General features: G+C 65.5%; 49 protein-coding genes and 1 riboswitch (2 of these 50 only partly in view). Of the genes, 30 read left to right on the top strand and 19 right to left on the bottom strand.

Features of this window, described 5'->3' with window-relative positions; genetic code table 11:
• Nucleotides 1-1267, top strand: the 3' portion of a protein-coding gene (locus ACQ4MJ_RS20290) for an SH3 domain-containing protein (protein WP_228896940.1). It extends 128 nt beyond the left edge of the window; only the last 1267 of its 1395 coding nucleotides appear in the window; its start codon lies off the left edge, out of view; the stop codon is at nt 1265-1267.
• Between the two features lie 30 nt (nt 1268-1297).
• Here the strand turns inward: ACQ4MJ_RS20290 and ACQ4MJ_RS20285 are convergent, their stop codons facing one another.
• Complete coding sequence (locus ACQ4MJ_RS20285) at nt 1298-1729, bottom strand: hypothetical protein (protein WP_147433787.1); 432 nt, start codon at nt 1727-1729, stop codon at nt 1298-1300.
• Nucleotides 1730-1878: 149 nt separating this feature from the next.
• Nucleotides 1879-2556, bottom strand: coding sequence for a hypothetical protein (locus ACQ4MJ_RS20280; protein ID WP_431151489.1), 678 nt, complete (start codon nt 2554-2556; stop codon nt 1879-1881).
• A 208-nt stretch (nt 2557-2764) separates the two neighbouring features.
• On the opposite strand from ACQ4MJ_RS20280, the gene ACQ4MJ_RS20275 reads away from it, so the two are divergent.
• Nucleotides 2765-3907 carry a hypothetical protein gene (locus ACQ4MJ_RS20275; protein WP_431151490.1) on the top strand — a complete coding sequence of 381 codons (1143 nt, stop codon included), beginning with the start codon at nt 2765-2767 and terminating at the stop codon, nt 3905-3907.
• 119 nt (nt 3908-4026) lie between these two features.
• Entirely contained in the window at nt 4027-4851 is an 825-nt protein-coding gene (locus ACQ4MJ_RS20270; RefSeq protein ID WP_431151491.1) for an EAL domain-containing protein, read from the top strand.
• Between the two features lie 15 nt (nt 4852-4866).
• Here ACQ4MJ_RS20270 and ACQ4MJ_RS20265 read toward each other — a convergent pair whose 3' ends face one another.
• Complete coding sequence (locus ACQ4MJ_RS20265) at nt 4867-5955, bottom strand: sensor domain-containing diguanylate cyclase (RefSeq protein WP_431151492.1); 1089 nt, start codon at nt 5953-5955, stop codon at nt 4867-4869.
• Between the two features lie 223 nt (nt 5956-6178).
• Between ACQ4MJ_RS20265 and ACQ4MJ_RS20260 the strand changes: the two genes are divergently transcribed.
• The gene (locus ACQ4MJ_RS20260) at nt 6179-6598 is read left to right on the top strand and encodes a BLUF domain-containing protein (protein ID WP_055398776.1); all 420 of its coding nucleotides are present in this window, start codon (nt 6179-6181) and stop codon (nt 6596-6598) included.
• A gap of 54 nt (nt 6599-6652) precedes the next feature.
• On the opposite strand, the gene ACQ4MJ_RS20255 is transcribed toward ACQ4MJ_RS20260, so the two are convergent.
• From ACQ4MJ_RS20255 to ACQ4MJ_RS20230, 6 genes are all read right to left on the bottom strand, one after another.
• Nucleotides 6653-8029 carry an MFS transporter gene (locus ACQ4MJ_RS20255; RefSeq protein WP_431151493.1) on the bottom strand — a complete coding sequence of 459 codons (1377 nt, stop codon included), beginning with the start codon at nt 8027-8029 and terminating at the stop codon, nt 6653-6655.
• A complete protein-coding gene (locus ACQ4MJ_RS20250) occupies nt 8026-9681 on the bottom strand; it encodes a class I adenylate-forming enzyme family protein (RefSeq protein ID WP_218301312.1) in 1656 nt (551 codons plus the stop codon). The genes ACQ4MJ_RS20255 and ACQ4MJ_RS20250 overlap by 4 nt, the downstream gene beginning before the upstream one ends.
• A 378-nt stretch (nt 9682-10059) precedes the next feature.
• Entirely contained in the window at nt 10060-11367 is a 1308-nt protein-coding gene (locus ACQ4MJ_RS20245) for a Glu/Leu/Phe/Val family dehydrogenase (RefSeq protein WP_055398770.1), read from the bottom strand.
• 194 nt (nt 11368-11561) lie between these two features.
• Nucleotides 11562-12449, bottom strand: a complete 888-nt coding sequence (locus ACQ4MJ_RS20240) for a PPK2 family polyphosphate kinase (RefSeq protein ID WP_431151494.1) — start codon at nt 12447-12449, stop codon at nt 11562-11564.
• Nucleotides 12450-12502: 53 nt separating this feature from the next.
• Complete coding sequence (locus tag ACQ4MJ_RS20235) at nt 12503-12907, bottom strand: GFA family protein (protein WP_431151495.1); 405 nt, start codon at nt 12905-12907, stop codon at nt 12503-12505.
• Between the two features lie 127 nt (nt 12908-13034).
• Entirely contained in the window at nt 13035-14024 is a 990-nt protein-coding gene (locus tag ACQ4MJ_RS20230; protein WP_431151496.1) for a GlxA family transcriptional regulator, read from the bottom strand.
• 114 nt (nt 14025-14138) lie between these two features.
• Here ACQ4MJ_RS20230 and ACQ4MJ_RS20225 point away from each other — a divergent pair, with 114 nt between their 5' ends.
• On the top strand, nt 14139-14951 hold the full coding sequence (locus ACQ4MJ_RS20225) for an MBL fold metallo-hydrolase (RefSeq protein WP_431151497.1): 813 nt from the start codon (nt 14139-14141) through the stop codon (nt 14949-14951).
• 49 nt (nt 14952-15000) lie between these two features.
• On the opposite strand, the gene ACQ4MJ_RS20220 is transcribed toward ACQ4MJ_RS20225, so the two are convergent.
• Complete coding sequence (locus tag ACQ4MJ_RS20220) at nt 15001-17163, bottom strand: TonB-dependent siderophore receptor (protein ID WP_431151498.1); 2163 nt, start codon at nt 17161-17163, stop codon at nt 15001-15003.
• A gap of 219 nt (nt 17164-17382) precedes the next feature.
• Nucleotides 17383-18318 carry a LysR family transcriptional regulator gene (locus tag ACQ4MJ_RS20215; protein WP_121421883.1) on the bottom strand — a complete coding sequence of 312 codons (936 nt, stop codon included), beginning with the start codon at nt 18316-18318 and terminating at the stop codon, nt 17383-17385.
• Between the two features lie 72 nt (nt 18319-18390).
• Between ACQ4MJ_RS20215 and ACQ4MJ_RS20210 the strand changes: the two genes are divergently transcribed.
• A complete protein-coding gene (locus ACQ4MJ_RS20210; protein ID WP_431151499.1) occupies nt 18391-18852 on the top strand; it encodes a PACE efflux transporter in 462 nt (153 codons plus the stop codon).
• Between the two features lie 81 nt (nt 18853-18933).
• Here the strand turns inward: ACQ4MJ_RS20210 and ACQ4MJ_RS20205 are convergent, their stop codons facing one another.
• Both ACQ4MJ_RS20205 and ACQ4MJ_RS20200 read right to left on the bottom strand, forming a co-directional pair.
• On the bottom strand, nt 18934-19845 hold the full coding sequence (locus tag ACQ4MJ_RS20205) for a response regulator (RefSeq protein ID WP_431151500.1): 912 nt from the start codon (nt 19843-19845) through the stop codon (nt 18934-18936).
• The gene (locus tag ACQ4MJ_RS20200) at nt 19842-23282 is read right to left on the bottom strand and encodes a hybrid sensor histidine kinase/response regulator (RefSeq protein WP_431151501.1); all 3441 of its coding nucleotides are present in this window, start codon (nt 23280-23282) and stop codon (nt 19842-19844) included. Before ACQ4MJ_RS20200 ends, ACQ4MJ_RS20205 begins: the two co-directional genes overlap by 4 nt.
• Nucleotides 23283-23515: 233 nt before the next feature.
• On the opposite strand from ACQ4MJ_RS20200, the gene urtA reads away from it, so the two are divergent.
• The 13 genes from urtA to ACQ4MJ_RS20135 all read left to right on the top strand — a co-directional run bounded on the left by urtA (nt 23516) and on the right by ACQ4MJ_RS20135 (nt 39121).
• Nucleotides 23516-24781, top strand: a complete 1266-nt coding sequence (gene urtA, locus ACQ4MJ_RS20195; RefSeq protein WP_121421885.1) for an urea ABC transporter substrate-binding protein — start codon at nt 23516-23518, stop codon at nt 24779-24781.
• Between the two features lie 161 nt (nt 24782-24942).
• Nucleotides 24943-25857 (top strand): urea ABC transporter permease subunit UrtB, encoded by a 915-nt coding sequence (urtB, locus tag ACQ4MJ_RS20190; RefSeq protein ID WP_121507920.1) that lies wholly within the window; start codon nt 24943-24945, stop codon nt 25855-25857.
• 46 nt (nt 25858-25903) lie between these two features.
• Nucleotides 25904-27115 (top strand): urea ABC transporter permease subunit UrtC, encoded by a 1212-nt coding sequence (gene urtC, locus ACQ4MJ_RS20185; protein WP_431151502.1) that lies wholly within the window; start codon nt 25904-25906, stop codon nt 27113-27115.
• A 19-nt stretch (nt 27116-27134) separates the two neighbouring features.
• Nucleotides 27135-27878, top strand: coding sequence for an urea ABC transporter ATP-binding protein UrtD (urtD, locus tag ACQ4MJ_RS20180; RefSeq protein WP_121507918.1), 744 nt, complete (start codon nt 27135-27137; stop codon nt 27876-27878).
• A gap of 28 nt (nt 27879-27906) precedes the next feature.
• Nucleotides 27907-28596 carry an urea ABC transporter ATP-binding subunit UrtE gene (urtE, locus tag ACQ4MJ_RS20175; protein WP_057228091.1) on the top strand — a complete coding sequence of 230 codons (690 nt, stop codon included), beginning with the start codon at nt 27907-27909 and terminating at the stop codon, nt 28594-28596.
• Nucleotides 28597-28779: 183 nt separating this feature from the next.
• Nucleotides 28780-30006: a formamidase gene (gene fmdA / locus ACQ4MJ_RS20170; RefSeq protein ID WP_121507917.1), complete on the top strand. Its 1227-nt coding sequence runs from the start codon at nt 28780-28782 to the stop codon at nt 30004-30006.
• A gap of 33 nt (nt 30007-30039) precedes the next feature.
• Nucleotides 30040-30384, top strand: coding sequence for an FmdB family zinc ribbon protein (locus tag ACQ4MJ_RS20165; RefSeq protein WP_057228095.1), 345 nt, complete (start codon nt 30040-30042; stop codon nt 30382-30384).
• Between the two features lie 15 nt (nt 30385-30399).
• Entirely contained in the window at nt 30400-31440 is a 1041-nt protein-coding gene (locus ACQ4MJ_RS20160; protein WP_431151503.1) for an aliphatic amidase, read from the top strand.
• 89 nt (nt 31441-31529) lie between these two features.
• Nucleotides 31530-32273, top strand: a complete 744-nt coding sequence (locus tag ACQ4MJ_RS20155) for a hypothetical protein (RefSeq protein WP_431151504.1) — start codon at nt 31530-31532, stop codon at nt 32271-32273.
• Between the two features lie 132 nt (nt 32274-32405).
• Nucleotides 32406-34112, top strand: a complete 1707-nt coding sequence (locus tag ACQ4MJ_RS20150) for an IPTL-CTERM sorting domain-containing protein (RefSeq protein ID WP_431151505.1) — start codon at nt 32406-32408, stop codon at nt 34110-34112.
• Nucleotides 34113-34141: 29 nt separating this feature from the next.
• Nucleotides 34142-34250, top strand: a riboswitch (S-adenosyl-L-homocysteine riboswitch).
• A gap of 57 nt (nt 34251-34307) precedes the next feature.
• Nucleotides 34308-37022: a methionine synthase gene (gene metH, locus ACQ4MJ_RS20145; protein WP_431151506.1), complete on the top strand. Its 2715-nt coding sequence runs from the start codon at nt 34308-34310 to the stop codon at nt 37020-37022.
• A 513-nt stretch (nt 37023-37535) separates the two neighbouring features.
• Entirely contained in the window at nt 37536-38603 is a 1068-nt protein-coding gene (locus tag ACQ4MJ_RS20140) for a hypothetical protein (RefSeq protein WP_431151507.1), read from the top strand.
• Between the two features lie 17 nt (nt 38604-38620).
• Nucleotides 38621-39121, top strand: coding sequence for a hypothetical protein (locus tag ACQ4MJ_RS20135; protein ID WP_431151508.1), 501 nt, complete (start codon nt 38621-38623; stop codon nt 39119-39121).
• Between the two features lie 91 nt (nt 39122-39212).
• Here ACQ4MJ_RS20135 and ACQ4MJ_RS20130 read toward each other — a convergent pair whose 3' ends face one another.
• Both ACQ4MJ_RS20130 and ACQ4MJ_RS20125 read right to left on the bottom strand, forming a co-directional pair.
• A complete protein-coding gene (locus ACQ4MJ_RS20130) occupies nt 39213-39809 on the bottom strand; it encodes a shikimate kinase (RefSeq protein ID WP_055398746.1) in 597 nt (198 codons plus the stop codon).
• Between the two features lie 167 nt (nt 39810-39976).
• The gene (locus tag ACQ4MJ_RS20125) at nt 39977-41122 is read right to left on the bottom strand and encodes a serine hydrolase domain-containing protein (protein ID WP_431151509.1); all 1146 of its coding nucleotides are present in this window, start codon (nt 41120-41122) and stop codon (nt 39977-39979) included.
• Nucleotides 41123-41313: 191 nt separating this feature from the next.
• On the opposite strand from ACQ4MJ_RS20125, the gene ACQ4MJ_RS20120 reads away from it, so the two are divergent.
• Nucleotides 41314-42240 carry a YihY/virulence factor BrkB family protein gene (locus ACQ4MJ_RS20120; protein ID WP_121507908.1) on the top strand — a complete coding sequence of 309 codons (927 nt, stop codon included), beginning with the start codon at nt 41314-41316 and terminating at the stop codon, nt 42238-42240.
• A gap of 117 nt (nt 42241-42357) precedes the next feature.
• Nucleotides 42358-43167, top strand: coding sequence for a glycine zipper 2TM domain-containing protein (locus tag ACQ4MJ_RS20115; RefSeq protein ID WP_431151510.1), 810 nt, complete (start codon nt 42358-42360; stop codon nt 43165-43167).
• A 65-nt stretch (nt 43168-43232) separates the two neighbouring features.
• Here the strand turns inward: ACQ4MJ_RS20115 and ACQ4MJ_RS20110 are convergent, their stop codons facing one another.
• The 4 genes from ACQ4MJ_RS20110 to fdxA all read right to left on the bottom strand — a co-directional run bounded on the left by ACQ4MJ_RS20110 (nt 43233) and on the right by fdxA (nt 46442).
• A complete protein-coding gene (locus tag ACQ4MJ_RS20110; RefSeq protein ID WP_431151511.1) occupies nt 43233-44420 on the bottom strand; it encodes an amidohydrolase family protein in 1188 nt (395 codons plus the stop codon).
• 68 nt (nt 44421-44488) lie between these two features.
• Complete coding sequence (locus tag ACQ4MJ_RS20105) at nt 44489-45208, bottom strand: TetR/AcrR family transcriptional regulator (protein WP_121421900.1); 720 nt, start codon at nt 45206-45208, stop codon at nt 44489-44491.
• Between the two features lie 51 nt (nt 45209-45259).
• Nucleotides 45260-46036, bottom strand: a complete 777-nt coding sequence (locus tag ACQ4MJ_RS20100; RefSeq protein ID WP_431151512.1) for a ferredoxin--NADP reductase — start codon at nt 46034-46036, stop codon at nt 45260-45262.
• Nucleotides 46037-46112: 76 nt separating this feature from the next.
• Nucleotides 46113-46442: a ferredoxin FdxA gene (fdxA, locus tag ACQ4MJ_RS20095; protein ID WP_056057161.1), complete on the bottom strand. Its 330-nt coding sequence runs from the start codon at nt 46440-46442 to the stop codon at nt 46113-46115.
• Between the two features lie 175 nt (nt 46443-46617).
• On the opposite strand from fdxA, the gene ACQ4MJ_RS20090 reads away from it, so the two are divergent.
• From ACQ4MJ_RS20090 to ACQ4MJ_RS20050, 9 genes are all read left to right on the top strand, one after another.
• The gene (locus tag ACQ4MJ_RS20090) at nt 46618-48237 is read left to right on the top strand and encodes a 6-hydroxynicotinate reductase (protein WP_431151513.1); all 1620 of its coding nucleotides are present in this window, start codon (nt 46618-46620) and stop codon (nt 48235-48237) included.
• 12 nt (nt 48238-48249) lie between these two features.
• Entirely contained in the window at nt 48250-49170 is a 921-nt protein-coding gene (locus tag ACQ4MJ_RS20085; protein WP_431151514.1) for a UPF0280 family protein, read from the top strand.
• A gap of 21 nt (nt 49171-49191) precedes the next feature.
• Entirely contained in the window at nt 49192-49833 is a 642-nt protein-coding gene (locus ACQ4MJ_RS20080) for an amino acid synthesis family protein (RefSeq protein ID WP_121507904.1), read from the top strand.
• Nucleotides 49834-49856: 23 nt separating this feature from the next.
• Nucleotides 49857-50441: an amino acid synthesis family protein gene (locus ACQ4MJ_RS20075; protein WP_431151515.1), complete on the top strand. Its 585-nt coding sequence runs from the start codon at nt 49857-49859 to the stop codon at nt 50439-50441.
• Between the two features lie 73 nt (nt 50442-50514).
• On the top strand, nt 50515-51723 hold the full coding sequence (locus tag ACQ4MJ_RS20070; RefSeq protein WP_055398805.1) for an ABC transporter substrate-binding protein: 1209 nt from the start codon (nt 50515-50517) through the stop codon (nt 51721-51723).
• Nucleotides 51724-51838: 115 nt separating this feature from the next.
• Nucleotides 51839-53746 carry an ABC transporter permease gene (locus tag ACQ4MJ_RS20065; protein WP_431151516.1) on the top strand — a complete coding sequence of 636 codons (1908 nt, stop codon included), beginning with the start codon at nt 51839-51841 and terminating at the stop codon, nt 53744-53746.
• Nucleotides 53743-54528, top strand: coding sequence for an ABC transporter ATP-binding protein (locus ACQ4MJ_RS20060; RefSeq protein ID WP_055398725.1), 786 nt, complete (start codon nt 53743-53745; stop codon nt 54526-54528). The genes ACQ4MJ_RS20065 and ACQ4MJ_RS20060 overlap by 4 nt, the downstream gene beginning before the upstream one ends.
• Before the next feature lie 2 nt (nt 54529-54530).
• Nucleotides 54531-55274: an ABC transporter ATP-binding protein gene (locus ACQ4MJ_RS20055; RefSeq protein WP_176889093.1), complete on the top strand. Its 744-nt coding sequence runs from the start codon at nt 54531-54533 to the stop codon at nt 55272-55274.
• 131 nt (nt 55275-55405) lie between these two features.
• Nucleotides 55406-56484: the 5' portion of an ABC transporter substrate-binding protein gene (locus tag ACQ4MJ_RS20050; RefSeq protein WP_176887866.1), read on the top strand. 97 nt of this gene lie beyond the right edge of the window; the window shows 1079 of its 1176 coding nt (coding positions 1-1079); its start codon is at nt 55406-55408; the stop codon falls past the right edge of the window.

The raw sequence follows: 56484 nt of genomic DNA, 5'->3' as shown, positions 1-56484 counted from the left end.
CGCCAAGCAGCGCTATGTGCAAGGCTCGTGGGTCAACCTGCGCGAGTCGGCTCAATCCCAGGCCCGCATCGTCGCCCAAGTACCCGCCAACACCGTGCTGCAACAGCTCACCGAGCGCGATGGCTGGTGCGCCGTGCTCTATGCGGGCGATGCCCGCCTGGGTCCCCCGCTGGCAGAGCCGCTCCAGGCTCACATCGCCTGCAATTTGCTGGCCGACCAGCCCCTCACCCTGGCCCAGGCGGGCAAGGACGCGGCCCGCGCCTTTTGGGTTGCGCCGTCACCCAACCGCCTGCGCGCTTACGGCAACGCTCTGCCGCGTCCGCCAGCCCTGCAGCTGCCCGCGCTGGTCAAGAGCCACGCACATGAAATGCCGGTGCAGTACCCCACCCGAGCTGAGTGGGAAGCTGCCAAGAAGCTCATGCGCGCTGGCGTGGTGCTGCGGCCCGAGCAGGAGATCGACCGGGACCGCCCCGTCAACCCGCTGGACGACCTGAAGCTGGCCACCCGTGCCGTGGACCACATTCCCGCCGTGACCCCTTTGGCCGCCAAGCCGACCTTGCCGACGATTGCCCCGTCGTACTTTCGCAGCCACACCAGCGTGGCCCTGCTGCATGAGACCGATGCCGACGGCCTGGCTGCCGTGGCGGGCGCCCGCATCAGCGTCATTCCTACCGGGGCGCCCGTGGGCCGGTTCAACCGCCACAATGGGCCTGAAATCGAATACATCACCGGCTTCTGGGACGTGGGCTCTGCCGACCAGGCCTTTGCCCCTGCGCTGACCCTCTATGCCATCACCCACCAGGGCCTGGTGGGGGCCCACACCGTGCGCCAGCGCTATTGGGACATCAGCAACGAAGACCATTACTGCGGCGGCCACTACCCCGGCCGTGGGTTCAACGACCCTGGCGAAGAAGCCCAGCCCGTGCGCGGCTATGCCAAGCTGTCTGACAGTGCCGAGGTGCTGACCCGCCTGGTGCTGCCCGGAAAGCTGCCGCCTGATGCGGTGAAGGTGAAGACCCGGCGATACGCCACGAGCTGGATGCAGCCCGCCGACCCGCCCACCCGGGACAAGCCCCAGCGCAAGAACACTGCCGTGCTGGTGCACGAGATCGACCTGGACCGCGATGGCATCGCAGACATCCTGCGCATCGACACCCCTTCGCCCGGCGGCATGAGCTTCGAGCCGATCTTTGAATGGCGCTGGTACCTCAATATCGGCGGCCAGTGGTTCCGGGCGGGGCACTGGGTGGATGAGGAGTGCACTTGATGGCTGAGCGAGGTGTGTGGGTGCCTCGACTCATTTTTGCGCTCCCTCGAAAGTCCTGCGATATCTGACTTCGCGGCCAACGATGTTGTCGTTCACCACGAACTCCGATGTTTCCGCAGAGACGAGCGTAAAAGTGGCGTACCGCATTCGTCCGCCAGAAAATTGACGTCCGTTCTCCTGCAGAAATCGGCGTTTGAGGCTTTTCCCGTCATAAGACCATTCGCCAGAAAGCTCAGTGCGCTCTATGCGGCCCTCTGAATTTGACATTGAAATGCTGTCGACGAATTTGCCATCGGCGCCTAGATAGAGCAACCGGAGCGACTTTTCCCCGTCCGTACCATCGTCCCTCAGCCAAGTACCGACTAATTTGCTTCGTGTTTCCTCAATGCGCAAACTATCAGCGTTTTCGCACCCTGCTACGAGAAATAAAGCAGCGATAGATAGGAAAAGAGCACGTGCCATCGACGTTCCTGTGTTGAAAATAATCGTACGCAATGCAGCTATGTGCGGCCGACAACGTGGCAGAGCGACCTTTGCCTTGGCACGAACCGCTCGCATGCAAAGTATCCGATGCGCGTACGGGAAGGTGGAAATTCGCATACAGATTCCGGTTAGACAGCTGCCGTCGTTTGGCTTGTCCTGGTGACCGCCGGTTGCCGCAACAACGCTCCCAGCACCAGTGCCTCCGCCATCACCTCCAACGCTTCTTCCAGCGTAGCCAGCAACTCCGGAACCTCTGGTAACCAGGGCCAATACGGCCGCACCTCGGGCCATTGGTCCACCGCAATGGCCACTAGCCCCACGGCAAACCCTGCCCACAGCAGGCAGCGGGTGCTGCGGTGGCTCAGTGCCCGGTGCAGCCGGGCCAGCGTGACCAACCCCACCAAGGGCACCGCCAGCATCGGCACCTCGCGCACGGCGCTCCAGCGGCATGCATCCATCCATTCGTGGCAGCGGAACTTCCACAGCTCGTGCAGCATGAACTGTTCGTCCAGCGCCAGCGCGCCGAAGGCCAGCACCAGCCACACACCCAGCCGCAAGGGCAGACAGCGTTCGGCCGTGAGGCGCAGCGCGGTGACGCACAGCGTGAGCAGCAGCGCGCTCGATAGCCACGATGCGGGCGAGTTGTCGGAGCGGAATGCGCGCTCCCAGCCCGGTGAAAAGATCCACGCGCTGAACAGCAGAAATCCCGCCACTGCGCCCAGCAGGGTGGGTGCGACCCAGCGGTGAGGCGCTGGTCTGGGGCCTGGCGTGTTGTCGGACAACGGGAGGGAGGGGTGCTGGGGCATGGCGGGGTTTGGAACCACGGGGTGCTGGCGTCGGGCAGGCAGGCGGGGCGATAAGATTTTGAATCAAATAGGCCGCTGGCGCTTTACTGTATTGTATTTTATGCTATGTATTTAATAGCGCATTGGTGAGCTGCCGCGCTGTGGGCAGCGCGCCCTGTTCACACTGGCGGAATCGCTACAGAATCGGGCATCCCTTTGCACGTACGGTATGTCCCTCCCCATCGACCCCTCCCGCAACGCGCTTCCGCCCGTGGCCCAGTTTCTGGCCGAGGCGGCGCTGCAGCGGCAGAGCGCACTGCTGGGGCTGGACAAACCCACGCCTGCGCCCGCACCGCTGCCCACGGCCGACCCGAGCGCGCCGCCGCCCACAACCACCTCGCCCAGCCCCCCCGCTGGGCCTTTGCCCGCACCGGCCGACAAGGCCAGCATTTCAGCCCAGGCGCGCGAGCAGTTGGGCGCGGGTTTTGACCCACGGCGCGAAGTAGCGGGCCATGCTGCCGCTTCAGGGGTGAAGGCGGGACCTGCGCCGCGTGGGCCGTTAACGCCGCTGGCGTCGCCCCCACTTCCCGCGGGGGCGCCAACGTCGGCACCCGCCGTGTCCACCCCTTCGGCGGCGTCGTTGTCAGGCGCTGACTGGCCTGCCACGGGGCTGGGTGCGCCGCTGCAGCGTTTGGTGAGCGCGCTCGTGGCGCAGGTCACGGCCCAGGCCGGGGTGCCGCAGCGCGTAGTGGCCGCGCAGCCCTGGCCCATTGGCATGGCGCAGGCGCTGGAGAGTGGGGCGCTGGATGCCGACCAGCCGCCGCTGCAGACCTGGCTGGTACGTCAGGGCGTGGTGTTGACACCCGAGGGGCCGCGCGGGCTGGCGCTGACCTTGCGTGCACCGGTGCCATGGCTGGCGACGCAGGCGTCGCCAGCGACCGGTGCAGCCGCAGCACAGGCCAGCGCAAACGCCAGTGCTGCAGGCGGCGCGCTGCAGGTGCCGTTTGCCGGGGGCGGCCAGCCGCTGCAGTCGGGCGTGATGGCTTTGGTGTTGCAGGGCATGGACGCCGCCGCACCGCGCACCAGTGCGCTGCTGGTGCTGGACCTGCAGCCGCAACTGGCCGCCACGGTGTACGGCCGCGACATGCTCCAGCAGGCCACGGGCCGTCTGGACCCGTGGACGCAGATGGCCGTGCTGCAGGCCAGCGGCCAGGTGCCGCGTGAGGATGAGCGTGCGCGCAATGGAGCATCCGGCCTGTGCGAAACGGTGGGCTGCCCCTATGCCGCGCGGGCTGAATGTGTGCAGCCGTTTTGCCTGGCAATGCGCGGCGTGCTGCCGCCCGAACCGGTGGGCCCGGCGTCCAGCGCTTGATGGCAATACGGGGTGCCAAGCAAGCTCTTTGCACACCGGTCATTTGCAAGCAGTGGCCTGTGTGAGGTCAAATCCAGCCCTACCCCCTTGTTTGGTGAATCGAACGGAGAATCCAGGCCATGCGCGTGCTTCCCCTCTCCCCGTCCAATGCCTCTTTCCCCGTCGATTTCGTCCCGTTGGGCGGCACTCCGAAGGACTGCGAGGATTGCGGCAAGGCCGTGGGGCTGGGGTTTCAGTTTGACTACGCGTACCAACCCATCGTGGACGTGGAGCGCCGTGTGGTCTTTGCGCACGAAGCGCTGGTGAGGGGGCCGGGTGGCGAGGGCGCGATGACCGTGTTGGCGCAGGTCAACGACCACAACCGCTACCGCTTTGACCAGGCCTGCCGGGTCAAAGCCATCAAGGGCGCAGCAGAGCTGGGGATGGCGCAGCCGGTGTCGATCAACTTTCTGCCCAATGCGATCTACAAACCTGAGGTGTGCATCCGCACGACCCTGGAGGCTGCCAGGGCAAACGGCTTTCCGCTCTCTCAGATCATCTTTGAGGTGACCGAGGGCGAGCGCATTGAGGACGGCCCCTGGTTTGCCCAGATCCTGCGCGAGTACAAGCGCTGCGGTTTCCAGACCGCTATTGACGACTTCGGTGCAGGCTATGCGGGCATGAAGCTGCTGTCGGATTTTCAGCCCGACATCATCAAGATCGACATGGACCTGATCCGCAACGTGGATGCCAACCGCGCCCGCCAGGCCATCGTGCGCAGTCTGGTGCGGCTGTGCGAGGAAATGAACATCAAGGTCGTCGCCGAAGGCATCGAGACACCGGCCGAGCGTGACTTTCTGTTCGATGTGGGGATACACCTGATGCAGGGCTATCTGTTTGCCAAGCCGGCTTTTCGTTCGGTGGCCACGGTGGACGCTTCGGCGTACGGCAGCGCATCGCGCTGAACGCCCTCAGGCGGTTCACGCCGTCACCACGCGGTTTCGCCCGGATTTCTTGGCGGCGTACAGCGCTGCGTCCGCCCGTGCAAAGAGGCTGCACGCGCTCTCTACATCCTGCAAGCTGGCCGCACCAATGCTGATGGTGGTGGGCTGGCTCAGCCAGCCCGCCTGGGCCACCGCAACACGCATGCGCTGGGCGACTTCGTGGGCGCCCTGTGCATCCGTGTGGGGCAGGATCACGGCAAATTCCTCGCCGCCCACCCGGGCCACGATGTCGATGATCCTGACGCAGCCGCTGAGCACCTGCGCGATGGACCGCAGCACCTTGTCGCCAGCCTCATGGCCGAAGTTGTCGTTGATCTGCTTGAAATGGTCCACGTCCAGCATGAGCAGGCTCAGGGGCGACTGCGTGCGCTCCACCACGGCCAGTTCCAGCTCCAGGCTGTCGTCAAATGCGCGCCGGTTGCGCAGGCCGGTGAGCGGGTCGGTCCGGGCCAGCTCGTTGAGCGCCAGGTTCAGTGCGTCCACCTTCTGGATTTGTTCGACCAGCTGCTGGTTGAGCACCTCGGCGTCGCGCAATGCCCGGCGCAGCCGGATCTCGCGCATTGTGGAGTGGGCCAGTTCGACCAAAATTTCGATGTCCTTTTCCGTCCACTGCTTGGCCTTGAAATCCACTGCACAAAAGCTGCCCAGAACCTCGCCCGCTTCGGTTTTCAGGGGGATGCCTGCGTAGGCGCGCACCCCGAGCGACGCCACGGTGGGCACGTCGCGGAATACGGGCAACTGCGTGGCATCTTCCAGCACCAGGGGCCCGTCAAACACCATGGAGTAGTGGCAGAACGTCCGCCCGGTGAGCTGTCGCAGTGTGCTCAACGGCTCGCCCATCCCAAATGTGCTTTTGTAGAAGTCGCGGTGCGCGTCGAGCAGCGAGATGAAGGTGACGGGAGCGCCAGTGATCGTGGAGGCCAGTCGGGTCAATCGGTCAAAGCTCTCTTCGGCGATGCTGTCGAGCAAGCCGGTTTCGCGCACCGCAGCCAACCGCAGCGTGTCGGTGAGCGCCGCCTGTATCCGGGCGTCGTCGGCAGGCAGGGGAGGCGGCAATTCCGTCATGGGTGTCGTACCGGGTACCGAGTTGAGCTACCGAAAGTTACACGATCCCCTCTGGCTGCGGTGCTCTTGCGCGCAAAGACCCTCCACCCATGCCCCATCCCGGGTATTCGAAGTCCGTTTGAAGTCCCTTCGGGTGGATTCGGCGATGGGTTTTGAGGGGTTTTTTCCGAGCGGGCCACCGGTCAAGGCCAGCGCTGACACACTCGGCGTTTTGGAGACACACATGTTGATACAACTGATCTACGCGAGCCGGTCTTCGCGTGTGCTGGGGCCTGCAGACGTCAAGGACATTTTGGGGGCCTCGCAGCGCAACAACACCCGCGCCGGGATCACGGGCGCCCTGTGCCTGAACAACGGCATCTTTCTGCAGCTGCTCGAAGGTGACCGGGCTGCAGTCAACGCGCTGTACCACCGCTTGCTGAAAGACGGCCGCCACCGCGACACGGCGGTCCTGGACATGAGCGAAATTCCTTGCCGGCGCTTCACCGGCTGGTCGATGGGGCTGATTGCGTCACTCGAATCCAATCGCCAGCTGTTCCTGAAATACTCAGGGACTGCAGATTTCGATCCCTACAGCATGTCTGCAGTCACCTTGCGCAGTTTCTTCGACGAGATTCTGCAGAACGTACGCTGGCTGGAATGACCTGGCGACCCACTGCCCGCAACAGGCCGTGTAGGGCGGGGCGATTGCCGGGGCTCAGTGCCTGCCACTGCGCTCCAGTATGTCTGCGTGGCGTGAACGGGTGATCGGATAGGCCACCAGCAGCGGAATGGCCAGCACCAGGCACACCGCCGGCAGGATGCCCGTCATCAGCGTGATGCCCTGCAGCGCCGTGGCGGACTGCGCCACGTTGGGCACATAGCCCGTCACGTCCAGCATGCCAGCCACCAGCACGGTGGCCAGCGTGCGTGCCAGCTTGTCCATCAGGCCGTACAGGCCGTAGTACATGCCGGTCTTGCGTTCGCCCGTTTGCATGTGGCCGTGGTCGATGGTGTCGGGCACCATGGCAAAAGGCACGATCCAGTGGGCTCCCATGCCGATACCGACCACCACCAAAATGGCGGTGACCAGGCGCTGGTCACCCGGGCCCACCCAGTACAGCGCCACCAGCCCGGCCGCGCAGAACACCAGGCCCAGGATGTAGGCCAGGTTCTTTTCCCAGCGGTCGACCACGCGCTTCCACATGAACAACGAGAGGCCCACCACGCCCAGCAGGGTGCCCATGAAGCGCGGCAGGTCGCCCTTGTCGCCCTGCAGCTGGTAGATCACGAAATACGCGAGCGAGGCCTGCACGAGCGTGAGGCCCAGGCGCACCAGCGTTGCAGCGCCCATCAGCATCAGGAAGGGGCGGTTGTGCAGCGTGGTCCGCAAGGTCTCGCGCACCGACTCCCACATTGCGGGGGTATCGGCATCCACAGGCCGCACCCCCTGGTCCGCCACACTTTCTGCCGGTTCGCGCACGCGCCAGGCCACCACAGCGACGGCTACGCCCGCGACCATCCCGAAACACGAGCCCGCCAGCGCATAGCCCGTGCGTGCGTCCGGGGCTGCGCGCACCAGCATGGGCATGAAAACGCTGCCCGCAAAAAAACCCAGCAGGGCGCCCATCGATGCATAGGCCGTGAGGCTGGTGCGCTCGTCGTAGTCACGGGTCATGTTGGCAGCCATGGCCTGGTAGGGCAGCTGCACCAGGGTCATGAGCGTGTCGAACACGGTGTAGGTCAGGGCGATCCACAGGAACGCGGCCCACGGGCTGAGGCCCGGGGGCACCATCCACACCGCTGCTGCTGCGATGGCGAGCGGAGCCGCACCATAGATCAGATAGACCCGGTGGCGGCCAAGGCGCGAGCGGGTGCGGTCGGTCATCCAGCCAAACAGCGGGTCGTTGATGGTGTCCCACACCTTGCCCACCAGCAGCGCCGCGCCAGCCACGGCAGGCGCCACCAGGGCCACGTCGGTGTAGAAGATCATGAGCATGAAGTTCATGGCGGCAATCTGCATCTGCAGGCCGACATTGCCGGTGGCATAGCCCAGCTTGGTGCCCAGCGAGAGCCGGGTGGCTGGGGCCGTCATGGATGCGCGGCCGAAAGAGACGCCGTCGGGCTCGCGGTGGTGGGGGCAGGGGCCATGCGGGGCGGGGCGGCCTCCAGCATCAGGCGCACCTCGCGGCGCAGCATCTTGTTGAGGAAGCTGCGCGGGATCTCTTCGACGATGCGTACATCGTCCGGCTGGTGGTCGGCGGGCAGCTTGTGCGCCAGATACTGGGCAATGTCGTGCTCCAGCGCTTGCCAGTCATGCCCGGTGCGCCAGCTCTGGCGCAGGCTCAGCACCAGCACAGCACGGGCACCGTGCTGCACCAGGCAGGCCTCCTTGACGGCGGGGTGGGTGTGCGCCACCTCTTCCACCTCGCGGGGGTTGAGCCACTGCCCGTGGCGCAATACGCGGTCGGCGCTGCGGCCCAGCACATGCAGGTAGCCAGCCGCGTCGAAATAGCCCACATCGCCCATCACCACCCAGCCGTCGCGCAGTGTCTCCTGGGTTTTTTCGGGGTCGAGCCAGTAGCCGTCAAAACGCACCGGCGTCAACACGGTGATGAGGCCCATCTGGCCCAACGGCAGGGGCGCAAACTGTTCGTCGCGGATGACCACCTGCACCCCGGGCATCACCCGGCCCACGGTGGAGAGGATGTCATTGCCCAGTGGCTGGCCCTGCGCGTCCACATGCTGGTGAGGCAGCAGCCAGGTGATGGGCGGCAGCGCCTCCAGGCAGCCATAACCTTGCTGGAAGATCGGCCCGAAACGGCGGATGGCCTCGGCAATCTTGGGCGCCGGCATCATCTCGGAGCCATAGGGCACATGCGTAAGGGACGAGAGGTCGTACTGGCCCAGCGTGGGCTCGTCGAGCAGGTCGATGATGGCCGAGGGCGACAGAAAGGCGCGCGAGACGCGGTGCTTCTGGATCAACGCGGCCAGCGTGGCGGCGCTGAAGTCTTCGGGCATCACGAGCGTGGCGCCCGCCAGCAGGGTGGGCAGCACCAGGCCCGAGCCAGGGCCGGTGAGGGGCAGGCCCAACATGTTCACATCCTGGCGGCTGGCGGGGGGGCGGAAATCGATGGACTTGGAGATCAGCCGCACGCTGTCGAGGTACTTGCGGTTGCTGTAGCCGATGGACTTGGGCAGCCCCGTGGTGCCCGAGGTCATGTGCAGTGCAAAGATATCGTCTTCGTGCAGCGCCGCCGTGCCGGGGGCAGGCGCATGCTGCGCCAGTGCCTGCTCGTAGTCTTCGCCCAGCGCCAGCAGATGTATCCCTGGCAGTTGTTCGCGCACGGCCTGGAGGATGGGCGCGCTCAGCAGCGGGTCGTGGATGAGCACCGCCGGCCGGACGCGGACCATGGTGGCCAGCGCCGCATCGGCCGGCAGGTGTTTGTGAAAGCTCGCGAAGATGGTGCCGTTCTCGAACGTGGCGAGCCGGGCTTCGTACTGTTCACCGGTCTCGGGCAGCAGGGTGAACACAACGTCGCCCTTCTTCACGCCCTGCGCCTGCATCCAGGCCTGCAGCCGCTGCACGCGCTCTTGCAGCTGTGCGTAGGTGAGGGTGCCACGCCGGTCGATGAGCGCGGGTTTGTGGGCATGGCGTCGGTACGCCAGGCGCGCCACCGACCGCGCCGTGCGCAGGCGGCTGAGCAGAAAGCGCACCACCAGGCTGCGCAGGGATGGAAAGGCCACGGAAGTCTCCGAGAGAAGGCATGGCCAGCCAGTCTTTCATGTGCGCAGGTTGCAAGTCGCCACAATTTGTATGTACACGTATCTTGTTGTTGCTCGCGTGGCTGTGCGGTCGGTTTGGACCAGCCAACGGCACACGGCATCCCGGCACCGTCGCTGCGGCGCCACAGCGCCACAGCGCATGTGTGCCAACACGGAGAAAAGCAAAAAACCGCCAGGACCGGATCGCGGCGCTGGCGGTTTTGAAAGGGACTTGCCGCCTGGATGGGCGTGGCCTTTGCGGGGCGCGCGGCCCTCACACCAGTGCACCCGTGGAACTGACTCCGCCAGGCCACCGGGTGCGTCCCCCTCGGGGGAAGCGGCGCAGCCGCTCAGGGGGGCTTACGGATACAGGCCGCGCATTTCGCGCGCATGGAGAATGCGCTGGCAGGCCACGATGAAAGTGGCGGTGCGCAGGCTCACCTTGTGCTCTTGCGCCACTTGCCAGATGCCCGCAAAGGCCTCCTGCATGATGCGCACCAGGCGGGCGTTGATCTCGTCCTCGCTCCAGAAGAAACTGGAAAAATCCTGCACCCATTCAAAGTAGCTCACCGTCACACCGCCCGCGTTGGCGATCACGTCGGGCAGCACCAGCACGCCCTTGTCGTGCAGGATGTCATCGGCCTCGGTGGTCGTGGGGCCGTTGGCGCCTTCAATCACGAGCTTGGCCTTGATCTGGCCTGCGTTGTCCTTGGTGATCTGGCCTTCCAGCGCGGCAGGGATCAGGATCTCGCAATCCACGCCCCAGAACTCCTCGGCCTTCATCACATCGGCACCCGCAAAGCCGCCCACGCCGCCTCGGGTCTTCACATGCGCCAGCAGCGCGGGCACATCGAGGCCCTTGCTGTTGAAGATGGTGCCGGTGTGATCTTGCACAGCCACCACCTTGGCGCCTGCTTCGGCGAAGAGTTTGGCCGCAATGCCGCCCACGTTGCCAAAGCCTTGAACTGCGATGCGGGCACCTTCCAGCGCCAGGCCGGTCAGCTTGGCGGCTTCCACGCCCACGGTGTACACGCCGCGGCCGGTGGCCTCGACGCGGCCCAGCGAGCCGCCCAGGTCCACGGGCTTGCCGGTCACCACGCCGGTGGCGGTGGCGCCGGTGTTCATCGAATACGTGTCCATCATCCAGGCCATGATCTGGCCGTTGGTGTTCACATCAGGCGCAGGGATGTCCTTGGACGGGCCGATCAGCAGGCCAATCTCGCTGGTGTAGCGGCGCGTCAGGCGCTCCAGTTCACCCATCGAGAGCTTCTTGGGGTCCACGCGGATACCGCCCTTGGCGCCGCCGTAGGGCACGTTCACCGCAGCGTTCTTCACCGACATCCAGGCCGACAGGGCCATCACTTCCGACAGCGTCACGTCCTGGTGAAAACGCACGCCGCCCTTGCCGGGGCCCCGGCTCAGGTTGTGCTGCACGCGGTAGCCTTCGTAGTGGGCGATGGTGCCGTTGTCCAGCTCGATCGGCACGTCCACGATCAGGATGCGCTTGGGACGCTTGAGGGTTTCCACCCAACGCGCCAGGCTGCCCAGGTAGGGGGTGACGCGGTCTACCTGCTGCAGGTAGTTGCCCCAGGGGCCGAGGTGGTCGGCCTGCAGGTACGAGGGCAGGGGGTGGGATTGTGCGGCAGGGGCGCCGACGGGTTGCGACATGGTGAATTCCTTGTGGGATCAGTTCAGGCTGCGAAGCTTATGCCTGCCGCCGCACGCTGTCTAAGGCCGTAGTGTTTTGGTGTTATGCAATTAATGCATAACCACGGGAAAACACCGCCCAATGCGGCACTGCAGCAAAAATGTGGCCGGTGAAAACGCCGAGAAAGCAGCGTGCTGCACCGCCGCACGAGCGGTCATTTCACCGTGAAGCCGGCCAGCGCGGGGTCGCCAGCCGGGTAGCGGAGGTCCAGCTTCTGCAGCACCTCGCGCAGCACCGTGGCGATCATCAGGTTGCGGTGCGTCTTGGAGTTGGCGGGCACGATGGTCCAGGGCGCCCAGGGCGTGTGGGTGGCAGCGAGCAGGGTGCCATAGGCATCTTGGTACTGCGCCCACTGCTTGCGCACTTCAATGTCGCCCATGCTGAACTTCCAGTGTTTGGCCGGGTCATCCAGGCGCTCTTGCAGCCGCTCGCGCTGCTCGTCAAACCCGATGTGCAGCAGAAACTTGAGCACGATGGTGCCCGTCTCGCTGAGCATGCGTTCAAAGTCGTTGATGTGCGCCAGACGCTGCTGGTGCTGCTCAGGCGTGATCCAGCCGTTGACCACGGGCACCAGCACGTCCTCGTAGTGGCTGCGGTTGAACACGGTGATGTCGCCCGCCTGCGGCACCTGCTGGTGGATGCGCCAGAGGTAGTCGTGTGCGCGCTCGGTTTCGGTGGGGGCCTTCCAGCCCACGGCGTGTACGCCCAGGGCGCTCATGCGGCCAAACACGCCACGGATGGTGCCGTCCTTGCCCGAGGTGTCGGTACCTTGGAGCACCACGAGCAGTTTGTAGCGCTTGTCGGCGTAGAACAGGTTCTGCAGCCCGTCCAGTTCCACCGCCAGGTCTTCGACGGCTGCCTTGTCCTGGGCCTTGTCGCCCAGCGAGAAGGGTTTGGCGCCGGGATCGAAGTCTTCCAGTGACACGGTGTGCCGTGGGGGCTCGCGGCGCCCTTCTTCGGTCTCATGCTCTGCAGGCGCAGGCTGCCAGGGCAGCAGGCGCTGCATCAAAGAGGACTTGCTCGGATCAAGCGGAAAAGGCATGGAGACTCCAGGCAGGGCAGCGGCAGTGGCGCTATTGGAACACTGCGGGGCCGTCAAAGATACCCGCTGTGCGCCGGTGCCTGCTGCCACTGGTCGTGCAGCCCGTCCACCCGCACGATGGCCAGGCGCGCAAGGTCTTCATCGGTCAGGCCATTGATACAGCCCACGTTCACGCCGTACATCTCGCCCATCGGTGTGTCGGTGCCGTGGCCGAACACGCGCACGCCGCAGTGGCGGCAGAAGTAGTGGTGGTTCTTGTGGGTGCCGAAGGTGTATCGCGTGAGGTCGCCTTCGCCCCGGGTGATGCGAAAGCCCCCGGGCAGTGCCACGGCAGGCCAGAAGCGCGTGCGGCGGCAGATGCTGCAGTTGCAGCGGTAGGTGGGCTGGGCCAGGTCCAGCGCGGCCTCGACTTCGACGGCGCCGCAGTGGCAGGTAGCGGTGTAGGTGGAAGCAGGCATGGGTGTTCGTCCTGTCGTGGTGCTGAGGGTTGATGCAGAGGGAGCGGGTGCATGATCGCAAACTTTGCGCTCGGCGGCATCCTCCTTGTGAACGATCCCGTGCGCTGGCTGCACCCCCCCTGCGCCTTCACCCGTGCGCCATGCGGTAGGCCAGCGGCGTCTGCCCCGTGGCCTGCTGAAAAGCGCGGTGCAGGCCCGCCTCGCTGGCAAACCCCAGGTCCTCGGCAATGCGCTTGAGCGGCAGGGGTGTGTCGCACAGGGCCTCGCTCACCTGCCGCAGCTTGATGCGCCGCATCCAGTGCGCGGCAGAAAGACCCGTGTGCGCCTGCACCCGCCGCGCCAGCGTGCGGGGCGACAGGCCCAGCGCCTCGGCCAGCGCGGGCAGGCGCAGTGCGGTGGCGGGGCAACGCTGCACCCACAGCATCGCGCGCCGCAGTTCGGCGTCGGCCACTGCCATGAGGTCGTGCCCGGCAAACGCCGGGTGGGTGGTGCGCGGGCGGGGCAGCATCAGCAGCGACTGAAGATCTGCCAGGGCTTCGGCGTCCAGCCGCGTTGCCAGCGCCTGCAGCATCAGCGGCAGGTAGCCGTTGGCGCCTGCCGCGGTGGTGATGGGGCCGTCTTCCACCAAAGGTTCGTCAAAGCGCCAGTGCACCGCGCCAAACTGCTGTTGCAGCGGGGCCCGCAGCCACCAGGTGGCCGTGGCGCCGCGCCCGCGCATCCGGCCGCTGGCCGCAGCCAGCGCTACGCCCGCGCAATAGCTCCACACCTGGGTGCGGCGGGGCAGGGCGCGCAGTGCCGCGATGGCGGGTGCGATGTGCTGTTGCTGCTGCGCCGCCTGCAGTCCGTCGGGCGAAGACAGCCACAGGCCTGGCACCAGCACCGCGTCCACCTCGGCCTGCGCCAGGCTGATGCTGGGCGTGAGGGCGGGGCCTTGCCAGGTGGGCACAGGCTGCAGGTCCGCGCCGGCCCAGCAGGTGGTGATCACCGGGCGCTGCGCGCGCAGGTTGGCGGCGCGGGCCAGGTCGGCGGTGGCAAAGAGGCCTGCGGGCATGCAACCGGGGTACAGCAACAGTGCCAGGCGCAAAGGTGGTGCAGGTGGTGCGGTGGCGCGGCGCATGGTGGCGGGGTGGTTTGGCTAGAAATGGAAAGAAATTGTCAAACCAGGCCATTCTCGCCGGGCGTTCGATTCCCAACAATCCACTGCATACCCACTGGCTTCGGAGCCCACACCATGCAGATCACCCAATTGCGCAACGCCACCGTGCTTCTTGAATTCCAATCCCAGGGACGCCCCGTGGGCCTGCTGGTGGACCCCATGCTCGCCCCCCGGGGCAGCCTGCCCGCGCTGCGCTATCTGGGCAGGGGGCGCCAGCGCAATCCCATTGTGGAGCTGCCCGGGGGCACCGATGCGCTGCTGGAGCGTGTGACCCACGCCCTCATCACGCACTGCCAACGCGGCCATTTCGACCACCTGGACCGAGCTGGCAAGCGCTTTCTGCGCGAGCGGCAGATTCCGGTGATCTGCATGCCACGCGATGCTGACTACCTGGCGCAGCGCGGCCTGCTGGTGTGGCCGCTGGCGGGGCCAGCGCGCCAGCCGTGGGCGCTGGGCGGCCATGTCACGCCGATTCCGTGTGTGCACGGTACCGGCTGGGTAGGCCGCTTCATGGAGCACGGCCACGGCTACCTGCTGGAGCTGCCGGGCGAGCCCAGCGTCTACCTGGCGGGCGACACCATGCTCACGTCCACGGTGCGCGACTGCCTGGCGCGCCTTCAGCCCGAGGTGTCGGTGTTGCCTGCGGGCGGGGCCCGGTTCGATGTGGGGGCAGAAATCCTCATGGACGCCGCCGACATGGCCGAAGCCGCGCAGCTGGCCCACGGCACGCTGGTGGTGAACCACCTGCAGGCGCTGGACCATTGCCCCACCACGCGCGCAGCGGTGCGCCAATTGGCGGTGGACGGTGGCTGGGCAGACCGCCTCTGGGTGCCGGAGGATGGTGAAAGCAGAGGTTTTCCTTGTCGTGCAGCAGTTAATTGCTATTAAATGTATAGCTATCAGCGCTTGATAAACAAGCGCTAGAGCCCTATTTGGCTCAAAAAACCACCTGCACCCCCGCCACCACCTGGCGCCCCAGGCCCGGGATCACGGTGAGTGCGCCCCACGAGGCCGTGTAGTACGCCTTGTCGAACAGGTTGTGGACGTCCAGCGTCAGGCGCGTGCGCTTGTCGATCTGCCAGTAGCCTGTGATGCGCGCCGTGGTGTAGGCGGGCAGGCGGTAGGTGTCGGTGGCGGTGCCCGTGCGCTCGCCCACATGCACCAGGCCGCCGCCGATGCCGTAGCGGCCGCCCCAGGGCGCCTGGTCTTCGCGGGTGGCAAACAGCCCGGCGCTCACGCGCGGCACATTCAGCAGGCGCTTGCCCAGCAGTGCGGGGTTGTTGTCGCGGGTCACCTCGGTGTCGGTGTAGGCCATGTTGGCGGTCATGCGCCAGTGGGTGTCGATCTGCCCGGCCACATCCAGCTCCAGGCCCCGGCTTTGCACCTCGCCCGCGGCGATGCTGAAGTTGGCGTTGGTGGGGCTGCGCGTGAGCACATTGGTCTTGCGGATATCGAACAGCGCGACGCTCGCATTCAGCCGCTGGTCGGCCGACTGCCACTTGGCGCCCAGTTCCAGGGCTTGGCCCTTTTGCGGGTCGAACGCCTTGCCGCTTTCATCCGTGCCTGCGTTGGGGCGGAACGAGCGTCCGGCCGAGGCATAGACCGAGGTGTTGGGGTTGATCAGGTAGGTCAGCCCGATGCGCGGCGTGGTGGCCGAATGCTCCTGCTCCTGGCGGGTGGCGGCCAAGCGGTTTTCGCTGTCCTGGTGAAAGCGGTCAAAGCGCACGCCGGCCAGCAGCTTCCACTTTGCGCTCAGATCGATCTGGTCCTGCACAAATACGCCCGTGGCGCGGGTGCGGTCCACCAGGTCGAAGCCTGGGGTCAGGTTGCCCACGGGCTGGTCGTACACGGGGTTGTAGATGTCGATGGCGAACGGCTGGCTGGTCAGGCTGGAGTAGCGGATGTCCTGCGCCGCGGTCAGGCGCCAGGTTTCCACGCCGGCCAGCACGGTGTGGACGAGGCCCCCGGTGCGCAGCTTGCCTTCGACCTCGGCCTGCAGCGATGCATCGCGTGCGGGCAGGCTGCGCCAGCTGTCGCGGCGCGTCAGGGTACGGCCGTCGGCGGCCAGGGTGCCGGTCAGGTCCACGGCGGCGCCATACAGGTCCGTCTCGCGGTACGACGCACCCACGCGGGTTCGCCAGCCCTGGCCCAGGTCGTGGTCCAGCGTCACCTGGTGTGTGTCGCCGTTGACCTGCAGGTTCTCGCGGCTGGGGTCGCCCAGGTAGCGGTCGGACGGCAGCGCGCCCACGTTGCCCCGCACCTGCACGATGCCCCGGTCCAGCGGGGTGCGGATGCGGATGAACTCCGCCTCGTAGTTCAACACGGTGTTGGCGCCCAGGTTCCAGGTGAGGGACGGGGCCACCACCATCTTGCGGTTGTCCACCAGCGCGGTACGGCTCGCGCCGTCCTCGGCCGCCACGTTCAGGCGGTAGGCAACGTCCGTGCCCAGCGGGCCGGTGGTGTCGAGCGTGGCACGGCGGTAGCCATGCCCGCCCACCTGCACACCCGCCTTGTGCGCGGGAGTGAACTGCGGCTTTTTGGTGACGATGTTGAGCGTGCCGCCCGGCTCGCTGCTGCCATACAACGCGGCCGCCGGGCCTTTGAGAAATTCAATGCGCTCGACCGAGCTCACGTCGCGCTGGGGGCCATAGCCCCGGTTGGAGGCAAAGCCGTTGAGCAGCTGGCCGCCGTCGGTGTTGCTGAAGCCACGGATCGCATAGTTGTCCCAGGTGCCGCCAAAGTCGTTCAGGCGGGTGATGCCGCTCACGTAGTCCACGGTGTCGGCCAAGCGCGAGGCGCCCAGGTCTTCCATCAGCTGCTGGGGCACCACGCGCACGGACTGCGGGGTTTCGATCAGCGGCGTGTCGGTGCGTGTCGCTGCGGTGTTGCGCTGCACGCCCTGGTAGCCGGTGGTGGCGCTGCTGTCACGCACCTGCACTTCCGACAGGGCGGGGCTGGTGGGGACGGCGTCGGTCGGTAGAGCCGATGAAACAGGGGGTGCCGTCTGGGCCATGGCGGCGCTGGCGGTAAAGGCGCACAGCGCCAGGGTGGCGCGGGCCGTAGCAGTCGGCCGGGCGGGCCGGGGAATCGAGGGATGCATGGTGCAGATCGGTAGAGAGAAAACGGCGGGGCTAGCTCCCGCGCGCCGTGCAAACCGCCGCACGGGAGAGAGGTCGCGTTGAACGGGGCACGGGCGGGTGCAAATGAAAGGCCGCCATTATCCATGCAAATGCAAACAATTCGCATTTGCTTTTGCGGCAACGCTCCCTTGCCTTCTGGGTGCGCATGGGGGCGGGCAGCGCCTGCCTTGCAGGAGCGCTCAGCGGGGTGCTGCCTTGGCCGCCGTGGCCATCAGCGCCACAAACCGCGCCGCGCCCAGGCCCAGCGGCCGCTCCTTCGACCACACCACATCCACCCACAGGGCGGTGCCGTTGCTCAGGTTCTCAAACGGCATCTCCACCAGCCGCCCCGCCTCGATGCGCGGCTGCACCAACGCCCGGGGCTGCCAGCCCCAGCCCAGGCCTGCTTCGATCATGCCCAGCGCGGCCAGGTGGTTGTCGGTGCGCCAGTGGTGGCGGGCAAATACAAAACGGGGGTCGGTTTGCCCCAGGTCACGGCTGGCCACCACGATCTGGCGCGTGGTGGTCAGGTGTTCTTCGCGCAGCATGGCGCGCTCGGGCGGCTCGCCCCGGGCCAGGGCCGAGGCGCGCGCGCCCTGCAATACCGCATGGTCCGGCGCCATCACCGCCACCAGGGTTTCGGTGCCCACCTCCTGAAAACCCTCGCGCCCGTCGATGCTGGGCCGCTCGAACACCAGCGCCAGCTGTGCGCGGCCGCTGTGCAGCAGCGCCAGCGCATCCACCTGCGGGGCGGTCAGCACCTCCACCTGCAGCAGCGGGTATTCAGATGCCAGCGTGGCCAGGGGGCCTGTCCAGCGGGCGGCCAGCAGCTCGGGCGCGATGGCCAGCGTCAGCCGCTCTTCCAGCCCCTGCGTCAGCGCCAGCGCCTGGGCGTTGAGCTGCTGCAGCTGCCCGGCGAGCAACCGGGCCTGCGGTTCCAGCGCGCGTGCGGCGGCGGTGGGCCTGGGCTCGCGACCGCTGCGGTCAAACAGCTGCACATCCAGCTCGGCTTCCAGGTGGGCAATGGTCATGCTCACGGCCGACGGCACCCGCGACAGCGCCCGCGCCGCCGCCGAAAAAGAGCCGTGGTCCAGCGCTGCCAGGAACACCTGCACGCTGTCTGAAGAGAAGGCCATGGGTGTGATCTATCAAATAAACTGAAACAAGCTGACTATATATATCAGCTGCAGGCACATAAAGTCGCCCCCATGGACAAGCAACCCACCCTTTTCGGCCTGCAGGGCCTCAAGCGCCGACTGATCTATGTGAGCCTGTACGAGCTGATCGCCATCGCGGCGGCCACGGCCGGGCTGGCCTTGCTCTCGGGCCAGGGTGCGGGCCATTCGAGCGTGGTGGCCGTGGCAGCCTCGGTGATTGCCATTGTCTGGAATATCGTCTTCAACTGGGCGTTTGAGCGCTGGGAAGCTCGCCAGCCCGTGCGCGGTCGCAGCGTTGCGCGGCGCGTGGCGCATGCCATCGGTTTTGAAGGCGGGCTGGTCTTCACCCTCGTGCCGCTGTTTGCCTGGTGGTTTGACATCACCCTGTGGCACGCGTTTGTGATGGACCTGGGGCTGATCGTGTTCTTCCTTTGCTACACCTTTGTTTTCAACTGGGTGTTCGACCACCTGTTCGGCCTGCCGGCGTCGGCCATGGAGCCAGTGTCTGCTTGAGATTGCAAATTGCTATTAATGTTATAGCTGATTGCAATTGATGGATAAGCGCTAGAGGCCGATTTGGGCCAAATTACCAGCTCAAACCTGTAACAACTGCCCCGCAATGGCGGCTGCGGCGGTGCGCGTCTCCACCCCCAGCTTTTCAAAAATGTGCTCCAGGTGCTTGTTCACCGTGCGCGGGCTCATGCCCAGGATGTCGGCGATGTCGCGGTTGGTCTTGCCCTTGCTCAGCCACGACAGCACCTCGGTCTCGCGCGGCGTCAGGGCCACCTGCTGCAGGTGGCGCGGGGCGGTGGCCTCGGGCGTGGTGCGGCTGAGCAGCAGCATCGACTCGGCCAGGCCGCTCGCGCCCAGATGGCGGGCCAGCAACTGGCGGCCGTCGGCCAGCGCCAGGGTCTGGTCGCCGGTGGTTTGCGCGCGCACCAGCCAGGCAGCGGCGGCATCTGCGGGGGCGGGGTCGGCGGCAAAGGCGGCTTCCAGCCAGCGCAATGCCTGCGGGGAGCGCCAGGCCACGCGGCCCTGGCCGTCCAGCACCACCACGCCCAGCCCGGCCACGTCGACCGCCTCGCGCGCCAGCCGCGTGGCCTGGGCGTTGCGCACATGGGTGGCGAGCCGGGCCAGCACCTCGGGGATGCGCAGGGGCTTGACCACGTAGTCCACCCCGCCACTGGCAAAGCCCCGCAGGATCTGCTCGGTGTCCGACAAGCCCGTCATGAACACCACCGGAACGTGCGACCAGGGCGGCGTGGCCTTGAGCTGGCGGCATAGCGCAAAGCCGTCCATGCCGGGCATCACGGCGTCCAGCAGCACGCCGTCGGGCACGGTCAGGTCAAAACGCTGCAGGGCTTCTTCGGCGTCGCGCGCGGCCAGCACGGCGTAGCCCTCGGCGGCCAGGGCGTCGCACAGCATGCGCAGGGTGTCGAGTGCGTCGTCCACCACCAGGATCACGCGCTGGCTGACCTGCTGGTCTGGATGGGATTCGTCGTTCATAGGGTTCCCTCTTCGGGCTCGCGCAGGTGGTGGGCCAGGGTCTCAAAGTCGAAGCGGTCGGCACTGGCCTGCAGCAGCGCCAGCGTGGCGGCATGGCCGGGCAGGTCGCCGCGTGCGCGCCGCAGCCGCTCGCGCAGCGCGGCGGCCTGGCCAGACCGCGCCAGGCGGGTCAGGTCTTCGCGCAGTTCGTCGGGCAGCGTGGCCGGGGTGTCGTTCGGGTTGGCGGGGCCCGCGGCGGGCTCGGGGCTGGGCGCAAGCGGCGTGTTGTCGCGCACCCATTCCAGCTGCAGCGCGTGCTCCAGCGCCTGGAGCAGTTCGGATTCGATCACCGGCTTGCCGACAAAAGCCTGGCACTGCTGCGCCGCCAATCGTGAGGCCTCGTGCTCGAACAGATTGGCCGACACGAACACGATGGGCAGCTCGGACGCAGGCCGCAACTCGCGCAGCAGGGTGGCGGTCTGCCAGCCGTCCAGGTCATCCATGGTGATATCGAGCAGCACCAGGTCGGGCGGTGTCTGGCGCACGATCTCGATGCATTCGCGCCCGCTGGCGGCCTCGCGCACCTCAAAACCCAGGGGCACCAGCAGGCCGGCCAGCAGCTGGCGCTGCAGGGGCTGGTCGTCCACCACCAGCAGCGTGCGCCGGGGCGCCAGGTAGCCGATCACGGGGCGCAGTGTTGCGCGGCTGGGCGTGGTCCAGGCCGGGTCTACCGCAATGCTGGGCAGGTACAGCCGCACGGTAAAAGTGCTGCCCTGGCCGGGGGTGCTGGTTAGCGTGAGCTGGCCACCCATCAGTTCGGCAAGCAGGTGCGTGATGGTCAGGCCCAGGCCCGTGCCCGCCTCGCTGGCGCGGCGCCCGGCGCTGCCGCGCTCAAACGGCACAAAGATGCGCTCCAGGTCTTGCGGTTCGATGCCGATGCCGGTGTCGATCACCTCGATGCGCGAGACATGCTGGCGAAAGTCCATGCGCAGCCGCACCTCGCCGCGCTCGGTAAACCGCACCGCGTTAGACAGCAGGTTGATCAGAATCTGCCGCAACCGCTTGGCGTCGGCCCGTATCCACCCGGGCATGGTGCCCAGCGTCTCCACCACAAAGTGCAGGCCCTTGGCCTCAGCCTGCGGGCGCAGCATGGCTTCGATGTTCTCGATCAGCTCGGGTAGTGGCAGGGGGGCCATGTCCAGCCGCAGGCGCCCCGCCTCGATGCGCGCCAGCTCCAGCGATCCATCGATGAGCGCATGCATGTGCTGGCCGCTGTGCTGCATGGTGGACAACGTCTCGCGCATCCAGCCCTCGGTGTGCGGGTTCTTGAGCAGGATCTGTGTGTAGCCCAGGATGCTGTTGAGCGGCGAACGCAGCTCGTGCGTCATGCCTGCCACGTAGCGCGTCTTGGCCTGGTTGGCGGACTCGGCCTGGTCCTTGGCCGCCTGCAGTTCGGCGTCGGTGCGCTTGTGGGCTTCGATTTCCTGCAGCAGCAGCTGCGTCTGCCGTTCCGACTCGTCCTGCGCCATGCGCCGGCTGTCGGTGCTCAGCACCACCCACCACGCGCACACGGCGGCCAGCAGCGCCAGCAGCGCAAACACCTTGAGAAACGGCATCTGTAGCATTTGGCCGGGCACCGGCGTCTGCAGGCTTTCCTGCACATACACCACGCCCACCAGAAACGCCATCACCGCGCACAGCGACACCATCACCATCAGGTACTGCCCCAGGCGAAAGTTCACCTTGATGGCCCAGCGCTGCGGCAGCAAGGCTTCCACCACGTTGCGCAGCTGGTCGGCCGCGCGCGATCCGGTCTTGCAGCGGTCGTGGCAGCGCGATTCGAGCGAGCAGCACAGCGAGCAGATGGGCGCGGCATAGGCCGGACAGCGCGCCATGTCTTCGGACTCGAACTGGTTCTCGCACACGGCGCAGCGCACGATCTCGCCGGGCCGCCACTCGTTGCCGGGAGCGCGCGCCAGGTAGTAGCGGCCCTGCGTCAGCCAGGCCAGCAGCGGCGCCAGCGCCATCGACAGCACCAGCGCAATGAAGGGCGAAAACGCGGCCGCCTCTTCGCCCAGCAGCCCTGCATAGGCACAGCAGGCCACCGTGGCCGCCAGCACCATGGCGCCCAGGCCCACGGGGTTGAAGTCATACAGGTGCGCGCGCCGAAACTCGATGCCTTTGGGCGACAGGCCCAGTGGCTTGTTGATGACCAGGTCTGCCACCAGCGCACCCACCCAGGCAATGGCCACGTTGCTGTACACGGCCAGCACTTTCTCCAGCGCGCCAAACACCCCGAGCGTCATCAGCAAGGTGGCGATCAACACGTTGAACACCAGCCACACCACACGCCCGGGGTGGCTGCGGGTGACGCGCGCAAAAAAATTGGACCACGCCAGCGAGCCCGCGTAGGCATTGGTGAGATTGATCTTGATCTGCGAGACCACCACAAACACCACCGTCACCGCCACCGCCAGCCCCGGCAGGCCCAGCGCCTGCATGACCTGGTGAAAGCCTGCGAGGAACATCTGCGTGGGCTCGGCGGCGCGCTGGGCGCCCACCTCGAACTGCAGCGCGGCAAACGCTAGAAAGGCCCCACCCGCCATCTTGAGCATGCCCATCACCACCCAGCCCGGCCCCGCCACCAGCACCGCGCCCCACCAGCGCAGGCGGTTGGCGGCAGTGCGCTCGGGCAGAAAGCGCAAAAAGTCCACTTGCTCGCCAATCTGCACCACCAGTGAAAAGATCACCGCCGCGGCTGCACCAAACATGAGCGGGTCAAACTGGCTGCTGCCGCTCTTGAGGCCCGACAGTCCCGCAAAGTCGCGGTACAGCTGCGGCTGGGCCAGCGCAATCCACACAAAGGGCAGCAGCAGCAAGAACAGCCACAGCGGCTGCGTCCACGCCTGCAGGCGCGAGATCAGCGTGATGCCACGCATGGCCAGCGGCAGGATCACCAGCGACGACGCGATGTAGCACCACTCCAGCGGCCAGTCCACCACCATCTGCAGCGCCAGCGCCATGATGGCAGCCTCCAGCGCAAAGAATATGAACGTGAACACTGCGTAGATCAGCGACGTGATGGTAGAGCCCAGGTAGCCAAAACCTGCGCCGCGCGTGAGCAAATCCATGTCCAGCCCATAGCGCGCTGCGTAGTAGGCAATGGGCAGGCCGGTCAGAAAGATCAGCAAGCCCACGGTGAGGATGGCCCACATGGCGTTGCTGAAGCCGTAGTTCAGCGCAATCGCGCCACCAATGGCCTCCAGTGCCAGGAATGACAGCGAACCGAACGCCGTGTTGGCCACGCGGAATTCGCTCCAGCGCCGAAAGCTCTTGGGCGTGTAGCGCAGTGCGTAGTCCTCCATGGTCTCGTCGGCCACCCAGGCGTTGTACTCGCGCCGGAAACGAAAAATCGTTTGTGGTGCGCTCTGGGCATCGGGTGCTTGTGGTGAGGCCATGCCCAGCACAAAGCAAGAAGCGTTCTAGGCGCGCACCGCGTTGGGGCGTTGCAGGTGCTCGCATTGCCGTGCGTAGGTCTATTTGCAGTGCGTGCACCGAGGGGCGTACGCAGCCCTACGTTAATTGACGTATGGGCGCATTCAAGGGTTGTCCCTAACCTTCATTCCACAGCGCACACAACCCGCTTTGGTCCCGTCCCTTCATTCACACCGATCCTGCAAGGAGCGTCTTTATGAGCCACCCGTCCGACCCCCGCTTTAGTGACTCCGCCCAGGCCGAACCCGGCCGCCGTCGCATCCTGCAGGCGCTGGGCGCCGCTTCCGTGGCGGGCCTGCCTGCCTGGTCGTTTGGCCAGCCCACGGCGCAGGTCAACACCACCAAGCTGGCCATCACCGACACCGAAGTCACCGTGGGCCAATTGCACTCGGCCACGGGCACCATGGCGATTTCCGAAACCGGCTCCATCCAGGCTGAACAGCTGGCCATTGACCAGATCAACGCCATGGGCGGTGTGCTGGGCCGCAAAATCAAGGTGATCAAGGAAGACGGTGCGTCGGACTGGCCCACGTTTGCCGAAAAGTCCAAGAAGCTGCTCATCAACGACCGCTGCGCCGCTGTGTTTGGCTGCTGGACCAGCGCCTCGCGCAAGGCCGTGCTGCCGGTGTTCGAGAAAGAAAACGGCCTGCTCTACTACCCCACCTTCTACGAAGGCCTGGAGCAATCCAAGAACGTGATCTACACGGGCCAGGAAGCTACCCAGCAGATTCTGTACAGCCTGGAATGGGCCAAGACCGAGAAGAAGGCCAAGACCTTCTTCCTCATCGGCTCCGACTACATCTGGCCCCGCACCTCGATGAAGATTGCGCGCAAGCACATCGAGAACTTCCAGAAGGGCAAGGTCGTGGGCGAGGAGTACTACCCGCTGGGCAGCACCAACTTCGGCTCGCTGATGAATAAGATCAAGGTGCAAAAGCCCGACTGCCTGTTTGTGGCGGTGGTGGGCGGCTCCAACGTGGCGTTCTACAAGGCGCTCAAGGCCGCGGGCATCACGGGCGACAAGCAACTGCTGGTCACGCTGTCGGTCACCGAAGACGAAATGACCGGCGTGGGCGGCGAGAACTTCAACGGTTTCTACTCGTCGATGAAGTACTTCCAGTCGCTCGACAACGAGAACAACAAGAAGTTTGTGGCGGCCTTCAAGGCCAAGTACGGCAAGGACGCCGTGATTGGCGACGTGACGCAGGCGGGCTACCTGGGCCCCTGGCTGTGGAAGGCGGCGGTCGAAAAAGCCAAGAGCTTTGACGTGGACAAGGTGGTGGCCGCGTCGCCCGGCATCGAGCTGACCACCGCGCCCGAGGGCTATGTGAAGGTGGACGCCAACCACCACCTGTGGAGCAAGTCGCGCATCGCCATGGGCATGCCGGATGCTTCGTTCAAGGTGGTGTCTGAGTCGCCTGCGCTGATCAAGCCGGATCCATTTCCCAAAGGGTATCAGTAGGAAGTCACCCCCTGAGCGGCTGCGCCGCTTCCCCCTCTCTCGCTGCGCGGGAGGGGGACGACACCCTCGGTGCGGGGCGGCCCTTCTCGGTGTCCCTCGCAAGAGGCCGCCCCATGGCACCGCTGTTCGTTTTCCAACGCTGCCCACGCAGGAGCTGCAACATGACCTTTTCCGAAATGATGAACATCGGCCTGATGCAGGGCTTTGCGGGCCTGAGTCTGTTTGCCGTGCTGCTGCTCATGGGGCTGGGCCTGGCCATCATCTTTGGGCAGATGGGCGTGATCAACATGGCCCATGGCGAGTTCATGACCATTGGCGCCTATACGATCTACCTGGGCTCCACCCTCGCGGCCAACCATGCGCCGCAAATGATTCCGTATTACTTTCCGCTGGCCATCGTGGCGGCGTTTGGGTTTGCGTTTGTAGCGGGCTGGCTGGTGGAATGGGGGCTGATCCGCCACCTGTACAAGCGCCCGCTGGACACCCTGCTGGCCACCTGGGGCATCAGCCTGGCCCTGCAGCAATGCTTTCGCACCTTCATCGGCCCCAAGGAGGTCAGCCCCACCTTGCCCGACTGGCTGCTGGGCTCGTGGGCGCCCGCCGAGGGGCTGGACATCCCGATCAATGGCCTGTTTGTGCTGGCGCTGACGGCGGTGGTCACGGGGGGCGTGCTGCTGGCCCTGCACAGAAGCCGCTGGGGCCTGCGGGTGCGCGCCACGGTGAGCAACCGCGTCATGGCCAACGCCATTGGCATCGACACCCAAAAGACCGACCGCCTGACCTTCGCCATCGGTTGCGGCATTGCCGGCGTGGCGGGCGCGGCGTTTACCACCATCGGCTCCACCGGCCCCACATCGGGCTCGCTCTACATCGTGGACGCCTTCCTGGTGGTGACCTTTGGCGGCGCGGCCAGCCTTCTGGGCACCGTGGTGTCGGCCTTCGGGATTGCGCAAACGCAGTCGATCACCGAGTTCTTCATGGCGGGCTCCATGGCCAAGATGATCACGCTGTCGCTGATCGTGCTGATCCTGATGGTGCGGCCACAGGGCTTGTTCGCCTCCAAAGTTCGCCGATGAAATTCGCCCAACTGTCCATTTCCTTCGAGCCCACCGGAGTCTCCGCATGAACGCCCTCAAAGCCTGGATCCTGCGCTACCAGCTCGCCAGCCTGGTACTGCTCACCGTGCTGCTGGCCGTGGTGCTGCCGCTAGCGCTCGACATCTTTCGGCTGAACCTCGTGGGCAAGTACCTCACCTACGCTTTCGTGGCCATTGGCCTCGTGATGGTGTGGGGCTACGGCGGCGTGCTCAGTCTGGGGCAGGGCGTGTTCTTTGGCCTGGGGGGCTATGCCATGGCCATGTTCCTCAAGCTCGAAGCGTCAGACCCCATCAGCACCAAGATCCAGTCCACGCCCGGCATCCCCGACTTCATGGACTGGAACCAGATCACCGAGCTGCCCAGCTTCTGGATTCCGTTCAAGAGCCTGCCGTTTGCGCTGGCGGCCGTGATCGTCGTGCCCACGCTGCTGGCCTGGATCATCAGCTTTGCGATGTTCAAGCGCCGTGTGGGCGGTGTGTACTTTGCCATCATCACGCAGGCCGTGGCGCTGATTCTGACGGTGCTCATCATCGGCCAGCAGGGCTACACCGGTGGCGTGAACGGCATGACGGATCTGAAGACGCTGTGGGGCTGGGACACGCGCACCGACAGCGCCAAATACATCCTGTACTACGTGTGCGTGGCGCTGCTCATAGGCTCGATCATCCTGTGCCGCTGGATACAGACCGGCAAGGTGGGCACGCTGCTGCTGGCCATGCGCGACAAGGAAGACCGCGTGCGCTTTTCGGGGTACGACGTGGCCAATTTCAAGGTCTTCACCTTCTGCCTGGCCGCCGCGCTGTCGGGCATCGGGGGCGCCATGTTCTCGCTGCAGGTGGGCTTCATGTCGCCCAGCTTTGTAGGCATCGTGCCGTCCATCGAGATGGTGATCTACGCCGCCGTGGGCGGGCGCATGAGCCTGGTGGGCGCGGTGTATGGCACCTTGCTGGTGAACGCGGGCAAGACGTATTTCTCCGAGAGCTTTCCCGAGCTGTGGCTGTTCCTCATGGCCGGGCTTTTCATCGGCGTGACCATGGCCTTCCCCATGGGCCTGGCGGGCCTGTGGGAGAGCCATGTGGTGCCCTGGTGGAAGGGCCGCCGCGAAGCGCTGCGCCAGGCATCGGAGCAAGGCCGACCATCCGCGGCGCGCCCGCCTATGGATACAAGCACCGCTGCGGCAGCGTCGCCAGCACCCGCCGCCACGCTGCCTGATGGCGTGAGCCGCCAGGGCGTCTGAAACCACCGGAGCACTCCTCATGAGCAACACCGACTTCGCGCTGGCCATTGAAGACCTGACCGTGTCGTTCGACGGCTTCAAGGCCATCGACGACCTCACGCTGTACATCGACAAGAACGAGCTGCGCGTGATCATCGGCCCCAACGGCGCGGGCAAGACCACGCTGCTGGATCTGATCTGCGGCAAGACCCGCGCCACGGGCGGCAGCATCAAGTTCAAGAACGAAGAACTTACCCGCATGGCAGAGCACAAGCGTGTGCGGCTGGGCATCGGGCGCAAGTTCCAGACGCCGTCCATCTACGAGAACCTGTCGGTCTTCCAGAACCTGGAGGTGTCTTACCCCGCAGGCCGCTCGGTGCTGGGCGCGCTGGCGTTCAAGTGCACCGATGAGGTCAAGGCGCGTGTGCAAGTGGTGGCCGAAGACATTGGCCTGGGCGACAAGCTCGATACCGAGGCTGGCTTGCTGAGCCACGGGCAAAAACAGTGGCTGGAGATCGGCATGCTGCTGATGCAGGAGCCCGAGCTGCTGATGCTGGACGAGCCGATCGCCGGCATGAGCGCGCGCGAGCGTGAGCTGACGGCCGAGCTGCTGCAGCGCATCTGCAAGAACCGCGCGGTGATCGTCATTGAGCACGACATGGAGTTCGTCAAGCGCATTGCCCACAAGGTCACTGTGATGCACCAGGGAAAGATCCTGGCCGAAGGCCCCATGGAGAAGGTGCAGGCGGACCCCAAGGTCATCGACGTGTACCTGGGCCACTGAGCAACCCATTCCTTCACAGGAGCATCGCATGCTGGAAGTCAAAGATCTGTTTGTGGCCTACGGCCAGAGCGAGGCGCTGCACGGCATCTCGTTTGACGGCCGTGCCAACGAGACCGTGGCCATCATGGGCCGCAATGGCATGGGCAAAACCACGCTGTTCAAGAGCCTCATGGGCGTGATGCCCGTCAAGAGCGGCCAGATCACCGTGGCAGGCCAGGACGTGACGAAGGACGAGAGCTTTCGCCGCGTGGCCAAGGGCATCGCCTATGTGCCGCAAGGCCGCATGATCTTCCCGACCCTCACGGTCGAAGAGAACATCGAGACCGGGCTGGAAAACTCCAAGACGCGACAGATTCCCGAAGACATCTACGCACTGTTTCCCGTGCTGTGGGACATGCGCCGGCGCAAGGGCGGCAACCTCTCGGGCGGGCAGCAGCAGCAACTGGCCATTGCGCGAGCGCTCGTCACCGACCCCAAGGTGCTGCTGCTCGACGAGCCCACCGAGGGCATCCAGCCTTCCATCATCAAGGACATCGCCAAGGCGCTCAACGAGATCCGCAAGCTGCGCCAGATCACCATCGTGGTGAGCGAGCAGGTGCTGTCGTTTGCCATGGACGTGGCCGACCGGCTGTTCGTCATTGAGGGCGGCCGCCTGGTGCACGAGACCGCCCGCGCCGACACCGACCAGCAGCGCATCAAAGCCTATCTGTCGGTATGAAACACCCCCTGAGTCGCCTTCGGCGCCTTCCCCCTCAAGGGGGACGACGCCCTCGCTGCGGGGCGGCCCTTGCTTGGCGTCCCTGGCCTCGGCCGTGGCGGTCTCGGCGGCAATGCGCCATGTAAGGCCGGGATTTTTTCTCGCTTTTTCCTTCTTCCACCCAACCCTTCCAAGGAGCACGCCATGGCTGAAACCCTGATCAAGGTCGATCTGAGCAAGTCGCCCACCGAGAACGAGAACATCCACAACCGCTGGCACCCAGACATTCCCATGGCCTGCTGGGTCAATCCTGGCGATGAGTTCGTGCTGGAGACGTTTGACTGGACGGGCGGCTTCATCAAGAACAACGACAGCGCCGATGATGTGCGCGACATCGACCTGACCACGGTGCACTACCTCAGCGGCCCCGTGGGCGTGAAGGGCGCCGAGCCGGGCGACCTGCTGGTGGTGGACCTGCTGGACATTGGTGCCAAGCAGGACAGCCTGTGGGGTTTCAACGGCTTTTTCAGCAAGAACAACGGCGGCGGTTTTTTGACCGAGCATTTCCCGCAGGCGCAAAAGTCCATCTGGGACTTTCATGGCATGTTCACCAGCTCGCGCCATGTGCCTGGTGTGAAGTACGCCGGGCTCATCCATCCCGGCCTGATTGGCTGCCTGCCCGACCGCAAGATGCTGGAGCAGTGGAATGCGCGCGAGCAGGCGCTCATCGACTCAGACCCCACGGCCGGGCTGGCCAACCCACCCTCGGCGGGCACGGCCCACATGGGCCGCCTCACGGGCGATGCCAAGGCCAAAGCGGCTGCCGAAGGCGCCCGCACGGTGCCCCCGCGCGAGCATGGTGGCAACTGCGACATCAAGGATTTGTCGCGCGGCGCCAAGGTGTTCTTCCCGGTGTATGTGGACGGCGCCGGCCTGTCGGTGGGCGACCTGCATTTCAGCCAGGGCGACGGCGAGATCACCTTTTGCGGCGCCATCGAGATGGCAGGCTGGGTGCACATGAAGGTCACGCTCATCAAGGGCGGCATGGCCAAGTACGGGATCAAGAACCCCATCTTCAAGCCCAGCCCCATCACGCCCACCTACAACGATTACCTGATCTTCGAGGGCATCAGCGTGGACGAGAGTGGCAAGCAGTACTACCTGGACGTGAACGTGGCCTACCGCCAGGCCTGCCTGAACGCCATCGAGTACCTCAAGAAGTTTGGCTATTCGGGCGCGCAGGCGTATTCCATCCTGGGCACAGCCCCGGTGCAGGGCCACATCAGCGGCGTGGTGGATGTGCCCAACGCCTGCGCCACGCTGTGGCTGCCCACGCAGATCTTTGACTTTGACATCAACCCGAGTGCGGCGGGGCCGATCAAGCACCTGGATGGCTCGGTGGCCATGCCGCTGTCGCCCGACCTGGTCTGACAGTCAAACACCATTGCTGCAGAAGGACCCGCCATGCCCACCTACGACTACGCCTGTGCCCAGTGTGGCGGCTTTGATGCCTTTCGCCTGCTGGCCGACCGCAACGAACCCGCTGCCTGCCCAGACTGCGGCGCAGCATCGCCGCGCGTGTTTGCCACCGCGCCGCGCCTGGCACTCATGAGCGCGTCCGCGCGCAGCGCCATCGCCACCAACGAGCGAGCGCGGCACGAGCCGCAGCGCTCGGGCGACTACGCCCGCCTCAAACACCCTGCAGGCTGTGGCTGCTGTTCGTCATCGCAAAGCCGCAAGGCCACGGTAACGGCGCCCAGCGGCGCCAAGGCGTTTCCGAGCAAACGGCCCTGGATGATTTCTCATTGATAGGGATGCTTCACCATGATTCACGGCGATATTTCAAGCAGCAAGGACACCGTCGGCGTGGCGGTGGTCAACTACAAGATGCCGCGCCTGCATACCAAGGCCGAGGTGCTGGACAACGCGCGCAAGATCGCAGACATGCTGGTGGGCATGAAAACCGGCTTGCCCGGCATGGACTTGGTGATCTTTCCGGAGTACAGCACCCACGGCATCATGTACGACGCCCAGGAGATGATGGACACGGCGGCCACCGTACCGGGTGAAGAGACCGAAATCTTCGCCGCCGCCTGCCGCAAGGCCAAGGTGTGGGGCGTCTTCTCGCTCACCGGCGAGCGCCATGAGGAGCACCCGCACAAGGTGCCGTACAACACCCTGATCCTCATGAATGACCAGGGCGAGATCGTGCAGAAGTACCGCAAGATCATGCCCTGGACCCCCATCGAAGGCTGGTACCCCGGGGACACCACCTACGTCAGCGAAGGCCCCAAGGGCCTGAAGATCAGCCTCATCATCTGCGACGACGGCAACTACCCCGAGATCTGGCGCGACTGCGCCATGAAGGGTGCCGAGTTGATCGTGCGGTGCCAGGGCTACATGTACCCCGCCAAGGAGCAGCAGATTCTGATGAGCAAGGCCATGGCCTTTGCCAACAACACGTATGTGGCCGTGGCCAATGCCGCCGGGTTTGACGGCGTATACAGCTACTTCGGCCACAGCGCCCTGATTGGCTTTGATGGCCGAACGCTCGGTGAATGCGGCGAGGAGGACTACGGCGTGCAGTACGCCGCGTTGTCGAAGAGCCTGATCCGCGACTTCCGCAAAAACGGGCAGTCCGAGAACCACCTCTTCAAGCTGCTGCACCGGGGCTACACCGGGCTGATCAACTCCGGCGGTGGAGACCAGGGTGTGGCCGCCTGCCCGTATGACTTTTACACCCGCTGGGTGACTGACCCCGAAGGCACGCGCAAGGCCGTGGAGGCCATCACGCGGCCCATGGTGGGCACCGAGGAGTGCCCGATCGAGGGTATCCCCAACCCCGACAGCGCAGACCGCTGCTGAGGCAACGGGATTCAGGGCCGTGGCCTGAGATCTTCAAACAGTGTTAACCGGCTGTGAGGCGCCCACACTGCGCCCGATAATCGGCCCCCATGCGTGGGCCGTTCCTTTCTATCCTGTGGATGTCATCGTGTGCACTGCTGTGCACCGTGCTCGCAGGCTGCGCGGCGAATGCGCCCACGCCACGCGGCGAGGTCAAGGGTGCCGCCACAACGCCCGCCGAGCTGGCCCAGTCCGACATGAACCGCGTGGCCACGCTGGCCATGCACGAGAACCTGGAGGGCTTGTTCCGCCTCATGGACAAGCTCTACCGCCGCAACCCCGCCGAATGGCGCAAAACCAGCGCCACCAGCCGCGAGTACGCCGCGGAGCAGGTGCGCACAGCCATCCTGCAGCGCCAGCCCTGGGCACCACTGCAGGGGCGGCGCGACATTGCCGCGATGGGCTTCGCGTTCGCGCCGGAGTTCACCGGGGACCGCGTGGCAGCCTTCATCCATGCCACGGCCGACATGATCATCACTGCCCATGGCGGAAAGATCGAATTCTTCTTGCTCGACGGCATGGATGCCCAGCACCTCTACAACGCCGCCCGCAATGTGGAAAGCGCCGTGTGGCTGCTGGCCCAGCGCCGCAACGCCCAGGGCCAGCCACTGCTGCTGGCGGACGAGATCGGCCCCCAGGGCCGCAACCTGAGCTTTGAGCGCGAGTTTGGCAAGATCATCGCGCGCCTCGACCTGCTGGCTGCCCTGACCACCGAAAAGTACCGCCGCGCCGCCATCAGCTATGTGCAGGGCATTGTGGGCGGCACGTTCCTGCAGTTCCTGCCGGTGCGTTGAGAGCGATTCAACCGCTTCAACCGCTTCAACCGCGGGACGCGCGGTCAGCGCGTGCCGCCATGCACGAAGATTCCGGGTGGAAACGTGGCGTTACACTTTGGTCACCCCTCCACTTCGAATCGGGACTTCGCCATGCTCCAACGTGTTTTGCTGTGGCTCACTGCGCTCTTGTTGGCCATGGTGGCTGCGACCGCGGCGCATGCCCAAGATGCGGACCTGTCCATCACGAAGACCGATGGTGTGGCCACGGCCGTCCCGGGCGGGTCGGTGACCTACACCATCACCGCCAGCAACGCAGGGCCGGACCCCGTCGTCGGCGCCACGGTTGCGGACACCTTTCCCGCCGTGCTCACCGGCACCTGGACCTGTGTGGGCGCAGGCGGCGGTACCTGCACCGCCGCAGGCAGTGGCAACATCAACGACAGCGTCAACCTGCTAGCGGGGGGATCGGTCACCTACACGGTGAGCGCCACGATCAACGCTTCTGCGACCGGAACGCTGACCAACACCGCGACAGTGACGTCCGCCGTGAACGACCCGGTTCCCGCCAACAACAGTGCCACCGATTCCGACACGCTCACGCCACAGGCCGATCTGGCCATCACCAAGACCGACGGGGTGACCACGGCCACGCCGGGCGGATCGGTCACCTACACCATCACCGCCAGCAACGCGGGGCCATCCAATGCGCCGGGGGCCACGGTGGCGGACACCTTCCCCGCATCACTCACCGGCACCTGGACCTGCGTGGGCGCGGGTGGCGGCACCTGCACCGCCGCAGGCAGCGGCAACATCAACGACACCGTCAATCTGCCCGCCGGAGGATCGGTTACCTACACCGTCAGCGCCACGGTGAGTGCAGCGGCCACAGGGACGCTGGCCAATACCGCGACGGTGACAGCGCCGGGCGGAGTGACCGATCCCGTCTCGGGCAACAACAGCGCCACGGACTCCGACACCATCACGCCGCAGGCCGATCTGTCCATTACCAAAACGGACGGCGTGACCACGGCCATACCTGGCGGCTCTGTCACCTACACCATCACCGCCAGCAACGCGGGGCCGTCCAATGCGTCGGGGGCCACGGTGGCGGATACCTTCCCCGCAGCGCTCACCGGCACCTGGACCTGCGTAGGCGCGGGTGGCGGCACCTGCACGGCAGCGGGCAGCGGCAACATCAACGATAGCGTCAACCTGCCCGCCGGTGGATCGGTGACCTATACGGTGAGCGCCACAGTGAGTGCTGCGGCCAGCGGAACGCTGGTGAACACCGCGACGGTGACAGCGCCGGGCGGGGTGACCGACCCCAATCCGGGCAACAACAGCGCCACGGATTCCGACACCATCGCATCGCAAGCCGACCTGACCATCACCAAGACCGATGGCGTGACTACGGCCAACGCTGGCGGCTCGGTGACCTACACCATCACCGTCAGCAATGCCGGACCGTCCAACGCCCCTGGCGCGACGGTGGCAGACACCCTGCCCGCCGTGCTGACCGGCACCTGGACCTGCGTGGGCTCCGGCGGCGGCACCTGCACGGCGGCGGGCAGCGGCAACATCAACGACGTGGTCAATCTGCCTGCGGGCGGATCGGTGGCCTACACCGTCACCGCCACGGTGAGCGCGTCGGCAACGGGGACACTGGTCAACACCGCGACGGTCGCGGCCCCGGGTGGCATGACCGACCCTAACCCCGGCAACAACAGCGCCACCGATACCGACACCATCACGGCAGTGGCCGCGAGCGCGATTCCGTCGTTGTCCGAGTGGGCTTTGTGGCTGATGGCTGGCTTGATGCTGCTGGCCGCACTCCGGGGCCGCCGCCCAGTGCGCTGATCCCGGGCGGGCAACTTACAATCGCCCCTCGGCCCAAGGAGCGTTGCAGCGACTTGCCATGCCCGGCTTGGTGCATGGCGATTCGTCAGGCTTGGGCCCCGCGCACCCCACCGTACACCGCAACGACGCTCACCTGTTTTTCTGCTGCCCCTGCACAGGTGAGTGAGTCCTATGTCTGCTGTATCCCTGCCCCCCATGAAGCTGTCCGGTCTGGAGCCCGTCTCCATTGGCGAGGGCACCTTGTTCGTCAACATCGGCGAGCGCACCAACGTCACCGGCTCCAAGGCGTTCGCGCGCATGATTTTGAACGGCCAGTACGAAGAAGCCCTGGCCGTGGCGCGCCAGCAGGTGGAGAACGGCGCCCAGGTCATCGACATCAACATGGACGAGGCCATGCTCGACAGCAAGGCCGCCATGGTGCGCTTTCTGCAGCTCATCGCATCCGAGCCCGACATCGCCCGCGTGCCCATCATGGTGGACAGCTCCAAGTGGGAGGTGATCGAGGCCGGTCTGCGCTGCGTGCAGGGCAAGGGCATCGTCAACTCCATATCCATGAAGGAGGGCGTGGACAAGTTTAAGCACGAGGCGCGCCTGGTGCGCCGCTACGGCGCCGCTGCCGTGGTCATGGCGTTTGACGAAAAAGGCCAGGCCGACACCTACGAGCGCAAGATCGAAATCTGCGAACGCGCCTACCGCATCCTGGTCGATGAAGTGGGCTTCCCGCCCGAGGACATCATCTTCGACCCCAACATCTTTGCCGTAGCCACCGGCATTGAAGAGCACAACAACTACGCCGTCGATTTCATCGAGGCCACGCGCTGGATCAAGCAGAACCTGCCCGGCGCCAAGGTGTCGGGTGGGGTATCGAACGTGTCGTTCAGCTTCCGTGGCAACGATCCGGTGCGCGAAGCCATCCACACCGTGTTTCTGTACCACGCCATCAAGGCCGGCATGGACATGGGCATCGTCAACGCGGGCATGGTGGGCGTGTACGACGACCTGGAGCCCGTGCTGCGCGAGCGCGTGGAAGACGTGGTGCTCAACCGCCGCCCGGATGCTGGTGAGCGCCTGGTCGAGATCGCCGAAACCGCCAAGAGCGGCGCCAAGGACGAAAGCAAGAAGCTCGAATGGCGCGGAACGCCCGAGCACCCCAAGACCGTGGGCGAACGCCTGTCGCACGCGCTGGTGCATGGCATCACCGACTTCATCACCGAAGACACCGAAGAGGCCTACCGCGAGATCCTGGCCAAGGGCGGCCGCCCGCTGCACGTGATCGAAGGCCCGCTCATGGACGGCATGAACGTGGTGGGCGATCTGTTTGGTGCGGGCAAGATGTTTTTGCCCCAGGTGGTGAAAAGCGCGCGCGTGATGAAGCAGGCCGTGGCCCACCTGATTCCCTACATCGAGGAAGAAAAGCGCCAGGACGAACTGGCCGGGCGCGATGTGCGCAGCAAGGGCAAGATCGTCATCGCCACCGTCAAGGGCGACGTGCACGACATTGGCAAGAACATCGTCACCGTGGTGCTTCAGTGCAATAACTTCGAGGTGGTGAACATGGGCGTGATGGTGCCCTGCCACGAGATTTTGGCGCGCGCCAAGGTGGAGGGCGCCGACATCGTGGGCCTGTCGGGCCTGATCACCCCCAGCCTCGAAGAAATGCAGTACGTGGCGGGCGAGATGCAGAAGGACGAGCACTTCCGCATCAAGAAGATCCCGCTGCTGATCGGCGGCGCCACCACCAGCCGCGTGCACACCGCCGTCAAGATCGCGCCGCACTACGAAGGCCCCGTGGTCTATGTGCCCGACGCCTCGCGCAGCGTGAGCGTGGCGCAGAGCCTGCTGGGCGACGGCGTGCAGAACTACGTGGACGAGCTCAACGCGGACTACGACAAGGTCCGCACCCAGCACGCCAACAAAAAGGCCACGCCCCTGTGGCCCCTGGCCAAGATCCGCGCCAACAAGACGCCGATCGACTGGTCGGCCTATCAGCCCACCGTGCCGCGCGCGCTGGGCCGCCGCGTGTTCAAGAACTTCGACCTGGGCGAGCTGGCCAAGTACATCGACTGGGGTCCGTTCTTCCAGACCTGGGACCTGGCCGGCCCGTACCCCGCCATCCTCACCGACGAGATCGTGGGCGGGGAAGCCACGCGTGTGTTTGCCGATGGGCAGGCCATGCTCAAGAAGATCATCGAAGGCCGGTGGCTCACGGCCAGCGGCGTGATGGCCCTGCTGCCCGCCAACAGCGTGAACGATGACGACATCGAGTTCTATACCGACGACACCCGCACCGAAGTGGCCATGACCTGGTACGGCCTGCGCCAGCAAGCCGAGAAACACACCATCGACGGCGTGACCCGCCCCAGCCGCTGCCTGGCCGACTTTGTAGCGCCCAAGAGCAGCGGCATTGCCGACTACGCAGGCATGTTCGCCGTGACGGCGGGCCTCGGGATCGAGAAGAAGGAAAAGGCCTTCATCGACGCGCTGGACGACTACTCGGCCATCCTGTTCAAGAGCCTGGCCGACCGCTTGGCCGAAGCCTTTGCCGAAGCCCTGCACCACCGCGTGCGCACCGACCTGTGGGGCTACGCTGCCGGTGAAGCGCTGAGCAACGACGACATGATTGCCGAGAAGTACCAGGGCATCCGCCCCGCGCCCGGCTACCCCGCCTGCCCCGACCACAGCGCCAAGACCGACCTGTTCCGCGTGCTGCAGGCTGGCGAGATCGGCATGTCGCTCACCGAAAGCCTGGCCATGATGCCCGCCGCCAGCGTGAGCGGCTTCTACATCGGCCACCCCGACAGCGTGTACTTCAACGTCGGCAAGATCGGCGAAGACCAGCTGCACGACATGGCCCAGCGCCGTGGGATGGATGAGAAGGTGTTGGAGCGGTTGCTGGCGCCTAATCTGTGATGCCATTGGATGCATCTTGCTGTTAATTGTGTAGCAATTTGCGCTTGCGGATAAAGCGCTGGAGGCTGATTCGGCTTGATTTTGAGGACCTCGTGACCTCGTGACCTCGTGTCGCACTGGTTGCCCTCGTCCTTTGTCCCGCCCGTTCCCCCCCACCCCTTCGGGCTGGGCCTGTCCAAGCCAGGGCGGTTCCGCTGAACAGTCCCTCGACAGGCAGGGCGAAAGCTCTGGCTGCCCGATCAAGACTCCTGACCAGACTTTCCGCTAGATCGAACGCAGGGTTCCGTCCCGAGCCCTTGGTGTGGCCGGGCGGTTCTTCTCTCTGTGGGTAGGTGTTCTTCCCAGCTAGGGAGATTCCTAGCTAGGAATCGCCTGTATAGCTATACGAAGGTAAAACCGGTTCAATCACGTTCATCCCCCATGGCTGCATCAAGTGGCAGATGCCCCAAGGGATGGCCTGAGGCCCAGTGCCCATCGTGCCCAGGGATGGATCAATACCGACAGCTCTTCACCATGCAAATCACTACCAACACCAGTACTTGGGCACTGTCCGGCAGTGGCGCTGCTACAGCACCCACGGACCCCAGTTTGTCTCAGGAGACGGGCTTTGCTAACGAAAGCACCGCGACGTCTTTGCAATCCGGCTTGATGCTGGCGCAGGCCGACACCCTCAACCCCACCGCCAGCAGCAACACCGCGCAAAGCGCCAACTCCACGCCGTTCTGGGGGGCTGGCACCGTGCCTGCGCCCAATGCCTTGACCGCGTTGCGGAATGCCGAGCGCGACCGGACCGATCCATTGCGCCTGGGCGTGAACGAGATTTACCGCGACGCCATTACCCTGGCTGCGGATCGCACGGGCTACCCACGCGCCACGATTGCGGCCGTGATATCTGCAGAAGCGGGCCCGCTGCGCGGCAAGCGTCTGGACGATGCCACCAACCAGCGCTTTTTTGGCGAGCTGCATCCGCAGCTGGACCCAAAAGCCAAGCTGGACAAGGCAGGGGCCGCCGAGTGGAAGGCCCTGCGCCGTGAACTCTCGGCCACCTGGGACCCGCAGAGCTACAACACCACCAGCAAGGCTGGGGGCTTGACGCAATTTCTGGAAAGCACCTGGATCGAATCGGCCACCAAGCCGGGCAGCTACGTCAATGAACAGGCCAAGTCCCTGGGGCAGGTGAACAATGCCAACCAGGTGGTGGACCGGGCTGCGCTGCTGAACTTGCGCTTTGACGCCACCACCTCCATCGTGGCTGCGGCTGAGCTGGACAAGGGTTACTTCACCCAACTGAGCGCCCGCACCAACGAGGATGGCACCCCTCTGGTGCCTGCCGATCTGTCCGCAGACAAGAAAGCGCAGTACATCTATCTGGTCCACCACGAGGGGGCGAATGGTGCCGCGCAAATCCTCAAAGGCACGCTGACCGATGCGCGCGCTGAAGGCCTGCTGAAAAACCACGTGGCTGATGCCGACAAGCGCCAGGCGATGATCGACGCCCACGACGGCAGTGCAGCCAAGGCTTACACGGCTTACCTGTGGCAGTACATTGAGCAGCGCATAGTGCCCGCCAACTTCCGTTGAAACGCCCGACCCCTGCCATGACTTGTTCCTTGTCCGCTCGACTTCGTCCCCTTGTACGTTTTGGTGCCGTGGCGCGCAGCGTGGCGTGTGCTGGAGCACCAAAAGCGCTGTGCGCCGCGCTGGCACTGGCCCAGCCCGTCTGCTGGGCCCAGGCCCAGGCGCCTGCTCTTGCCGCCAGTTCGACCTTGCCAGCCAGCCGCCTGGCGGCGCAGTGGGAAGGCCCGGCCTTGGTGGGGCAGTTGCAGTTACGACTCATCGTGTTGGATACTGAACGCGGCGTGGTGGCGGCAGCGCTCACGGTTGGATCGCCGCAGTGCAGCGGCGGTCTGGACAGCCTGGGGCAGTGGCAACGAGGCACCTTGGTGCTCAAGCCCTACCGGCCCGAACCCGACGCTGCCGCTTGCGAGGTCCAGGTGCGGGTGGATGCCGACGGGCGCCGGGCCTGGGTGTCCGAGACGGGTTGCGGTGCCTATCGGGGCGCTGCCTGTGTGTTTGAGGGGCAGTTGCAGGCGCGGTAGAGGGAGCTGCTCGCTGCTGCAGGGGGCATGAAAATGGCGGCTAGCGCTTGCCGGTAAAGCGCAAAAAGCTATTGATTTAATAGCAAATAATTCAAACGCGGTCGTCGTGCGGCGCGCCCGAAAAGGTTGGGGCATCTGACGCGCCGTGCGGCACTTGCTCCCCCTGTGCCCCCGCCGCCATCTCCAGCTGCATCATGATCATGTTGACCAGCGTGTGCACAGTGGGGCGGCCGGTTTCGATGACGTAGTGGGCGGTTTCGCGGTACAGGCCATCGCGCTGGGCGTACAGGTCGCGCAGCTTGTCCATGGGGTTGCCGCCTTGCAGCAGGGGGCGGGTCCGGTCGTGTTTGACGCGCCGGTAGATTTCTTCGGGCGAGGCGCGCAGGTACAGCACGTTGCCAAACTGACGCAGGGTTTCGCGGTTTTCGGGGCGCAGCACGGCGCCGCCGCCGGTGGACAGGACCATGCCACCAGCTTGCCCGGCCACGTCGGCCAGGGCCTGCGACTCCAGGTCGCGAAAGCGGGCTTCGCCCTCGGCCTCGAAGAAGCTGCGGATGGTGGTGCCGATGGTCTGTTCCAGCCGGTGGTCCAGGTCGATGAAGGGCACCCCCGCCCGGTGGGCCAGCTGGCGGCCGATGGTGGATTTGCCGGAGCCGGGCATGCCGACCAGTGCGCAGCGGATCTGCATAGGTTCAAAAAAGAGGTCTGGGAGACGGGTATGCGTGCTGCGGGTGGAGCTGCGTCGCGTGCCGTGATTGGGCGTTGAGTGTAAGCCGTGGCCTCCGTTGCCATGCGCAGCGGTTGCAGCTGGCGCTGCCCCGGCCTGGGACGCAGCTCCTCAAGGAGGTGTGCTCATCAAAGCGCCGCGTACACCAGCGCCGGATACAGCTCGCACAGGGTGCGCAGTTGGCCCGGCGCCTGGGTGAGCAGGATGGCGAACAGGTCTTCGGCGGGGTCTACCAAAAAGAAGGTGCCGCCCAGTCCGCTCCAGCTGTAGGTGCCTGTCGAACCGGGGCTGGATGCCAGGCCGGTGGCCTTGCGAACGGCCACGCCCAGGCCAAAGCCGTAGCCTGCGGGCAGGATGTCGCCCACCGGGGGGATACTGCCCAGGTGGTCGGCGGTCATGAAACCGACGGTGGCGCGGCTGGCCAGGCGGAGGGTGTGGCCGTCCGGGCCTTGTACGGTGCCCTGGCCCAGCATCAGCTGCAAAAAGCGTGCGTAGTCGCTGGCGGTGGACACCAGCCCGCCGCCAGCGGATTCAAACGCGGGCGGGGCCGAGACATCGATCAACGCCACTTCGGCCCCGGTCTGCGGGTCGCGCGCGAACGGCTCGGCGAGGTCGGCCAGGCGGTGGGGCAGTACCGAAAACCCCGTGTCGTGCATGCCCAGGGGTTCCAGAATACGGCGTTTCAGGAGGGTGCCCAGGCTCTCGCCTTCGACCACCTCCAGTACCGCACCCAGCACATCGGTGGCGCGGCTGTATTCCCAGCAGCTGCCAGGCTGGTGCACCAGCGGCAGCGGGCCGAGCGCGGCGACCAACTCGGCATTGCTGTGGCGCCGCGAGCCGACGCGGGCCGCCCGGTATTGGTCGGGCACCGTGCCGGCCTCCCACGCATAGCTCAGCCCGGCGGTGTGGCGCAGCAGGTCGTGCACCGTGGCTTCGCGCTGCACGGGGGTGGTGGTGCCGGTGGCTTCGTCGTACACCCGCTGGCCCGCAAACGCCGGCAGGTAGTGCGAGACAGGGTGCGACAGCAGCAGGCGGCCTTCTTCCATGAGCATCAGCGCTGCCAGCGAGGCGATGGGTTTGGTCATGGAGTAGATGCGGAACACGGTGTCGGGCGCCATGGCGGGCGCGCCTGCCCCGGGCCGCTGGGCGCCTACGGCTTCGTGCAGCACCGTGCGCCCTTGGTGGTGCACCAGGGCCACTGCGCCGGGCAGCAGACCCTGGTCGACGTGGGTCTGGAGTGCGGCGCGCAGGTGGGCAAAGGCGTGGGGGTGCATGGGGCGGTGTCTCCGGGTGGATGGGTGTCGGCCCTGAGAATATCCGCGCGCGTGGGGGTTGGCGGGTCACCTGGGCAACAGGCTGGGCCACTGTTGCAGGGGGCTATGGGATCGATGTGGGATCGGGCCTACCGCAGTTGCAGCGAAACGCGGGTGGACGCGCGGGGGCTGCCGCCGTAGGCTAGCCGCATATGGCAGCACCCTCCCTGAAGCGCCGCGCACTGCGCCTTGTCAAACCCGTGTGGACCCTGCTCCAGCCTTTCTGGCGAGCCACCACGCTCTGGCTGGACGCCGACGGGCTGCGCATGAGCGCCGCCATGTCGTTCTACGGCATGCTCAGCCTGGCGCCCCTGTTGCTGTTGCTGGTGGGGGTGCTGGGCTGGTGGATGGACCGCAGCTATCTGGAAAGCAATCTCATCGCACAGGTGCAGGCTGTGATGGGGCAGCAGGTGGCCGACGTGGTGCGGCAGGCGATGGCCAGTGCGCAGGCCCCGGCCGAGGGGCGGCTGGCATCGCTGGTGGGGTTTGTGGTGCTGGTCTCAGGCGCCACCGGGGTGTTTGTCGAGTTGCAGTCGGCGCTGGAGCACCTGTGGCGCGGCGAAGGCCCCCTGCCGCAGCGGGCCGCCTGGTGGCGCATGGCGTCGCTGCGCCTGCGGGGGCTGGCCTACGTGCTGGCGCTGGGTTTCTTGCTGCTGGTGTCGCTGGCGCTGTCCACGCTGATCCACCTGCTGGCGGGCTGGGCGGGATCGCGACTGGCGCTGGCGCCGCTGGCACCGGCCATGCAGCTGGTCAATGAAGTGGTGGCCTTTGGCTTTGCCGTGGCACTGTTTGTGGGCCTCATGCGCATTGGCGCCGGGGCCAAGCCGCCGCCGCGCTGCATCATGGCCGGGGCCGTGGTGGGCGCCACGCTGTTCACGGTGGGCAAGCAGCTGCTGGCCTGGTACCTGGCCACGGCGGCAGTGGTGTCGGCCTATGGCGCAGCGGGGTCGCTGGTGGTGCTGCTGATGTGGATCTATTTCTCATCGGCGGTGCTGCTGTTTTCAGCCAGCTGCGCCCGGGCTTTTCAGGAGCTGGGTGCGCTACCTGCAGCGCGGGGGCGTCTGCATGTGCCGCAATAGGCTGGTTCTTAAACAGGTTCTTACGTCCTTTACAGACGCTACGCCCGGATTTCCGGGCTGGCTGGTTACGCTGGCGGCCATTCATCCAGAGCTTTCTGGATCTTTCGGAGAAAAATCATGAGTCTTATCGTTTCGCCTTCCACCCACACTTCCGCCGTTCCTGTGGCACAGGCTGGCGCCCTTGGCGGCGCGGCCAGCCCTTCCCTCAAGTGGCTGTGGGTCGCTATCGGCGTGCTGGGCGTGAGTGTGGTGGCGCTGGGCACGACCCTGGTGGTGCAGAACGCGGGCAAGTCCGCCGCCGACGCGCAACCATTGGCCATGACGGCGCAGCCTGCGCCAGGAGTGCCAAGAGCTGAGAATTTGCAACAAAAACCGGCGCCAGCGCTTGTTGGTAATAGAAATATTGCTACCAATAATGTAGCAAATCAACCGCCCGCAGCTTCGCAAGGTTATGCCGGGCAACCCCCGCAGCAATACCAGCCACAGCAGCAGCCACCGCTGCGCACTGCCGCACAGGCCCCCCTGTGTGCCACCTGTGGCCGCGTCGAGTCGGTGCAAGCCGTGCAGCAGGCGGCCCCGGCCACAGGCGTAGGGGCGGTGGCGGGCGGTGTGTTGGGGGCCGTGGTGGGCAACCAGGTGGGCAAGGGCTCGGGCCGTACGGCCGCCACTGTGCTGGGCGCCGTGGGCGGCGGCTACGTGGGCCACAAGGTGGAAGAGCGCACGCGCACGCAGACGGTCTACCAGATCGCGGTGCGTATGGAAGACGGCTCGGTGCGCCGCTTCACCCGCGCACAGCCCACCGCCGTGGGCACGCCCGTCGTGCTGCAGGGCAAAGGCTTCCGCGTGGACGATGGCGCCGCCATGCGCGCTGAAGAACCTTACCCGCGTGCACAGCCCGGCGCGGTGCGAGTGGCGGACACGTATTGATTCGACCGCACCTCTCCCAACAGAAAGCCCGCTGATTGCGGGCTTTTTTGTGGGATGAGCGTGGGCTACAGCACCACCGGGATCTCGGTCGCGGGTGGTGTATTGCGGCTGCGCCCGCAGCGCACCAGGCCGTCGATCATCACCATGCCGATGCCCGGGATGTCGCCCAGCTGTACGCTTTCCAGCAGCGTGGCGCCAGCCGTGTGCTGGGCGCGGTCCATGAAGACGAAGTCGGCCGCGCGGCCTACCTCGATGAGGCCGCAGTTCAGGTTGCGGATGCGCGCCGTGTTGCCCGTGGCAAAGCAGAACACCAGTTCGGCGGGGATGTCGGCAAAGCTCGATATCAGCGCAATCATGCGCAGCATGCCCAGGGGCTGCACGCCCGAGCCAGCCGGGCCGTCGGTGCCCAGGATCACGCGGTGCGGGCACTTGAGCTCGATGGCCGCCCGCGCGGCCTGGATGGCGATCTTCTCATTGCCGTTGTGCACCAGCTCGATCGCGCGGGACGACTTTTCGCACAGCTCGCACACATGCTTCCAGGGCAGCGCGGTGTGGCCGCCGTTGATGTGGCCGATCACGTCGGCATCGGCCTCCAGCACCACGTCTTTGTCGATCAGGCCTGATCCGGGGATGGACGGGCCGCCCGTGTGGATGGTGCTCTGGATGCCGTGCTTGCGCGCCCAGGCCACCATCTCTTTGGCCTCGTAGCCCGCCTTGACGGAACCCAGGCCCACTTCGCCCAGCAGCGTCACGCCGGCGTCGGCCAGGTCCTTGAAGTCCTGCTCGGTCATGCCTTTTTCGATGACCGGGGCGCCCGCGATCACCTTCACGCCGCCGGGGCGGAAGTTGTCGAACGAGCGCTGCGCGGTGATGGCCAGGGCCTTGAGTCCCACGATGTCCTTGGGGCGGCCGGGCAGGTGCACTTCACCGGCCGAGACCATAGTGGTCACGCCGCCGTTCATGGTGGAGTCGATCCAGCCGATCTGGTTCTGGCGCGGCGTCCAGTCTCCGAACACGGGGTGTACATGGCTGTCGATCAGGCCCGGCGCCACGCAGGTCTGGCGTGCGTCGATCACGGTGTTGGCGTGGTCGGTGTCGCAGTCCTTGTAGCGGCCCACGGCCACGATAAGGCCATCATTCACCACGATGGTGTCGGCGTCGAGGATGGGCCGGTCCAGGTCGCCCGACAACAAAAGACCGATGTTCTGGATGACGACCTTGCCCGATTTGCCGCCTGCTGCTGCTTCTGCCATGGATTCTCCTCGTGGGGTGGTGGGCGGGGCACCACGCGGCACCCCGCAGGGAAAAATCTCTTGTTGATTCAGGCCGCTGCGACCCTGCCCTTGGGCAGACTGGGGCCGGGCGCCACAGTGCGCAGCACGCTGTCGATGACAAACGATTCCCAGTGCGCCAGCGCGTCGGGCGTCTCCAGGTCTTCGCCCAGAAAGGCCGACAGCGTGTGCCGGTTGGACATGTAGAAGTAGCCCGTGGCGGCAATCAGCAGGTACACATCGCGCGCCGACACATCCTTGCGGAACAGCCCCTGCGTCTGGCCGCTTTCGAGCACGCGGCGGATCACCTCGATGGCGGGCGACGAGTATTCACGGGCGCGCATCGACTTGGAGATGTGCTTGCCCTTGTGCAGGTTCTCAGTGTTGAGCAGCGTGATGAACTCGGGGTTCTTGCGGTAGTAGCCCACCACAAAGCGGATTACCGCCTGCAGCGCCTCCACCGGTTTGGCGGTGTCCAGGTCCAGTTTGGACTCCGCATCGTTCATGCGCCGGTAGGTTTCCTCCAGCACCTCGATGAACAGGCCTTCCTTGCTGCCGAAGTAGTAATAGATCATCCGGTCGAAGGACTTGGCCGCCTTGGAGATTTTCTCCACGCTGCCGCCTTCGTAGCCGTAGCGGGCGAACACCTTGGTCGCCGCCTTCAGGATGTTGTCGCGCGTGGTCTGTGCGGCCTGTTCGCGCACGCCCGTCTTGCGGGCAGAGGCTGCGCGGGGGGACGCGGTCCGGGTCTTGGTGGGAGTGGCAGACATGGCGGGTCCTGGTGGATGAGGCGGTCCCCCGGTGCGGGGGCCGCCGGGGGATCACTGCTCTGCGAACGCGCGTTCGATCACGAAGTCGCCAGGCTTCGTGGTGTTGCCTTCCTTGAAGCCACGCTCTTCCATCATGTGCTTGAGGTCGCGCAGCATCTCGGGGCTGCCGCAGATCATCACGCGGTCTTCCATGGGGTTGAGCGCGGGCAGGCCCAGGTCGCGCGCCAGCTGGCCGTTTTCGATCACGGTGGTCACACGGCCCTGGTGCTTGAAGGGCTCGCGCGTCACGGTGGGGTAGTACTTGAGCTGCTTGGTGACCATCTCGCCCAGGAACTCATGCTGCGGCAGCTCCTGCGTGATGTAGTCGTGGTAGGCCAACTCCTTCACCTCGCGCACGCCGTGCACCAGGATGACTTCCTCGAATTTCTCATAAGTCTCGGGGTCGCGGATCAGGCTCAGGAACGGGGCCACGCCCGTGCCGGTGGACAGCATGTACAGGCGCTTGGCGGGCAGCAGGTAGTCGATCAGCAGGGTGCCCGTGGGCTTCTTGCCGACCACGATGGTGTCGCCCACCTTGATGTGCTGCAGGCGCGAGGTCAGCGGGCCGTCGGGCACCTTGATGGACAGGAACTCCAGGTGTTCTTCGTAGTTGGGGCTCACGATGCTGTAGGCGCGCAGCAGGGGTTTGCCGTTTTCGCCACGCAGGCCAATCATCGTGAAATGCCCGTTGGAAAAGCGCAGCGCGGTGTCGCGCGTGGTGGTGAAGGAGAAAAGGCGGTCCGTCCAGTGGTGGACCGTCAGGACGCGTTCGTCAAGAAAGGCGCTCATGGTGCGTTAGATGGAAAAGTTGGAAACAAATAAGAAATCTGGCTGAAGCTGGCTCAGATTCAGGGCCCCAAGCGCTCTACAGCGCAATGTTCAGGCCTGAAAGCTTGTGGCTCACAACCCTCCATTGTTCCGCATCTGGCAAAGCCGCTTTTCTTTTGGTGATTGTGGGCAGCGTGGGCGCCAGCTTTTTGTTGAACTGCAGGAAGATTTCCATGCCCTCGGGCAGGTCGTCTTCGGCATAGATCGCATTGGCCGGGCACTCGGGAATGCACACCGCGCAGTCGATGCATTCGTCCGGGTCAATGACCAGGTATTCCGGCCCTTCCTTGAAGCAATCGACCGGGCACACATCGACGCAGTCGGTGTACTTGCACCGAATGCATGCGTCCGTCACAACGTGCGTCATTTTGGGGCTCCTCGTGCACCGTTTTTGGGGGTGCGAAAACACCATTGCAGAGTCTGGTTGATTCCGCTACATTGACATCAAATGTAGTGTTCACAACATTTAAGTTAAGTGAATGCTACACAAAATGCAATGCGCGTACAAGCACTTGCAACAAAGCAATGAATGGGTTGCCACGATGACTGAACACACCAAGACCGATGGGCTGCCGGGCATGGATGCGCCAGATCTGCCGCAGGTGCTCGAGCGTGCCCGGCCCCGCAACGAGCGCATGAACGCGGCCAAGGTCGAGTGCAATGCGTGCCCCGTGCTGTGCCAGATCTCCGAAGGCCGCGCAGGTGCTTGCGACCGTTACGCCAACCAGGCGGGTGTGCTCGTGCGACTGGACCCGGTGGTGTTGCTGCGCAAGACGCTGGAAACGGGCGAGGCCACGCTGGTGCCGTTTGCGGGCCGCGCCCCGGCTGCAGGAGACGCTGAGACCGCAGTGGCTTCAGCACCCACATGGAACGGCGATCTGCTGCTGTCTGAAGAGGTGTTCGTGACGGGCGTGGGCTCATCCACCACCTACCCCGACTACAAGCCGGCGCCCTTCATCGTGGGCTCCAAAACCGATGGTGTGGACATGGTCACGGTGGTCACTGAGGGCATCTTCAGCTACTGCAGCTTCAAGGTGAAGATCGACACCGATCGCTTCCTCGGCTCCGAGCAGGCCAACGTGCGTTGCAAGGGCGAGGTGGTGGGCCACGTGACCACGGCGGAATACGGCTCACAGATGCTGTCGCTCGGCGGCGTGCACCACCTCACGGGTGGCACCAAGAAGGAGGGCCGCATCACCGCTGAGATGATGCAGGCGCTGGGCAACAAGCAGGCCGTGGAGTTCACCATCGACGGCGGCTCGCAGCTCGTGATCCAGGCCGGGCGCGCACCCATCGTCAACGGTGTGGCCGAACAGCGCATGCGCGTGGGCTGCGGCTCTGCGGCCATTGGTATCTTTGCGCGCCAGTTCTTCGGCCATGCCGACGAGGTGGTGGTGGTGGACGACCACATTACGGGCGTGCTCACCGAGCATCAGGCGGGGCGCTGTCTGGACATGAAGCCCTCGGGCATCCAGATGCGCGGGCGCAAGTCCACGCCGGGCCGCTATTTTCAGGTGGCGAATCCGGGCACCGGCTGGGGTGGCACCGACATTGCCGACCCGCTGTCCATCATCGAGGGCTGGGACGAATCCGTCGCCTGGCCGGGGTTGCGCCTCTTGATGACCTCCACCACGGGGGAGCATGCCTCCTGGTACGTGCTGGACGAGCAACTGAATCCAGTGGAAGCCGAGATGCCTGTCGAGGTGCGCCGCATCGTGGACCGCATCGGCGAAAACTGCGAGCCTTCGCTGGCGTCTGTGCTGTTCCTCGGCGGTGCGGGCGGCAGCCTGCGCGCAGGGGTTACCGAGAACCCGGTGCTGCTCACCCGCTCCATCAAGAATGCGCTGGTCAATGTGACCTGCGGCGGTGCCCCCGCCTATGTGTGGCCGGGCGGCGGTATCACCGTGATGGCCGACGTGCTGCGCATGCCGGACAACAGCTTTGGCACTGTGCCCACGCCCGCCATCGTGGCACCCATCGAGTTCAGCATGCGCCGCGCGGACTACGAAGCGCTGGGCGGGCACACCGAACAAATTCGCAGCCTGCGCGAAGTGCTGGAGCGCGGTGCGTGGCACAACGACGGTGCGCCGCAGGCGCGCGTGTGGCAGACCTTGCCCGCGGCCAATCCGTGGCCGCTGGGCCGCCCACCCCTGCTAGGCTGAGTGAGCCGCGCTGTGAACGCTTGCCGCAAACTCCTTTCCGACGGCCGCTGGCACTTCCAGCATGGCCCGATGGACCTCATCCTTCAGGCCGAAGGGGCGCGCGACGCCGTGACCCACGCGCACGAGCGCGCCTGGCAACGTTTTGAAGGGCTGCTGCAGGAGCTGGTGAGTGAACTCCCAGGCCTGCGGGCGCCGGTGGGTGAGCGCTGCGCGTTGCAGGGCGTGGTGGCGCGCCGCATGTGGGCCGCCTGCAGTCCCTACCGTGCGGGCTTCATCACGTCGATGGCTGCGGTGGCCGGTGCGGTGGCCCAGGAAATTCTGGCGTGCTACGAACAGCAGGGCATAGACCGCGCCTGGGTCAACAACGGCGGCGACATTGCGTTGCACCTGGCGCCCGGCCAGTCGGTCACGGTGGGGGTGTACGCTGACATCGCCGCACTCAACGCTGCACAGTTGCGCAACGGCTTGGTGCTGGATGGGCAGATCCGCATCGACAGCGCCATGCCGGTGCGCGGTGTGGCCACCAGTGGGTGGCGCGGGCGCAGCCAGTCGCTGGGCATTGCGGACAGCGTCACGGTGCTGGCGCGCACGGCCGCGCAGGCCGATGCGGCAGCGACCATTGTGGCCAATGCGGTCAATGTGCAGGACGCGCGCATTGGTCGCATGCCTGCGTGGCTGGTGCGGGACGACAGTGACCTGGGTGCCATTCCTGTCACCGTGGATGTGCCTGACTTGCCCGAAGAGCAGGTTCGCCGGGCTTTGCAGCAGGGGTTGCAAAAAGCGCAAGAATTGCAGTCCAGCGGCCTGCTGTGGTTTGCGCTGCTGGCGTGCCAGGGGCAGTTTCTGGCGACCGCAGCACCGCCAGCCCTGGCCGGTGCTGTGTGGCCCCCACTAGCGGTGATGAAATCGGAAGTTGGTTCAGTATTTGCTTAACGAATTGCACAGGTCTCCAAAATGATCCAGATACGACGCGTTTTCACCCATCTTGAGGAAATCCGGCACGAATTCGGGCCGGTGGCTGAGGTGCCGCTGCTGCGTGGTGCCATCGGTGCGGTGCTGACCAACCCGTTTGCGGGCCGGTACGAACCCGACATCTTGCCCATGATGGATGCCCTGCAGGACGTGGGGCTGGACATGGCCCAGCGCCTGCTCAAGGCCATGGCTGTGCCCGCCGAGCGCATTGAGACTTACGGCAAGGGCGCCATCGTGGGGGCAGCTGGCGAGCTGGAGCACGGCGCGCTGTGGCATGTGCCCGGTGGTTATGCCATGCGCGAGCTGCTGGGCTGGAAGGGCGACCGCAACGCCTACGCCAAAGGCCTGGCCGAAGAGAAGACCGGGCAACCCGCCAATGCACTGTCTATCGTGCCTTCCACCAAGAAGGTGGGTGGCCCCGGCGCGGCGCTGGATGTGCCGCTCACCCACATCAACGCGAGCTACGTGCGCAGCCATTTCGATGCCATCGAAGTGCGGGTGCCCGGCGCACCCACATCGGATGAAATCGTCTTCATCCTGGCCATGTCCACCGGCGCTCGCATCCATGCACGCGTTGGAGGCCTCAAGGCCGCAGACATCAGCCAGTGGAACGGCCTGCGCTGATCCAAACCCAAGGAGATACCCACATGTCCGCCAAGATCCGGAAGATCATTGTTCAAACCGACGAAGTCCGCGTGGAGATGGGGCGCGACGTACAGCCGCCTGTGCGCAAGGCCCTGGCCATGGCCGTCATCGAGAACCCCTGCGCGGGCCGCTATGTCGAGAACCTCGACGAACTCGTGGCCATCGGTGAAGAGTTGGGCGCACTGCTGGGTGCCCGTTGCGTCGCAGCCCTGGGCATTGAACCTGGCCAGGCACAGAGCTACGGCAAGGCCGCCATCGTGGGCGAGGCGGGCGAGCTGGAACATGCCGCCGCCATCCTGCACCCCAAGCTGGGGGCGCCACTGCGTGTGGCGGTCGAGAAAGGCGCTGCCCTGGTGCCGTCCAGCAAGAAGATCGGCGGCCTGGGCACCGCCATCGACGTGCCCCTGGGCCACAAGGATGCCGCCTATGTGCGCAGCCACTTCGACGCCATGGAGGCCCGCGTGGCCGACGCCCCCCGCGCCAACGAAATCGTGGTCGCCATCGTCGTGACCGACAGCGGCCGTCCGCTGGCACGCATTGCCGGTCTTCAGGCCTCCGAAATCAAAGGCGAGGATGGACTGCGCTGATCTGAGCGCGCACTACCATCCCGAGCAGTCTCACCAGTTCCCCTTCCCCAACCCACCTTTCAGGAGTTTCCCCATGACGATGCGACGAAACCTCATGCGTGCCACGGCCGCAGCCGCGCTGGCATTCACGCTGGCCCCTGTGGTGCACGCCCAGGATGTCATCAAGATTGGCGAGATCAACAGCTACAAGGCGCAACCCGCCTTCCTGGAGCCCTACAAGAAAGGCATGGAGCTGGCGGTCGATGAGATCAACGCATCGGGTGGGGTGCTGGGCAAGAAGGTCCAGCTCATCATCCGCGACGACAACGCCAACCCTGGCGACGCCGTGCGTGCTGCCGAAGAACTGGTGTCGCGCGAAAAGGTCGATGTGCTCACGGGCTCGTTCCTCTCGCACATCGGGCTGGCGCTGACCGACTTTGCCAAGCAAAAGAAATTCTTCTTCCTGGCCGGTGAGCCACTGACCGACAAGATCGTCTGGCAAAACGGCAACCGCTATACCTACCGCCTGCGTCCCTCCACGTACATGCAGGTGTCGATGATGGTGCCCGAGGCAGCGGCCCTCAAGAAAAAGCGCTGGGCGCTGGTGTACCCCAACTACGAGTATGGTCAGTCGGCCGTGGCCACGTTCAAGCAGCTGCTCAAGGCGGCCCAGCCCGATGTGGAGTTTGTGGCCGAGCAGGCGCCCCCGTTGGGCAAGGTCGATTCGGGTAGCGTGGTGCAGGCCCTGGCCGACGCCAAGCCGGATGCGATCTTCAACGTGCTGTTCGGTGCCGATCTGTCCAAGTTTGTGCGCGAAGGCAACACGCGTGGCCTGTTCCAGGGCCGTGAAGTGGTCAGCCTGCTGACGGGCGAGCCCGAATACATGGACCCGCTCAAGGACGAAGCGCCGAACGGCTGGATCGTCACCGGCTACCCCTGGTACGGCATCCAGACGCCTGAGCACAAGGCCTTTCAGACTGCCTACCAGGCCAAGTTCAATGACTACCCGCGCCTGGGCTCCATCGTGGGCTACAGCGCCATCAAGTCGCTGGCCGAAGGCATGAAGAAGGCCGGCTCCACCGACACTGAAAAACTCGTGGCAGCTTTCAAGGGCTTGCAGGTGCCCACGCCGTTTGGCCGCATCACCTACCGCCCCGAGGACAACCAGTCCACGATGGGCGGCTATGTGGGCCGCACCAAGAACGAAGGCGGCAAGGGTGTGATGGTGGACTACCGCTATGTGGATGGCAGCAAAGTCCAGCCCTCAAACGACGAAGTCAAGAAAATGCGCCCCGCCGACTGACGGCCGCGCAAGGCCGGGGAGGGCTCCCTCCCTGCCAACTGCCCCTGATCTCTGAACCATAGCGCAGGCGCCGACCTGCAGGGATGGACCTTGCCGTGACCCCGAAGGATGTGGAATGAGTTTTTCGAGTTTTATCGTTCAGCTGCTCAACGGACTGGCGGGGGCCTCCTCGCTGTTCCTGGTGGGCGCAGGGCTGTCGCTGATCTTCGGTGTCACGCGCATCGTCAACTTTGCGCATGGCTCGTTCTTTATGGTCGGCATCTATGTGGCCTATTCGCTGGTGGCCAAGCTGGGCACCGGCCTGGGCTTCTGGCCCGCGCTGCTGCTGGCGGCGGTGGTGGTGGGAGCGCTGGGCGCTTTGGTGGAGGTGGTGCTGCTGCGCCGCATCTACAAGGCGCCCGAGCTGTTCCAGCTGCTGGCCACGTTTGCGCTGGTGCTGGTCATCAAGGACGCTGCGCTGTGGTTCTGGGGGCCGGAAGAACTGCTGGGCCCGCGCGCGCCGGGGCTGTCGGGCTCGGTCAACATCCTGGGGCGGCAGTTCCCTTCGTATGACCTGTTTCTGATCGTCGTGGGCCCGGTGGTGCTGGGCCTCTTGTGGCTGCTGCTCACCCGCACACGCTGGGGCACTCTGGTGCGCGCTGCTACGCAAGACCGTGAAATGGTCAGCGCCCTGGGCGTGAACCAGGCCTGGCTGTTCACGGCGGTGTTTGCCCTGGGCGCGCTGCTGGCGGGCCTGGGCGGTGCGTTGCAGTTGCCGCGCGAACCCGCCACGCTGGAGATGGACCTCAACACCATCGGCGCAGCGTTTGTGGTGGTCGTGGTGGGGGGCATGGGCTCCATTCCGGGCGCCTATGTCGCGGCCCTGTTGATCGCCGAAATCAAGGCCATCTGCATCTGGCTGGGCGTGGTGGACATCTTCGGTTTCAGCGTGTCGTTCTCCAAGCTCACGCTGGTGGTGGAGTTTCTGGTGATGGCCGTGGTGCTGGTCTGGCGCCCCTGGGGCCTCATGGGCAAGCCGCAGGGCGTGAGCCGCAACACCGGCCTGCCCGAGGCGCCTCTGCGCCAGCCCGAGCGCTGGTTCAAGCTCGGTGGCGCGGCGTTGGTGGTTGCGCTGGTGCTGTTGCCGTTGCTGACGACGGGCTCGCCATACCTCACGGTGCTGATGATCGACCTGCTGATTGCCGCGCTGTTTGCGGCCAGCCTGCACTTCATCATGGGCCCGGCGGGCATGCATTCGTTCGGCCACGCTGCGTACTTTGGCCTGGGCGCCTATGCCGCAGCGCTGCTGGTGCGCTCGGCGGGTATCCCCATGGAGCTGGCGCTGGTGCTGGCGCCGCTGTCGGCGGCGGCGGGCGCGCTGCTCTATGGCTGGTTCTGCGTGCGCCTGTCGGGCGTCTACCTGGCCATGCTGACGCTGGCGTTTGCCCAGATCACCTGGGCCATCTGCTACCAGTGGGACGGCTTCACGGGCGGCAGCAACGGCCTCACGGGCGTATGGCCGGCCGAGTGGCTGTCAGACAAGCGCAACTACTACTACCTCACGCTGGCCCTGGTGGTGGGTGGTGTGCTGTTGTTGCGCCGCGTATTGTTCTCGCCGTTTGGTTACGCGCTGCGGGCCGGGCGGGATTCCGTGCTCCGGGCCGATGCGATCGGCATTGACGTCAAGCGCATGCAGTTGACGGCTTTCGTCATCGCCGGCCTGTTCGCCGGCCTGGGCGGCGCGCTGTTCGCGTTCTCCAAAGGCAGCATCTCGCCCGAGACGCTGCATGTGGGCCGCTCGGTCGATGGCCTCGTCATGGTGCTGCTCGGCGGGATCCAGACGCTGGCGGGCCCTGTGGTGGGCGCCGTCACCTTCACCTGGCTGCACGACACCGTGGCGCGCAACACCGACTACTGGCGCGCCATGCTGGGCGCCATCATCCTGATCCTGGTGCTGCTGTTCCCGCAGGGCATTGCGGGCGCCATCAAGCAGATCTTCGACAACAAGCGCGAAGCCAAGAACACGAAGGAGGGCACGGCATGAGCCTGCTCAAAGTCTCTGGCCTGGGCAAGTCCTTTGGCGGCGTCAAGGCGGTGGATGGCATCCACTTCGAGCTGGCTGCCGGCGAGCTGCTGGCGCTGATCGGCCCCAACGGCGCGGGCAAGTCCACCACCTTCAACATGGTCAACGGCCAGCTGCCTGCCGATGCAGGCTCCATCCAGCTCAATGGCCAGGAGCTGGTGGGCCGCAAGCCGCGCGACATCTGGCGCATGGGTGTGGGCCGCACTTTTCAGATCGCTGAAACCTTTGCATCGCTCACGGTGGTGGAGAACGTGCAGATGGCACTGATCTCCAACGACAACCGCCTGTTTGCGATGTGGCGCAAGGCGGCAGACCACAAGCGCGACGAGGCCCTGGCGCTGCTGGACCAGGTGGGTATGAAGTCGCAGGCCGACCGCCCCTGCAGCGTGCTGGCCTATGGCGACGTCAAGCGCGTGGAGCTGGCCATCGCGATGGCCAACGCGCCGAAGCTGCTGCTCATGGACGAGCCCACCGCTGGCATGGCGCCCAAGGAGCGCAACGAACTCATGGCGCTCACCAAGCAGCTGGTGATCGACCGCAACATGGCCGTGCTCTTCACCGAGCACAGCATGGACGTGGTGTTTGCCTATGCCGACCGCATGATCGTGCTGGCGCGCGGGCGCCTCATTGCCGAGGGCAAGCCGCTGGAGCTGCGTGACCACCCCAAGGTGCAGGAGGTGTACTTCGGCACCGGCAAGACCTTCGAGAAGAAAACGGCAGCCGCTGCTGCAGAGGCCGCATGAGCATGACGACCAACGAACCCAAAGAGCTGCTGCTGCAGGCCAAAGGGCTGCAGGCCTGGTATGGTGCGGCGCAAATCCTGTATGACGTGGACCTGGACGTGCGCCGGGGCGAAGTCGTGGCCCTGATGGGCCGCAACGGCGCGGGCAAATCCACGACACTCAAGACCCTGATGGGCATGCTGGCCAAACGCAAGGGCCAGATCCAGTTCATGGGCAAGGACATCTCCAAAAGCGACCCGCACGATGCCGCGCGCCTGGGCCTGGGCTTTGTGCCCGAAGACCGCCGCGTGTTCACCGACCTCACGGTGATGGAGAACCTGGAGGTAGGCCGCCAGCCCGCCCGCACCTGGCCCGACGGCACCGCCGCCCCGGTGTGGACGCCCGAGCGCCTGTTCAAGCTCTTCCCCAACCTGGGCGAGATGCCCCAGCGCCCCGGCGGCCGCATGAGTGGTGGCGAGCAGCAGATGCTCACCGTGGCGCGCACGCTCATGGGCAACCCCTACCTGGTGCTGCTGGATGAGCCCTCCGAAGGCGTGGCCCCCGTCATCGTGGAGCAGATGGCGCACATGATCCTGGAGCTGAAGGAGCAGGGCGTGAGCATTCTGCTGTCCGAGCAGAACATGCACTTTGCCGAGCTGGTGTCCGACCGCGCCTATGTGCTCGAAAAGGGCCAGATCCGCTACCAGGCCAGCATGGAAGAGCTGGCCGCCAACGAAGAGGTGCGGCGCGCTTACCTGAGCGTGTGATGCACCTGCGCAGCCGTGCGATGTGGTGCGCCGCACACGGGTGCTGTTGGTTACAAAAAACACCTCTTCAAACACTTGCGCGATGCGAGCACAAGCCCCGAAACTGGCGCCTTTGATGTAAGGAGCACTACATGAAGTGTCGAGGAGTGGAGGATGGATGCATCGACCGCCGGACTGCCATGGCGGGGCTGGTGGCAACAGCGGGATGGGCCTGGGCGGGGCCGGCCGCTGCCGAGACCGGAGTGACGGACACCCGCATCAAGGTGGGGCAGTCGGCCGTGTTCACCGGCCCTGCCAAGGATTTTGGGGTGGACTACAAGGCGGGCATCGCGCTCTACTTCGACAAGGTCAATAAAACGGGTGGCGTGTTGGGGCGCACGCTGGAGCTCGTCTCCCATGACGACGCCTACGACCCCAAGAAGACCGCAGAAAACACCACGCGCCTCATCGACGAAGACAAGGTGTTTGCTCTCATCGGCTATGTCGCCACGGGCAACCTGATTGCTGCCATGCCCATTGCCGAGAAGGCCGGTGTGCCCATGTTTGCCCCGCTGGTCGGCACCACATCGTTTCGCACCAACCACAACCGCTACCTGTTCCACGTGCGTGCCAGCTACGAGGCCGAACTTCGCAAGATCGTGGGGCACCTGGCCACGCTGGGCATCCACAACATTGCGGTCATCTACCAGAACAGCGCATTTGGCAAATCCAACCTCGACACCTGCCTGCAGATTGCACAGGGGCTCAAGGTCAAGGTGGTGGAGTCCGTGCCCATGGAGATCGCCGCCACCGACGCCAAGGCCCAGGTGGCCTCGCTCACCAAGGCGCAGCCTGGTGCGGTGGTGATGATCATGGCGGGCAAGATGGTGGAGGTGTTCCTGCGCGACTACCGTGCGGGGGGCGGCGCCTCGCCGCTGTACACGATATCGGTGGGAATCACCGATGCGCCGGGTTCCGCGCAACGCTTGAACGGCGGCATCGAAGGGCTGGTCACGGCCAGCATCGTGCCCTCGCCGCAGGCCAGCCGCCTGCCCATCGTGGCGGACTACCGCAAGGACCGCGTTGACGCGGGCGAGAAGATCGACAGCTACACCATGCTGGAGGGCTACATTGCCGCCCGCGTGTTTGTGGAGGGTCTCAAGCGCGCGGGCAAAGCGCTCACGCGCGAAGGCTTCATCAAGGCCATGGAAGACATGGGCACCACCAAGAT

The organism is Acidovorax facilis (assembly GCF_050626955.1).
GTDB lineage: Bacteria > Pseudomonadota > Gammaproteobacteria > Burkholderiales > Burkholderiaceae_C > Acidovorax > Acidovorax facilis.
Note: the sequence above shows the minus strand (reverse complement) of the source record. Positions and strands in the feature narration are given on the sequence as shown.

What these genes read in the sequence shown, in the direction of transcription:
- ACQ4MJ_RS20210 (WP_431151499.1), top strand. Translation starts at nt 18,391, where the DNA reads ATGGACAAGCAACCCACCCTTTTCGGCCTGCAGGGCCTCAAGCGCCGA.
- ACQ4MJ_RS20285 (WP_147433787.1), bottom strand. Translation starts at nt 1,729, where the DNA reads ATGGCACGTGCTCTTTTCCTATCTATCGCTGCTTTATTTCTCGTAGCA.
- ACQ4MJ_RS20090 (WP_431151513.1), top strand. Translation starts at nt 46,618, where the DNA reads ATGACTGAACACACCAAGACCGATGGGCTGCCGGGCATGGATGCGCCA.
- ACQ4MJ_RS20105 (WP_121421900.1), bottom strand. Translation starts at nt 45,208, where the DNA reads ATGTCTGCCACTCCCACCAAGACCCGGACCGCGTCCCCCCGCGCAGCC.
- ACQ4MJ_RS20240 (WP_431151494.1), bottom strand. Translation starts at nt 12,449, where the DNA reads ATGCCTTTTCCGCTTGATCCGAGCAAGTCCTCTTTGATGCAGCGCCTG.
- ACQ4MJ_RS20260 (WP_055398776.1), top strand. Translation starts at nt 6,179, where the DNA reads ATGTTGATACAACTGATCTACGCGAGCCGGTCTTCGCGTGTGCTGGGG.
- ACQ4MJ_RS20110 (WP_431151511.1), bottom strand. Translation starts at nt 44,420, where the DNA reads ATGGCAGAAGCAGCAGCAGGCGGCAAATCGGGCAAGGTCGTCATCCAG.
- fdxA (WP_056057161.1), bottom strand. Translation starts at nt 46,442, where the DNA reads ATGACGCACGTTGTGACGGACGCATGCATTCGGTGCAAGTACACCGAC.
- urtD (WP_121507918.1), top strand. Translation starts at nt 27,135, where the DNA reads ATGAGCAACACCGACTTCGCGCTGGCCATTGAAGACCTGACCGTGTCG.
- ACQ4MJ_RS20280 (WP_431151489.1), bottom strand. Translation starts at nt 2,556, where the DNA reads ATGCCCCAGCACCCCTCCCTCCCGTTGTCCGACAACACGCCAGGCCCC.
- ACQ4MJ_RS20065 (WP_431151516.1), top strand. Translation starts at nt 51,839, where the DNA reads ATGAGTTTTTCGAGTTTTATCGTTCAGCTGCTCAACGGACTGGCGGGG.
- ACQ4MJ_RS20155 (WP_431151504.1), top strand. Translation starts at nt 31,530, where the DNA reads ATGCGTGGGCCGTTCCTTTCTATCCTGTGGATGTCATCGTGTGCACTG.
- ACQ4MJ_RS20100 (WP_431151512.1), bottom strand. Translation starts at nt 46,036, where the DNA reads ATGAGCGCCTTTCTTGACGAACGCGTCCTGACGGTCCACCACTGGACG.
- ACQ4MJ_RS20200 (WP_431151501.1), bottom strand. Translation starts at nt 23,282, where the DNA reads ATGGCCTCACCACAAGCACCCGATGCCCAGAGCGCACCACAAACGATT.
- ACQ4MJ_RS20220 (WP_431151498.1), bottom strand. Translation starts at nt 17,163, where the DNA reads ATGCATCCCTCGATTCCCCGGCCCGCCCGGCCGACTGCTACGGCCCGC.
- urtE (WP_057228091.1), top strand. Translation starts at nt 27,907, where the DNA reads ATGCTGGAAGTCAAAGATCTGTTTGTGGCCTACGGCCAGAGCGAGGCG.
- ACQ4MJ_RS20060 (WP_055398725.1), top strand. Translation starts at nt 53,743, where the DNA reads ATGAGCCTGCTCAAAGTCTCTGGCCTGGGCAAGTCCTTTGGCGGCGTC.
- ACQ4MJ_RS20125 (WP_431151509.1), bottom strand. Translation starts at nt 41,122, where the DNA reads ATGCACCCCCACGCCTTTGCCCACCTGCGCGCCGCACTCCAGACCCAC.
- urtC (WP_431151502.1), top strand. Translation starts at nt 25,904, where the DNA reads ATGAACGCCCTCAAAGCCTGGATCCTGCGCTACCAGCTCGCCAGCCTG.
- ACQ4MJ_RS20205 (WP_431151500.1), bottom strand. Translation starts at nt 19,845, where the DNA reads ATGAACGACGAATCCCATCCAGACCAGCAGGTCAGCCAGCGCGTGATC.
- ACQ4MJ_RS20225 (WP_431151497.1), top strand. Translation starts at nt 14,139, where the DNA reads ATGCAGATCACCCAATTGCGCAACGCCACCGTGCTTCTTGAATTCCAA.
- urtA (WP_121421885.1), top strand. Translation starts at nt 23,516, where the DNA reads ATGAGCCACCCGTCCGACCCCCGCTTTAGTGACTCCGCCCAGGCCGAA.
- ACQ4MJ_RS20230 (WP_431151496.1), bottom strand. Translation starts at nt 14,024, where the DNA reads ATGCGCCGCGCCACCGCACCACCTGCACCACCTTTGCGCCTGGCACTG.
- ACQ4MJ_RS20235 (WP_431151495.1), bottom strand. Translation starts at nt 12,907, where the DNA reads ATGCCTGCTTCCACCTACACCGCTACCTGCCACTGCGGCGCCGTCGAA.
- ACQ4MJ_RS20130 (WP_055398746.1), bottom strand. Translation starts at nt 39,809, where the DNA reads ATGCAGATCCGCTGCGCACTGGTCGGCATGCCCGGCTCCGGCAAATCC.
- ACQ4MJ_RS20215 (WP_121421883.1), bottom strand. Translation starts at nt 18,318, where the DNA reads ATGGCCTTCTCTTCAGACAGCGTGCAGGTGTTCCTGGCAGCGCTGGAC.
- metH (WP_431151506.1), top strand. Translation starts at nt 34,308, where the DNA reads ATGAAGCTGTCCGGTCTGGAGCCCGTCTCCATTGGCGAGGGCACCTTG.
- ACQ4MJ_RS20075 (WP_431151515.1), top strand. Translation starts at nt 49,857, where the DNA reads ATGTCCGCCAAGATCCGGAAGATCATTGTTCAAACCGACGAAGTCCGC.
- ACQ4MJ_RS20115 (WP_431151510.1), top strand. Translation starts at nt 42,358, where the DNA reads ATGAGTCTTATCGTTTCGCCTTCCACCCACACTTCCGCCGTTCCTGTG.
- ACQ4MJ_RS20055 (WP_176889093.1), top strand. Translation starts at nt 54,531, where the DNA reads ATGACGACCAACGAACCCAAAGAGCTGCTGCTGCAGGCCAAAGGGCTG.
- fmdA (WP_121507917.1), top strand. Translation starts at nt 28,780, where the DNA reads ATGGCTGAAACCCTGATCAAGGTCGATCTGAGCAAGTCGCCCACCGAG.
- ACQ4MJ_RS20140 (WP_431151507.1), top strand. Translation starts at nt 37,536, where the DNA reads ATGCAAATCACTACCAACACCAGTACTTGGGCACTGTCCGGCAGTGGC.
- ACQ4MJ_RS20120 (WP_121507908.1), top strand. Translation starts at nt 41,314, where the DNA reads ATGGCAGCACCCTCCCTGAAGCGCCGCGCACTGCGCCTTGTCAAACCC.
- ACQ4MJ_RS20160 (WP_431151503.1), top strand. Translation starts at nt 30,400, where the DNA reads ATGATTCACGGCGATATTTCAAGCAGCAAGGACACCGTCGGCGTGGCG.
- ACQ4MJ_RS20150 (WP_431151505.1), top strand. Translation starts at nt 32,406, where the DNA reads ATGCTCCAACGTGTTTTGCTGTGGCTCACTGCGCTCTTGTTGGCCATG.
- ACQ4MJ_RS20245 (WP_055398770.1), bottom strand. Translation starts at nt 11,367, where the DNA reads ATGTCGCAACCCGTCGGCGCCCCTGCCGCACAATCCCACCCCCTGCCC.
- ACQ4MJ_RS20165 (WP_057228095.1), top strand. Translation starts at nt 30,040, where the DNA reads ATGCCCACCTACGACTACGCCTGTGCCCAGTGTGGCGGCTTTGATGCC.
- ACQ4MJ_RS20080 (WP_121507904.1), top strand. Translation starts at nt 49,192, where the DNA reads ATGATCCAGATACGACGCGTTTTCACCCATCTTGAGGAAATCCGGCAC.
- urtB (WP_121507920.1), top strand. Translation starts at nt 24,943, where the DNA reads ATGACCTTTTCCGAAATGATGAACATCGGCCTGATGCAGGGCTTTGCG.
- ACQ4MJ_RS20265 (WP_431151492.1), bottom strand. Translation starts at nt 5,955, where the DNA reads ATGACGGAATTGCCGCCTCCCCTGCCTGCCGACGACGCCCGGATACAG.
- ACQ4MJ_RS20135 (WP_431151508.1), top strand. Translation starts at nt 38,621, where the DNA reads ATGACTTGTTCCTTGTCCGCTCGACTTCGTCCCCTTGTACGTTTTGGT.
- ACQ4MJ_RS20270 (WP_431151491.1), top strand. Translation starts at nt 4,027, where the DNA reads ATGCGCGTGCTTCCCCTCTCCCCGTCCAATGCCTCTTTCCCCGTCGAT.
- ACQ4MJ_RS20255 (WP_431151493.1), bottom strand. Translation starts at nt 8,029, where the DNA reads ATGACGGCCCCAGCCACCCGGCTCTCGCTGGGCACCAAGCTGGGCTAT.
- ACQ4MJ_RS20275 (WP_431151490.1), top strand. Translation starts at nt 2,765, where the DNA reads ATGTCCCTCCCCATCGACCCCTCCCGCAACGCGCTTCCGCCCGTGGCC.
- ACQ4MJ_RS20070 (WP_055398805.1), top strand. Translation starts at nt 50,515, where the DNA reads ATGACGATGCGACGAAACCTCATGCGTGCCACGGCCGCAGCCGCGCTG.